53 protein-coding genes, 8 tRNA genes, 1 pseudogene and 1 riboswitch (2 of these 63 only partly in view) are annotated in these 56,221 nt (G+C 59.1%); of the genes and pseudogenes, 36 read left to right on the top strand and 26 right to left on the bottom strand.

The features are described from left to right. Positions 1-386 carry the 5' end (the start) of a class II 3-deoxy-7-phosphoheptulonate synthase gene (locus H8S56_RS09690; RefSeq protein WP_024689022.1) on the bottom strand. Its footprint begins 961 nt before the window's first position, so only the first 386 of its 1,347 coding nucleotides appear in the window; its start codon is at positions 384-386; its stop codon lies beyond the left edge, outside the window. A 161-nt stretch (positions 387-547) separates the two neighbouring features. On the opposite strand from H8S56_RS09690, the gene H8S56_RS09685 reads away from it, so the two are divergent. Both H8S56_RS09685 and H8S56_RS09680 read left to right on the top strand, forming a co-directional pair. Beyond that, entirely contained in the window at positions 548-1,309 is a 762-nt protein-coding gene (locus tag H8S56_RS09685) for a spermidine synthase (protein ID WP_024689023.1), read from the top strand. A 438-nt stretch (positions 1,310-1,747) separates the two neighbouring features. Then, positions 1,748-3,445 carry a DEAD/DEAH box helicase gene (locus H8S56_RS09680; protein WP_187518505.1) on the top strand — a complete coding sequence of 566 codons (1,698 nt, stop codon included), beginning with the start codon at positions 1,748-1,750 and terminating at the stop codon, positions 3,443-3,445. Positions 3,446-3,522: 77 nt separating this feature from the next. Here the strand turns inward: H8S56_RS09680 and H8S56_RS09675 are convergent, their stop codons facing one another. Next, complete coding sequence (locus H8S56_RS09675; RefSeq protein WP_187518504.1) at positions 3,523-4,290, bottom strand: DODA-type extradiol aromatic ring-opening family dioxygenase; 768 nt, start codon at positions 4,288-4,290, stop codon at positions 3,523-3,525. Between the two features lie 107 nt (positions 4,291-4,397). Between H8S56_RS09675 and H8S56_RS09670 the strand changes: the two genes are divergently transcribed. After that, complete coding sequence (locus tag H8S56_RS09670; RefSeq protein WP_187518503.1) at positions 4,398-5,066, top strand: thiopurine S-methyltransferase; 669 nt, start codon at positions 4,398-4,400, stop codon at positions 5,064-5,066. A 161-nt stretch (positions 5,067-5,227) separates the two neighbouring features. On the opposite strand, the gene htpX is transcribed toward H8S56_RS09670, so the two are convergent. Both htpX and H8S56_RS09660 read right to left on the bottom strand, forming a co-directional pair. After that, positions 5,228-6,115 carry a protease HtpX gene (gene htpX / locus H8S56_RS09665; protein WP_024689028.1) on the bottom strand — a complete coding sequence of 296 codons (888 nt, stop codon included), beginning with the start codon at positions 6,113-6,115 and terminating at the stop codon, positions 5,228-5,230. A gap of 265 nt (positions 6,116-6,380) precedes the next feature. Continuing rightward, complete coding sequence (locus tag H8S56_RS09660; protein WP_024689029.1) at positions 6,381-7,592, bottom strand: pyridoxal phosphate-dependent aminotransferase; 1,212 nt, start codon at positions 7,590-7,592, stop codon at positions 6,381-6,383. Between the two features lie 191 nt (positions 7,593-7,783). Here H8S56_RS09660 and msrB point away from each other — a divergent pair, with 191 nt between their 5' ends. Beyond that, complete coding sequence (msrB, locus tag H8S56_RS09655; protein ID WP_024689030.1) at positions 7,784-8,179, top strand: peptide-methionine (R)-S-oxide reductase MsrB; 396 nt, start codon at positions 7,784-7,786, stop codon at positions 8,177-8,179. A gap of 132 nt (positions 8,180-8,311) precedes the next feature. Then, positions 8,312-8,797 carry a glutathione peroxidase gene (locus H8S56_RS09650; protein WP_024689031.1) on the top strand — a complete coding sequence of 162 codons (486 nt, stop codon included), beginning with the start codon at positions 8,312-8,314 and terminating at the stop codon, positions 8,795-8,797. Here the strand turns inward: H8S56_RS09650 and H8S56_RS09645 are convergent. Continuing rightward, complete coding sequence (locus H8S56_RS09645) at positions 8,794-11,157, bottom strand: hybrid sensor histidine kinase/response regulator (RefSeq protein ID WP_187518502.1); 2,364 nt, start codon at positions 11,155-11,157, stop codon at positions 8,794-8,796. The genes H8S56_RS09650 and H8S56_RS09645 overlap by 4 nt on opposite strands. Positions 11,158-11,246: 89 nt before the next feature. Between H8S56_RS09645 and H8S56_RS09640 the strand changes: the two genes are divergently transcribed. Continuing rightward, on the top strand, positions 11,247-12,137 hold the full coding sequence (locus H8S56_RS09640) for an ATP-binding protein (RefSeq protein ID WP_024689033.1): 891 nt from the start codon (positions 11,247-11,249) through the stop codon (positions 12,135-12,137). After that, on the top strand, positions 12,134-12,616 hold the full coding sequence (locus H8S56_RS09635) for a GAF domain-containing protein (RefSeq protein ID WP_024689034.1): 483 nt from the start codon (positions 12,134-12,136) through the stop codon (positions 12,614-12,616). The genes H8S56_RS09640 and H8S56_RS09635 overlap by 4 nt, the downstream gene beginning before the upstream one ends. A 170-nt stretch (positions 12,617-12,786) precedes the next feature. Here the strand turns inward: H8S56_RS09635 and H8S56_RS09630 are convergent, their stop codons facing one another. Next, positions 12,787-13,545, bottom strand: coding sequence for a hypothetical protein (locus tag H8S56_RS09630; protein ID WP_080266153.1), 759 nt, complete (start codon positions 13,543-13,545; stop codon positions 12,787-12,789). A gap of 285 nt (positions 13,546-13,830) precedes the next feature. On the opposite strand from H8S56_RS09630, the gene H8S56_RS09625 reads away from it, so the two are divergent. The 4 genes from H8S56_RS09625 (at position 13,831) to H8S56_RS09610 (ending at position 14,239) form a co-directional block, all read left to right on the top strand. Beyond that, positions 13,831-13,906: transfer RNA gene (locus tag H8S56_RS09625), tRNA-Glu, on the top strand. A 2-nt stretch (positions 13,907-13,908) separates the two neighbouring features. Then, positions 13,909-13,984: transfer RNA gene (locus H8S56_RS09620), tRNA-Gly, on the top strand. A 100-nt stretch (positions 13,985-14,084) separates the two neighbouring features. After that, positions 14,085-14,160, top strand: a tRNA-Glu gene (locus H8S56_RS09615). A 3-nt stretch (positions 14,161-14,163) separates the two neighbouring features. Next, a tRNA-Gly gene (locus tag H8S56_RS09610) sits at positions 14,164-14,239 on the top strand. A 143-nt stretch (positions 14,240-14,382) separates the two neighbouring features. Here H8S56_RS09610 and H8S56_RS09605 read toward each other — a convergent pair. Beyond that, complete coding sequence (locus tag H8S56_RS09605) at positions 14,383-15,105, bottom strand: pirin family protein (protein ID WP_024689036.1); 723 nt, start codon at positions 15,103-15,105, stop codon at positions 14,383-14,385. 374 nt (positions 15,106-15,479) lie between these two features. Between H8S56_RS09605 and H8S56_RS09600 the strand changes: the two genes are divergently transcribed. Then, positions 15,480-16,430, top strand: coding sequence for a GlxA family transcriptional regulator (locus H8S56_RS09600; protein WP_024689037.1), 951 nt, complete (start codon positions 15,480-15,482; stop codon positions 16,428-16,430). Positions 16,431-16,554: 124 nt separating this feature from the next. Then, positions 16,555-18,078: an ATP-binding protein gene (locus H8S56_RS09595; protein WP_187518501.1), complete on the top strand. Its 1,524-nt coding sequence runs from the start codon at positions 16,555-16,557 to the stop codon at positions 18,076-18,078. On the opposite strand, the gene H8S56_RS09590 is transcribed toward H8S56_RS09595, so the two are convergent. The 3 genes from H8S56_RS09590 to H8S56_RS09580 form a co-directional block, all read right to left on the bottom strand. Then, positions 18,058-20,817, bottom strand: coding sequence for an ATP-binding protein (locus H8S56_RS09590; protein WP_187518500.1), 2,760 nt, complete (start codon positions 20,815-20,817; stop codon positions 18,058-18,060). The two genes, H8S56_RS09595 and H8S56_RS09590, sit on opposite strands and share 21 nt — an antisense overlap. 71 nt (positions 20,818-20,888) lie before the next feature. Beyond that, positions 20,889-21,326 (bottom strand): helix-turn-helix domain-containing protein, encoded by a 438-nt coding sequence (locus tag H8S56_RS09585; protein ID WP_024689040.1) that lies wholly within the window; start codon positions 21,324-21,326, stop codon positions 20,889-20,891. Positions 21,327-21,486: 160 nt separating this feature from the next. After that, complete coding sequence (locus H8S56_RS09580) at positions 21,487-22,914, bottom strand: mechanosensitive ion channel family protein (RefSeq protein ID WP_187518499.1); 1,428 nt, start codon at positions 22,912-22,914, stop codon at positions 21,487-21,489. 117 nt (positions 22,915-23,031) lie between these two features. Here H8S56_RS09580 and H8S56_RS09575 point away from each other — a divergent pair, with 117 nt between their 5' ends. Then, a complete protein-coding gene (locus H8S56_RS09575) occupies positions 23,032-23,940 on the top strand; it encodes a LysR family transcriptional regulator (RefSeq protein WP_024689042.1) in 909 nt (302 codons plus the stop codon). A gap of 84 nt (positions 23,941-24,024) precedes the next feature. Here H8S56_RS09575 and H8S56_RS09570 read toward each other — a convergent pair whose 3' ends face one another. Further along, positions 24,025-25,200, bottom strand: a complete 1,176-nt coding sequence (locus tag H8S56_RS09570; RefSeq protein ID WP_187518559.1) for an acyl-CoA dehydrogenase family protein — start codon at positions 25,198-25,200, stop codon at positions 24,025-24,027. 424 nt (positions 25,201-25,624) lie between these two features. Here H8S56_RS09570 and H8S56_RS09565 point away from each other — a divergent pair, with 424 nt between their 5' ends. After that, positions 25,625-26,530 (top strand): LysR family transcriptional regulator, encoded by a 906-nt coding sequence (locus H8S56_RS09565; protein WP_187518498.1) that lies wholly within the window; start codon positions 25,625-25,627, stop codon positions 26,528-26,530. Positions 26,531-26,593: 63 nt separating this feature from the next. Here H8S56_RS09565 and H8S56_RS09560 read toward each other — a convergent pair. After that, a pseudogene (locus H8S56_RS09560) lies at positions 26,594-27,379 on the bottom strand (LLM class flavin-dependent oxidoreductase); the annotation flags it as partial. A 162-nt stretch (positions 27,380-27,541) separates the two neighbouring features. Between H8S56_RS09560 and H8S56_RS09555 the strand changes: the two are divergent. Further along, positions 27,542-27,844, top strand: a complete 303-nt coding sequence (locus H8S56_RS09555) for a SelT/SelW/SelH family protein (protein WP_024685605.1) — start codon at positions 27,542-27,544, stop codon at positions 27,842-27,844. Here the strand turns inward: H8S56_RS09555 and H8S56_RS09550 are convergent. Next, entirely contained in the window at positions 27,838-28,713 is an 876-nt protein-coding gene (locus H8S56_RS09550) for a DMT family transporter (RefSeq protein WP_187518497.1), read from the bottom strand. The genes H8S56_RS09555 and H8S56_RS09550 overlap by 7 nt on opposite strands. Positions 28,714-28,845: 132 nt before the next feature. Between H8S56_RS09550 and H8S56_RS09545 the strand changes: the two genes are divergently transcribed. Further along, positions 28,846-29,673: a UDP-2,3-diacylglucosamine diphosphatase gene (locus H8S56_RS09545; RefSeq protein WP_024685607.1), complete on the top strand. Its 828-nt coding sequence runs from the start codon at positions 28,846-28,848 to the stop codon at positions 29,671-29,673. Between the two features lie 66 nt (positions 29,674-29,739). Here H8S56_RS09545 and H8S56_RS09540 read toward each other — a convergent pair whose 3' ends face one another. After that, a complete protein-coding gene (locus H8S56_RS09540; protein WP_187518496.1) occupies positions 29,740-30,051 on the bottom strand; it encodes a DUF962 domain-containing protein in 312 nt (103 codons plus the stop codon). Positions 30,052-30,393: 342 nt separating this feature from the next. Further along, positions 30,394-31,848 (bottom strand): TrkH family potassium uptake protein, encoded by a 1,455-nt coding sequence (locus H8S56_RS09535; protein ID WP_024689169.1) that lies wholly within the window; start codon positions 31,846-31,848, stop codon positions 30,394-30,396. A 175-nt stretch (positions 31,849-32,023) separates the two neighbouring features. On the opposite strand from H8S56_RS09535, the gene H8S56_RS09530 reads away from it, so the two are divergent. Further along, positions 32,024-32,584 (top strand): nitroreductase family protein, encoded by a 561-nt coding sequence (locus tag H8S56_RS09530; protein ID WP_024689170.1) that lies wholly within the window; start codon positions 32,024-32,026, stop codon positions 32,582-32,584. Positions 32,585-32,591: 7 nt separating this feature from the next. On the opposite strand, the gene H8S56_RS09525 is transcribed toward H8S56_RS09530, so the two are convergent. The 6 genes from H8S56_RS09525 to H8S56_RS09500 form a co-directional block, all read right to left on the bottom strand. Then, entirely contained in the window at positions 32,592-33,947 is a 1,356-nt protein-coding gene (locus H8S56_RS09525) for a sensor histidine kinase (RefSeq protein ID WP_187518495.1), read from the bottom strand. Between the two features lie 90 nt (positions 33,948-34,037). Further along, complete coding sequence (locus H8S56_RS09520) at positions 34,038-34,502, bottom strand: Spy/CpxP family protein refolding chaperone (protein WP_024689172.1); 465 nt, start codon at positions 34,500-34,502, stop codon at positions 34,038-34,040. A gap of 99 nt (positions 34,503-34,601) precedes the next feature. Further along, on the bottom strand, positions 34,602-35,279 hold the full coding sequence (locus tag H8S56_RS09515) for a response regulator transcription factor (protein ID WP_024689173.1): 678 nt from the start codon (positions 35,277-35,279) through the stop codon (positions 34,602-34,604). Positions 35,280-35,286: 7 nt separating this feature from the next. Continuing rightward, positions 35,287-35,694 (bottom strand): translation initiation factor 2, encoded by a 408-nt coding sequence (locus tag H8S56_RS09510; RefSeq protein WP_024689174.1) that lies wholly within the window; start codon positions 35,692-35,694, stop codon positions 35,287-35,289. A gap of 152 nt (positions 35,695-35,846) precedes the next feature. Next, positions 35,847-36,146, bottom strand: a complete 300-nt coding sequence (locus H8S56_RS09505; protein WP_187518494.1) for a YciI family protein — start codon at positions 36,144-36,146, stop codon at positions 35,847-35,849. A gap of 1 nt (position 36,147) precedes the next feature. Next, the gene (locus H8S56_RS09500; RefSeq protein WP_024689176.1) at positions 36,148-36,744 is read right to left on the bottom strand and encodes a septation protein A; all 597 of its coding nucleotides are present in this window, start codon (positions 36,742-36,744) and stop codon (positions 36,148-36,150) included. Between the two features lie 65 nt (positions 36,745-36,809). Here H8S56_RS09500 and H8S56_RS09495 point away from each other — a divergent pair, with 65 nt between their 5' ends. From H8S56_RS09495 to arfB, 8 genes are all read left to right on the top strand, one after another. Then, positions 36,810-37,673 carry a PHP domain-containing protein gene (locus H8S56_RS09495; protein ID WP_024689177.1) on the top strand — a complete coding sequence of 288 codons (864 nt, stop codon included), beginning with the start codon at positions 36,810-36,812 and terminating at the stop codon, positions 37,671-37,673. Positions 37,674-37,686: 13 nt separating this feature from the next. Then, positions 37,687-38,316, top strand: a complete 630-nt coding sequence (locus tag H8S56_RS09490; protein ID WP_187518493.1) for an L-threonylcarbamoyladenylate synthase — start codon at positions 37,687-37,689, stop codon at positions 38,314-38,316. A gap of 119 nt (positions 38,317-38,435) precedes the next feature. Then, positions 38,436-39,134, top strand: a complete 699-nt coding sequence (locus H8S56_RS09485; RefSeq protein WP_175561716.1) for a segregation and condensation protein A — start codon at positions 38,436-38,438, stop codon at positions 39,132-39,134. A gap of 15 nt (positions 39,135-39,149) precedes the next feature. Continuing rightward, positions 39,150-39,944, top strand: a complete 795-nt coding sequence (gene scpB, locus H8S56_RS09480; RefSeq protein ID WP_187518492.1) for an SMC-Scp complex subunit ScpB — start codon at positions 39,150-39,152, stop codon at positions 39,942-39,944. 205 nt (positions 39,945-40,149) lie between these two features. Continuing rightward, positions 40,150-40,341 (top strand): DUF1289 domain-containing protein, encoded by a 192-nt coding sequence (locus H8S56_RS09475; RefSeq protein ID WP_024689181.1) that lies wholly within the window; start codon positions 40,150-40,152, stop codon positions 40,339-40,341. A gap of 184 nt (positions 40,342-40,525) precedes the next feature. Continuing rightward, complete coding sequence (rluB, locus tag H8S56_RS09470) at positions 40,526-41,755, top strand: 23S rRNA pseudouridine(2605) synthase RluB (protein WP_187518491.1); 1,230 nt, start codon at positions 40,526-40,528, stop codon at positions 41,753-41,755. A gap of 294 nt (positions 41,756-42,049) precedes the next feature. After that, positions 42,050-43,459 (top strand): amino acid permease, encoded by a 1,410-nt coding sequence (locus H8S56_RS09465; protein ID WP_024689183.1) that lies wholly within the window; start codon positions 42,050-42,052, stop codon positions 43,457-43,459. A gap of 114 nt (positions 43,460-43,573) precedes the next feature. Beyond that, complete coding sequence (arfB, locus tag H8S56_RS09460) at positions 43,574-43,987, top strand: alternative ribosome rescue aminoacyl-tRNA hydrolase ArfB (RefSeq protein WP_004884324.1); 414 nt, start codon at positions 43,574-43,576, stop codon at positions 43,985-43,987. A 57-nt stretch (positions 43,988-44,044) separates the two neighbouring features. On the opposite strand, the gene H8S56_RS09455 is transcribed toward arfB, so the two are convergent. Further along, positions 44,045-44,557, bottom strand: coding sequence for a 6,7-dimethyl-8-ribityllumazine synthase (locus H8S56_RS09455; protein ID WP_024689185.1), 513 nt, complete (start codon positions 44,555-44,557; stop codon positions 44,045-44,047). Positions 44,558-44,683: 126 nt separating this feature from the next. Beyond that, positions 44,684-44,851, bottom strand: a riboswitch (FMN riboswitch). Between the two features lie 207 nt (positions 44,852-45,058). Between H8S56_RS09455 and ltaE the strand changes: the two genes are divergently transcribed. From ltaE to H8S56_RS09420, 7 genes are all read left to right on the top strand, one after another. Then, positions 45,059-46,063 carry a low-specificity L-threonine aldolase gene (gene ltaE / locus H8S56_RS09450; protein ID WP_024689186.1) on the top strand — a complete coding sequence of 335 codons (1,005 nt, stop codon included), beginning with the start codon at positions 45,059-45,061 and terminating at the stop codon, positions 46,061-46,063. A gap of 144 nt (positions 46,064-46,207) precedes the next feature. Continuing rightward, the gene (gene alaS, locus H8S56_RS09445; protein WP_187518490.1) at positions 46,208-48,832 is read left to right on the top strand and encodes an alanine--tRNA ligase; all 2,625 of its coding nucleotides are present in this window, start codon (positions 46,208-46,210) and stop codon (positions 48,830-48,832) included. A gap of 93 nt (positions 48,833-48,925) precedes the next feature. Beyond that, entirely contained in the window at positions 48,926-50,158 is a 1,233-nt protein-coding gene (locus tag H8S56_RS09440; RefSeq protein WP_024689188.1) for an aspartate kinase, read from the top strand. 171 nt (positions 50,159-50,329) lie between these two features. Further along, positions 50,330-50,518: a carbon storage regulator CsrA gene (gene csrA / locus H8S56_RS09435; protein ID WP_002554426.1), complete on the top strand. Its 189-nt coding sequence runs from the start codon at positions 50,330-50,332 to the stop codon at positions 50,516-50,518. Between the two features lie 62 nt (positions 50,519-50,580). Beyond that, positions 50,581-50,671, top strand: a tRNA-Ser gene (locus tag H8S56_RS09430). 108 nt (positions 50,672-50,779) lie between these two features. Continuing rightward, positions 50,780-50,856: transfer RNA gene (locus H8S56_RS09425), tRNA-Arg, on the top strand. Between the two features lie 87 nt (positions 50,857-50,943). Continuing rightward, positions 50,944-51,020 (top strand) — tRNA-Arg (locus tag H8S56_RS09420). A 43-nt stretch (positions 51,021-51,063) separates the two neighbouring features. Here H8S56_RS09420 and bamE read toward each other — a convergent pair. Continuing rightward, positions 51,064-51,558 (bottom strand): outer membrane protein assembly factor BamE domain-containing protein, encoded by a 495-nt coding sequence (gene bamE / locus H8S56_RS09415; protein WP_187518558.1) that lies wholly within the window; start codon positions 51,556-51,558, stop codon positions 51,064-51,066. Between the two features lie 323 nt (positions 51,559-51,881). Here bamE and mgtE point away from each other — a divergent pair, with 323 nt between their 5' ends. After that, positions 51,882-53,324 carry a magnesium transporter gene (mgtE, locus tag H8S56_RS09410; protein ID WP_024688425.1) on the top strand — a complete coding sequence of 481 codons (1,443 nt, stop codon included), beginning with the start codon at positions 51,882-51,884 and terminating at the stop codon, positions 53,322-53,324. Between the two features lie 157 nt (positions 53,325-53,481). Here the strand turns inward: mgtE and H8S56_RS09405 are convergent, their stop codons facing one another. From H8S56_RS09405 to H8S56_RS09395, 3 genes are all read right to left on the bottom strand, one after another. Continuing rightward, positions 53,482-53,808, bottom strand: a complete 327-nt coding sequence (locus H8S56_RS09405; protein ID WP_024688426.1) for an Arc family DNA-binding protein — start codon at positions 53,806-53,808, stop codon at positions 53,482-53,484. A gap of 494 nt (positions 53,809-54,302) precedes the next feature. Continuing rightward, positions 54,303-54,488: a PA3371 family protein gene (locus H8S56_RS09400; RefSeq protein WP_187518489.1), complete on the bottom strand. Its 186-nt coding sequence runs from the start codon at positions 54,486-54,488 to the stop codon at positions 54,303-54,305. 38 nt (positions 54,489-54,526) lie between these two features. Continuing rightward, a complete protein-coding gene (locus H8S56_RS09395) occupies positions 54,527-54,766 on the bottom strand; it encodes a hypothetical protein (protein WP_187518488.1) in 240 nt (79 codons plus the stop codon). Between the two features lie 316 nt (positions 54,767-55,082). Here H8S56_RS09395 and H8S56_RS09390 point away from each other — a divergent pair. Both H8S56_RS09390 and H8S56_RS09385 read left to right on the top strand, forming a co-directional pair. Then, positions 55,083-55,159, top strand: a tRNA-Arg gene (locus H8S56_RS09390). Positions 55,160-55,705: 546 nt separating this feature from the next. Next, positions 55,706-56,221 carry the 5' portion of a hypothetical protein gene (locus H8S56_RS09385; RefSeq protein ID WP_187518487.1) on the top strand. The gene runs 12 nt beyond the window's last position, so the window shows 516 of its 528 coding nt (coding positions 1-516); it begins with the start codon at positions 55,706-55,708; its stop codon lies beyond the right edge, outside the window.

Raw genomic sequence — 56,221 nt, 5'->3', positions numbered from 1 at the left:
AAGGTCACGCCCTCGATGGTTTCATCGTTGGCTGAGCGCGGTTTGGCGAACTGGCCGGCCATGCGTCCCACCTTGACCACCGGGCAGCCGGCCGCAAAGGTCATCACCACGGCCATCTGCAGCAGCACTTTAAAGGTGTCGCGAATCTTGGCGGCGGAAAACTCCATGAAGCTTTCGGCGCAGTCGCCGCCCTGCAGCAGGAACGCGCGACCCTGGGTCACTTCGGCAAACTGACGACGCAACTCTCGTGCCTCGCCGGCGAACACCAGCGGCGGGTAGCTGGCCAGGCTCTGTTCGACTTTGAGAAGATGCGCGGCGTCAGGGTACTGAGGTTGCTGCTGAATCGGCAGTGCCCGCCAGCTGTCGGGGCTCCAGGGTTGGCTCATGGTTGGCTCTAGGGTTGTGCAATCGGATCGGCATGTTAGCAGCTCATCAGCCTGCTGCCAGCGTGGCGCTGATAACCGGGGCGCGTTGTGGTCCGGGAAAATGTGACAAAGCGCGTGGCTTGGCCGACAATCCGCGTTTTGCGGGCCAATCGGGAACGGTAATGACGGAAGAGCGTGAGCGCGTAGAACGGATTCTGGCCGAAGTCCACGATGATTTCGGCATGATCCGCGTGCTGGAAGTCGACGACTATCGCTTCCTCGAATTTGGCGATGCCATTGAGCAGAGTTGCACCTTCACGGCCGATCCCAGCTGGCTGGAGTACGACTACACCCGCGCGATGTTGATCGGTGCGCTGTGCCATGAGGCGCCCGAGAGCGCGCTGTTTCTGGGGCTGGGTGCCGGAACGCTGACCCAGGCGTGCATGAAGTTTCTGCCGCTTGAAGACGTCGAGGTGATCGAGCTGCGCCCGGACGTCCCGCGCCTGGCGATGGAGTACATGGGGCTGGACGACGATCCGCGTCTATATATACGTATCGGCGACGCGCTGGATCTGCTCGATACCACGGAGCCTGCGGACCTGATTTTCGTCGACCTCTATACGGATGTCGGCCCCGGGGTCGGGCACCTGGCCTGGAATTTCCTGCACGGCTGTCAGCAACGCCTGAACCCCGGCGGCTGGCTGATCATCAATCAGTGGGCCGCCGACGACGGTAAACCGTTGGGCGCGGCCCTGTTGCGCGGTCTTTATCATCGCCATTACTGGGAGCTGCCGGTCAAAGAGGGCAATGTCATTCTCATTGTGCCGTCGGACCTGGATCAGGTGCTGGACCTCGAAGCCCTCGACGTGCGGGCCGAAGCACTGGCCTCTCGCCTGGGTTACTCGCTGGCGTCATTGATCAAGGCGGTCAGGCCGGCGACGTGAGCAGGACGGTTGTGCGTACGAGAAGTGGCTGCGCATCGGTAAAGCCTAAACGTGCGTGGGACAATTCGCCGCACGTCGAAAGTCTTGGCCCTGATCATCTGTACGATCCGGTGAAACGTTTAAGCCGGCATGCCTGAAAACGTGGGCCCATGCCGCGCGGGAAAACGGTTCATGACCCACAGCGCCTGTTTTTTCTCGCTCTGCCGGCAACGTTTCGCAAAAAAAAGACTCACTTTGATGCGCAATTCCGGTATAGTGCGCGCCGGCCTTAACGAGGCCCTCGTCGTGATATAGCAGTTCTCCGAAGCCAGCTTCGGTCGCGCGTTCGCACTGCGAACTATCATTGACGATCCATTCATCAAACGTTTTCGCAAATCCCCGCCGACAAAGCAGCCAGGGTGACCTCAGGGTCGTACACGGCACGCGCAGCTTTGAAGCATGGGTCTTTGCGGATGCACTAGAGGCAGACCCATGACCCAGGAAATCGGCGGCTTCGCCGCTCTCGAACTTCATCCCAATATCGTTGCAGCTGTCGTCGCCACTGGCTACGAAGAGCCTTCGGCCATTCAGCAGCAATCGATCCCGATCATTCTCGCCGGTCACGACATGATTGGTCAGGCACAAACCGGTACGGGTAAAACCGCCGCGTTCGCACTGCCTATCCTGCATCGCATCGACCCGAGCAAGCGCGAGCCGCAAGCACTGATCCTGGCCCCGACCCGCGAGTTGGCACTTCAAGTTGCCACCGCGTTCGAGACCTACGCAAAACAAATGCCGGGCGTGACCGTTGTAGCGGTCTACGGCGGCGCGCCTATGGGCCCTCAGCTCAAGGCCATCCGCAACGGCGCACAAATCGTCGTCGCCACCCCGGGCCGTCTGTGCGATCACCTTCGCCGTGACGAAAAAGTCCTGGCGACCGTGAACCACCTGGTTCTCGACGAAGCGGACGAAATGCTGAAGCTGGGCTTCATGGACGACCTGGAAGTGATCTTCAAGGCTATGCCTGAGACCCGCCAGACCGTTCTGTTCTCGGCCACACTGCCACAGTCGATCCGTGCCATCGCCGAACGCCACCTGCGCGATCCGAAGCACGTCAAGATCCAGACCAAGACCCAGACCGTTACCGCGATCGAGCAGGCTCACCTGCTTGTTCACGCTGACCAGAAGACCTCGGCTGTTCTGAGCCTGCTGGAAGTCGAAGACTTCGACGCCCTGATCATGTTCGTCCGCACCAAGCAGGCGACCCTTGACCTGGCAAGTGCACTGGAAGCCAAAGGCTACAAGGCTGCTGCACTGAACGGCGACATCGCCCAGAACCAGCGTGAGCGCGTCATCGAATCCCTCAAGGATGGCCGTCTGGACATCGTGGTAGCGACCGACGTTGCTGCTCGTGGTCTTGACGTTCCGCGTATCACTCACGTGTTCAACGTGGACATGCCTTACGATCCAGAGTCCTACGTTCACCGTATCGGCCGTACCGGCCGTGCAGGTCGCGAAGGCCGTGCGCTGTTGCTGGTTACGCCGCGTGAGCGTCGCATGCTGCAGGTTATCGAGCGTGTGACTGGTCAGAAGGTTGCGGAAGTCCGCCTGCCGGATGCCCAGGCTGTGCTGGATGCCCGTATCAAGAAACTGACCAACAGCCTGTCGCCACTGGTTGCCGACGCTGAGTCGACCCATGGTGATCTGCTGGATCGTCTGACCGCCGACATCGGTTGCACGCCGCGTGCACTGGCTGCCGCTCTGCTGCGCAAGGCGACCAATGGTCAGGCCCTGACTCTGGCTGCCATCGAGCGTGAGCGCCCACTGGTTCCGAACAATGCCCCGCGTGGCGATCGTCCGGAGCGCAGCGGTGACCGTCCAGAGCGTGAGCGTCGTGCGCCGGTTCCATTGGCTGAAGGCCGTGCTCGTTGCCGTACCGCGCTGGGTGCTCGTGATGGTATCGCTGCCAAGAACCTGCTGGGTGCCATCCTCAACGAAGGTGGCCTGGCCCGCGAAGCCATCGGCCGTATTCAGGTCCGTGACAGCTTCAGCCTGGTCGAACTGCCGGAAGATGGTCTTGAGCGTCTGCTGACCAAGCTCAAGGACACCCGCGTTGCCGGTAAGCAGCTGAAGCTGCGTCGCTATCGCGAGGATTGATCCGCGCCTGAGCTGATCGTCCAATAAAAAATCCCCGACTGGTTCGGGGATTTTTTTTGCTTCGGATTTCTCAGGCGTCAGCCGAATCGGTAGATGTCCATGCCCAGCGCGCCCATGGTGAAGCCCTGGTGCGCAATGCTGAACTTCCCGCCTGCACCTCTGGCGAAGTACAGCGGCAACAGGTGCTCGTCGCTCGGATGGGCACGCACTGCGTGAGGGGCAAGGCTGCGATAGCGGTGCAGGGCTTCCTCGTCATCGCTGGCGAGCCTCTCGATCATCCAGTCGCGAAAGGCCTTGGCCCAGGGTTCGATGCTTTCAGGGCCTGCGTGCCAGTTCAGTTCGCCCAGGTTGTGCGTGATGCTGCCGGAACCGATGATCAGCACGCCTTGATCGCGCAGGCTGGCAAGCGCCTTGCCGACGCGCGTCTGCAATTCGGGGCCTTGCCTGCTGGGCAGGGAAACCTGTACCACGGGAATATCGGCTTGTGGGTACATCAACGACAGCGGCACCCAGACGCCATGGTCGAACGGTCGCCTGCTGTCGATGCGTGCGGGCAGGTCATGGACGGCCAGCAGGTCGACCACTTCCCGCGTCAGTTCAGGCAGACCGTGTGCGGGATACTGTATGGCGAACAGCTCTGCAGGAAAACCACCGAAGTCATGCCAGGTTTCCGGTTGGGGATTGCCGTTCACGAGCAGTTCGTGGCTTTCCCAATGAGCCGATACCATTACGATAGCGCGCGGTCGGGGTATTGAGGTGGCGAGACGCTCCAGCGCAGGACCGCTCTCGCCGGGCTCCAGGGCCAGCATCGGTGAGCCGTGGGAGATAAACAGGCTGGGGAACATTTGAGCTCCATGTGCAAAAAATAATAATGGCCTCATCTTCAGTCATTGCAATGATCTAAATCTAATATAAGTTTTGATGCAGTTTGATCGGATTTTCAGGAGGGTTCATGGACGCGGAGTTTTGGCAGCAGCGCTGGTCGACGGGGCAGATCGGGTTTCATCAGGCTGAGGTGAATGAGGACCTGCGCACATTCTGGCCCGAACTGGCGCTGGAGCAGGGCGCACGCGTGCTGGTGCCGCTCTGTGGCAAGAGTCAGGACATGAGCTGGCTGATTGAGCAGGGTTTTTACGTGGTCGGCGTTGAGCTGTCGCAGACGGCAGTCGAAGGCTATTTTGTCGGACGCCAGCCGCCGCAGGTGAGGCAGTGTGGTGGTTTCAGCGTCTACTGCGCTCCGGGTATCGAGATATGGTGTGGTGATTTCTTTGCGCTGACATCGGAGGCGATTGGCCGGTGTGCGGCTTTTTATGATCGGGCTGCGATGATCGCGCTGCCTTCTGACATGCGTGAGCGTTATGTCCGACAGCTTGAGCAACTGATGCCTTCAGTGTGCCGCGGATTATTGATCACGCTGGACTATGATCAGTCTGAACTCGAAGGCCCACCATTCTCCGTTCCTGAGACGTGGCTGCAAGCGATTGTGTCTGCTGGCTGGAAGATGAGGAAGGTCGCTGTGCACGATGCGCTGCACAGCAGTCCCAGGGCGCTCAAGGCCGGGGTGAGGCGACTGGATGAGTGTGTTTACTGGCTGGAGCGAAAAGCTTTGGCTGACAGATGATCATGCGAGCATTTGCGTGAACCCACCTGTGTTTCTGATACGACACAATCTCGCAGCAGACACCTTGCTGTGGAAGGCGCTCACTGTGAGCAGCGTTGTGTCGGTTGCCGGAATAGAAAAAGGGCGACTCACGTCGCCCTTTTTTGTCGCTGCCAGATCAATCAACCGCGGCGGCGCAGGGCCTCGATGCGGGTTTCCAGCGGCGGGTGGCTCATGAACAGGCCGGCGATGCCGTGCTTGAGGCTGGCGTTGATACCGAACGCCGTCAGGCTGTCAGGCATTTTCACCGGCACGCCCTGCTCGGAGCGCAGGCGCTGCAAGGCACTGATCATGGCCTGCGTGCCCGCCAGACGAGCACCGGCATCGTCGGCGCGGAACTCACGTTTGCGCGAGAACCACATCACGATGGCGCTGGCCAGGAAGCCCAGTACCAGCTCGGCGAAGATCGTCGTGATGTAGTAGGCGATACCCTGACCGTTTTCGGTCTTGAAGATCACCTTGTCGACGAAGTTACCGATGATACGGGCGAAGAACATCACGAAGGTGTTCACCACGCCTTGTACCAGCGCCAGCGTCACCATGTCGCCGTTGGACACGTGACCGATCTCGTGGGCCAGGACCGCCTTGACCTCATCGGGCGAGAAGCGCTCCAGCAAGCCCTGGCTGACGGCAACGAGCGCGTCGTTCTTGTTCCAGCCCGTGGCGAACGCGTTGGCTTCATAGGCCGGGAAGATACCGACTTCCGGCATCTTGATGCCTGCGTCGCGTGACAGTTGTTCCACGGTCTGCAGCAACCATTGCTCATGGCGGGTGCGCGGCTGGGTGATGATCTGAGTGCCGGTGCTCATTTTCGCCATCCATTTGGAGATGAACAGCGAAAACAGCGAGCCGGCGAAACCGAACACGGCGCAGAAGACCAGCAGCTGATTGAGGTTCAGATCAACCCCGTTGGCCGCCATGAACCCATTGAAGCCAAAAAGGCTCAGGGTGATGCTGGCAATCAGCACGACCGCAAGGTTAGTGGCCAAAAACAGCAAAATGCGCATCATGGTCGAAACGTTCTCCTCAGGACAAAATGTAACTTGATGCCGGGTATATAAGGTGATGCCCGTCGCTATTCAACCGAGGGACTATTTCAAACTGTGTCCTCTTGTCAGATTCGATGGTAATCCCGAGAACCTGAACGGCGGCTGAGCCATGGCGCTGGACCTCATACGTCGCAATATCCGGATTGAAGGCCGCTGAGTGAAGGGCAGAAATAAAATGCCCCGAACGGGTCGGGGCAGGGGGCAGCGCATCACATTGACTGATGGCTCATTGGCGATAACTCTTCATGAAGTTGCCGATGCGGCCAATGGCCTGCTCCAGTTCATCGACGCGCGGCAGGGTGACCACGCGGAAGTGGTCAGGCCAGGGCCAGTTGAACGCCGTGCCTTGTACCACCAGCAGTTTTTCCGACAGCAGCAGGTCCAGCACGAACTTTTCGTCGTTGTGGATCGGGCAGATTTTCGGATCAATACGCGGGAAGGCGTACAGCGCCCCCATGGGTTTGACGCAGCTCACGCCTGGAATGTCGTTGAGCAGCTCCCAAGTACGGTTGCGCTGCTCCAGCAGGCGGCCTGGCGGCAGGATCAGGTCATTGATGCTCTGGTAGCCGCCCAGCGCGGTCTGGATGGCGTGCTGGCTAGGTACGTTGGCGCACAGGCGCATGTTCGCCAGAATGTCGATACCTTCGATATAGCTCTGCGCATTGTGTTTTGGCCCCGAGATGGCGATCCAGCCGGAGCGGAAGCCTGCGACACGGTACGATTTGGACAGACCGTTGAAGGTCAGGCACAGCAGGTCCGGCGCCAGTGAGGCGGTACAGATGTGCACGGCATCGTCGTAGAGAATCTTGTCGTAGATCTCGTCGGAGAACACCACCAGGTTGTGCTGTCGAGCGAGTTCCAGCATGCCCAGCAGCACTTCCTTCGAGTACACCGCGCCCGTCGGGTTGTTCGGATTGATGATCACCATGGCCTTGGTGTTCGGGGTGATCTTGGCCTTGATGTCGGCCAGGTCCGGCCACCAGTTGGCCTGTTCGTCGCACAGGTAATGCACCGGATTACCGCCGGACAACGCCACTGCGGCGGTCCAGAGGGGGTAGTCCGGCGCAGGCACCAGCACTTCGTCGCCATTGTTGAGCAGCGCCTGCATCGACATCACGATCAGCTCGGACACGCCGTTGCCCAGGTAGATGTCTTCGATGCCGACACCTTCGACCTGCTTCTGCTGGTAGTACTGCATCACGGCCTTGCGGGCGCTGAACAGGCCTTTGGAGTCGCTGTAGCCCTGGGCGGTCGGCAGGTTGCGGATGACGTCCTGCAGAATTTCATCCGGCGCCTCGAAACCAAACGGTGCCGGGTTGCCGATATTCAGCTTGAGGATACGATGACCTTCCTCTTCCAGGCGTTTGGCGTGCTTGAGCACTGGCCCGCGAATGTCATAGCAGACGTTAGCGAGCTTGTTCGATTTGCTGAACTGCATGGTGATGATCCCGAAAATGGACGAGCTTTTGCTGACTTGCAATTGAAGGTCGCTGCACGAGGCACGATGAAATGAATTTGTGCGCGACAAACGCGGGTGCCAGACTGACGTCTGACCTGGCGCAATCATACGTGCCACCTGATCTGCGGAAAAGACACAGATCAGGCTTTTTCCGAATGGGAGGTGTACCTGTGGACAAGTTGGAGAAAACGCTCGAAGAGTGGCGCGAGATGCTTGACCCTGAGCAGTACAACGTCTGTCGCCTGAAAGCCACCGAACGTCCTTTCAGTGGCAAGTACAACGATACCAAGACCGCTGGCGTCTATCATTGCGTGTGCTGTGGCGAAGCACTGTTTGATTCCGAGACCAAATTCGACTCCGGCTGCGGCTGGCCCAGCTTCTACGCACCTCTCGAAGGTAGCGCGGTGGTGGAAGTGCGCGATATCAGCCATGGCATGATCCGCACCGAAGTGGTTTGCGCCAAATGCGACGCGCATCTGGGTCATGTATTCCCGGACGGTCCACCGCCGACCGGTCTGCGTTATTGCATCAACTCGGTGTGTCTGGACCTGGTGCCGCGCCAATAGCGACCGTTTGCTGAGCGGCCACTGCGCTTATCACGCTTTATCAGCGCGGGTAATTGAAGTGCATGCCGCTCGATTGCGCGCTAACGTCACGGGTCATTGCGCGACCCCTATTAGCCTGAGGCACTGACTGTCATGAGCGAAAACCTGCTGAGCATCCCGTGCACCACCCTTAAAGGTGAGCAGAAAACCCTCGCTGACTACGCTGGCAAGGCTGTTCTGGTGGTCAATACCGCCAGCAAATGCGGTTTCACGCCGCAGTACAAGGGGCTGGAAAAGCTCTGGCAGGACTACAAGGACCGCGGGCTGGTGGTGCTCGGCTTTCCCTGCAACCAGTTCGGCAAGCAGGAGCCTGGGGATGAGGGTGCGATTTCCGGGTTCTGCGAACTCAATTACGGCGTCAGTTTTCCGCTGTTCAAGAAGATCGACGTCAATGGCGATCAGGCTCACCCGTTGTTCGTGCAGCTCAAGAAACAGGCGCCGGGCTTATTGGGGTCGGAGCGGATCAAGTGGAATTTCACCAAATTCCTGATCGGCAGGGACGGCAAGCTGGTCAAGCGCTTCGCGCCGCTCACCAAGCCTGAAGAGCTGACCGGTGAGATCGAAGCATTGCTGCGCTAAACCTTCTGATCGGCTTGTTCGCCGATCGGAATCCACTGGTCCAGAATGCTGATCAACTCGGCCCGTCTGAAGGGCTTGGCCAGATAATCGCTCATTCCCGCTGCCTTGCAGCGCTCGCGCTCGTCTGGCATGGCGTTGGCGGTCAGCGCCACGATGGGCAGGTTGGGCCAGCGACCGCTGCTGCGAATTTGTCGGCTGGCCTCGTAGCCATTCATGACGGGCATGTTGCAATCCATCAGCACCAGATCAAAGTTGCTGTGCTCCAATTGTTCAAGCGCCTCTGCGCCATGGCTGCTGACCACTACGTCGCAGCCCAGTCTGGCAAGAATACCCTTGGCGACCAGTTGGTTGACCGGGTTGTCTTCCACCAGCAGGATGCGTGCCGGGCGTTGGGTGGTCAGCTCCTGCGTCGGCGTATCGCTGTTGCTGATTTGTTCCGGGTTCAGGACCCGGCTCAGCGTGTGATAGAGCGCGTTGCGAGCCAGCGGCCTTGCCTGTTGCTGCAAGGGTGCCAAGGCAACGACTTGCTCGCCTGGCATGAAGTTTCCGTAGGCGGTGACGAGCAGAATGGGCGCCGTGGTGACCGGGCGAATCGCAAACAGGCATTCGGGGCAGTCGGTGATCACCAGATCCGGGCGTGTATCGAGCTTGAGCGCGCGTGTGCGCTCGTCAACACTGCGACGCTCAAGGTCTACACCCCAGGCCGGTAACAGGTTTTCAAGCAATTCCACCAGGCCGCTGTCTGCGGAACTGAAAACCGTCACCCGCCCCCCGATGGGCTCAGGGGTTATTGCATCCAGGTGCACCGGCAGCGGCAGCTCGGCACAAAACAGGCTGCCGACGCCGGATTGCGATTCGATGCTCAGCGTGCCGCTCATGGCTTCACACAGGCTGTGGGTCAGCGCCAGCCCCAGCCCTGTGCCCCCGAACTGTCGGGTGATGGCGGCTTCTGCCTGAGCGAACGGCTGCAGGATTTTTGCCTGGGCCTCCCGGGCGATGCCGATGCCGGTGTCGCGTACCTGTATGCTGACCCGGCTTTGCTGCGTCTTGGCGTCCAGCCAGTGGTTCAGGCGCACATCCACACGTCCGACTCGCGTGAACTTGAGTGCATTGGAGAGCAGGTTGCTGACAATCTGCCTCACGCGGGTAGGATCGCCAATGACCATTGCCGGAAAGTCCTTGGCAATCAGGCAGGTCAGTTCAACGTTGGGGGCCGCGTTCTGTGACAGCAGGTTCGCCGTGTCTTCCACCAGCAGTCCGAGGTCGAACGGAATGAGTTCGATCTCCAGGTGCCCCGCGTTGAATTTAGACATGTCGAGAATATCGTTGAGCAGCTCGACCAGCACCTTGCCCGAGTCGTGAGCAATCATCAGTTGCTGGCGTTGCTCTGCGTTCAGCGGACTGTCCAGTGAAAGCGCCAGCATGCCTAGCAGGCCGTTGAGCGGCGTGCGTATTTCATGGCTCATGTTGGCTAGAAAGGCCGAGCGCGCGTGAGCCATTTCAAGCGCCGTGCTGCGCGCTACCTGCAACTCCTCGTTGGACTGGCGCAGCCGGATATTGCTGGTGCGCAGCTCGTTGGTGCGCGCCGCAACGATGTCTTCCAGTTCGTTGAGGTGATCAGTCAGGCGATTTTCCGCCTCGCGGCGTCTGGCGAGTTCGTTGCTCGTGGTTTCGATCTGGCGGTTGAATGTCTCGACCAGCACCCCGATTTCATCGTGTTCATGGTCGGGCGGGCAAACGATGCGCGAACGCACCGGGCTGCGCGGGTCGTGAACGCTCAGGCTGCGGATCACGCCCACCAGGGGTTTGGTCAGCGTTGCGTAAAACAGAATGGTCAAAATGGCGGCCAGCGCCAGACTGCGAACAAAACCGTTGAGCAGCGTGATCTCGGCACGTTGCAGAAAATGGCTGCCGAAGGTGAAGGTGTCGACGGTCAGATACAGCGTGCCGATGGTCTCGTCGGGCAGGTGATCCAGGCGCAGGGCTTCCTGAAACTGGCGGCTTTCTCCAAACAGCCAGTCACTCAGCACCCGATAGCGTCCACGGGCCAAAGGTCGCTCGACACTGGACAGCACCATGTTGTTGTTATCGGTCAGCCGCGCGCTGACCACGGCAGGCGAACGCAGCAAACCCAGCGTAAGTTCCTGAGCCAGCTCGGAGTCGATGTTATAGGCGATGCGCGAGGAGGGATTCTGGATGATTTCCAGCAGCGAGTTGATTTCCCGATCGATAGAGGCGTCTTCGCTGGCATAATCGATCGCAATCTGAAACAGGCTGAGCAGGGTTCCCAATGCAAAGCCTATCAATACGGCCAGGCGTGCCTGCTTGAATGAAAGCCTGTTGGGGAGCGATATATCCATGATTACTTACTGCCACTTCTGGTGCCCGGTGCCGGGCAAGCATAGCTGATCGGGCCTGCTGGATAATCAGTTAAATATGAGGAGAAACCGTGGATTCTCGGTTGAATGCTTTTCTTGAGCGTGCTGACGCCGTGCTGGCGCGGCTTGAGCCACTGTTGCCTGCGCTTCGCGAGCCTGTGGACTGGACGCAGGCGCTGGCCGCCCGCTGGGTGCGCGAAGGGCGCAGTGGTTATCTCATGCCGCTGGAGGTCAGCCTGGACATGCGCCTGTCCGACCTGATTGGCGTGGATCTGCAGCGTGAACAGCTAGGCCGTAATACCCGTCAGTTCATCGACGGGCTGCCCGCCAACCATGCTTTGCTCTGGGGGTCGCGTGGCACCGGCAAGTCTTCTCTGATTCGTGCGCTGCTGGCCGAATATGCGCAGGCGGGTCTGCGCCTGATTGAAATTGAACGTGACCACCTCGGCGACCTGCCGCGTCTTGTGGAGCAATTACAGAAATCGCCGCAGCGCTTCGTGCTGTTCTGCGATGACCTGTCGTTCGAGTCGGGCGAAGGTGATTACCGGGTGCTCAAGAGCGTGCTCGATGGCTCGCTTGAACAGGCACCGGACAACGTATTGCTGTATGCCACGTCCAATCGCCGCCACCTGGTGCCCGAAAAGGAGAGCGACAATGCCAACTGGCAGCAGGTCGACGGCGAGCTGCACCCGAGCGAGGCGGTGGAAGACAAGATTGCCTTGTCCGACCGTTTCGGCCTGTGGTTGTCGTTCTATCCCTTCACGCAGGACCATTACCTGAACGTGGTCGAGCACTGGATCACTCAACTGGCGCTGAAATCCGGCCTGAGCTGGCAGCGCGATGAGCAACTGGACAAGGCCGCGATCCGCTGGGCGACGGGACGCGGTAATCGAAATGGTCGCTGTGCCTATCAGTTCGCACGTTATTGGGTAGGCCTTCAATTGCTGGAGCAACACACATGATCAATCTGCAAGACACAGGCGCTGGCCTGGACGGTTACAACCTGCTGGCCGCGCAACTGCAAGCGCTGCTGGCCGATGAGCGTGACTTCATCGCCAATGCCGCACAGTTTTCGGCGTTTCTGTACACCCAGATCGATGACCTGAACTGGGCCGGTTTTTACCTTAATCGAAACGAGGAGCTGGTCCTGGGGCCGTTCCAGGGACAGGTCGCCTGTGTGCGAATCCCGTTCGGGCGAGGCGTGTGCGGAGCGGCTGCGCAGAGCAGGCAGACCCAGCGCGTCGAGGATGTACACAGTTTTGCCGGGCACATCGCGTGCGACAGTGCGTCGAACAGCGAACTGGTCGTTCCATTGGTCAAGGAGGGGAAACTGATTGGCGTGCTGGACCTGGACAGCCCGAGTATCGGGCGTTTCAGCGAGGTGGATCAGGCGGGTATCGAGCGTCTTGCCGCTATCTTTCTGGCTGAAACCGACTGCTGAGTCGGTCGCAGACAACCTGTCACGGCCGGCCGGACGCCAATTCGTCGTCCGGTGTGGGCTGCGTGGCAGCGTTGTATCAAGGGGAGGGGGTATCGTTTCACTGTGGGATACGGAATTATCCGTGAACGCTTCAATCCCACAGTGGAGCTATCAATGAGTGAACACACTCATCAATCGTAGATGACTTTCTTCTTCCATTCCGATTCGGTTTCGTCAGCCTTCAGGCCTTCAGTCAGTGCGTTGTCGTCATCGGCGGTCGGGGCGGTATTGGTCAGCACCATCGAGTTGGCGCGGGCCAGTTGTTTTTCCATGGCCAGCAATTGCTGCTGGTAGGTCACTGGATCCGGCTGGTTGCGCAGGTACTGAACGCCGCGTTCGAACGCCAGACGCGCCTGGCCGGGCTGATCCTGGGAAAGCGCCATTTGCCCCAGGTTGTTGAAGAACTCGATATGCAGGCTGACCAGGATGGTGCGGATTTCACGGATCCAGTGTTTGGCTTCGCTGGTCTGCAGGAAACCGTCGTGTGCGGCGCGAGTGACCTGACCATGCAGGGCTTCAAGCAGGAACCGCACATCCTTGGCCTTGGCTTCGGTCTGAATCGGTGCGACCGGGTTGGTCACCTCGATACGGTCACCTTTGGCGACCTGCGTTTCCAGTTCGGCCACGCGGCTCTTGAGCTGGGCGTTTCCTTTTTCCAGGTTAAGCATGCGCTGTACAACGTTCAGCTCCAGGCGCGTCAACAGCAGCTTGAGTGCAGGCGACATTAACTGGCCTGGAAACACCTCGGTGATCTCGCTGCATCGACGCAGACGGTCGCTGAGTTCGACTTTGGCACGTGCCTTGTCCAGTTTGCTGTTTTCAGCGACATGGTTCAGGTAGCCGATCGCGATGAGCACCGCAATGCCGGCTAAAACCATCAACGTGATCATGAGTGGGGTCACTGCGCAAACCTCATTTCTTCAAGTAGTTTTGTTGCGAGTGTAGTGGCTAAGCACTACTGCGCATAGATGTGCCTGTCGGAGTTTGCAACATTGCCTCTATTATAGGCAGCTAATCGCAAACCGCCGGTCGGCACCTTGAACGGGGTCGAAGTCGTTGATTTAAATAAATTTTCAGATGGGGGTTGACGACCTGTCAAACCATCCATAGAATGCGCGCCACTTACAGCGTAAAGCACACAGCGAAGCGCAATAAGTAGTGAATGTTGTACGTGTGTCCCCTTCGTCTAGTGGCCTAGGACACCGCCCTTTCACGGCGGTAACAGGGGTTCGAGTCCCCTAGGGGACGCCATTGCGGGAATAGCTCAGTTGGTAGAGCACGACCTTGCCAAGGTCGGGGTCGCGAGTTCGAGTCTCGTTTCCCGCTCCATTTTTAAGCAGCCTTGCTTCACGGCAGGGCTGAGTGAAACCAGTACCCATCTTCGGATGAGGTCTGGAACTGGAACATACACCATGATGTTTCAGGCAGTGTCCCCTTCGTCTAGTGGCCTAGGACACCGCCCTTTCACGGCGGTAACAGGGGTTCGAGTCCCCTAGGGGACGCCATTTGCGGGAATAGCTCAGTTGGTAGAGCACGACCTTGCCAAGGTCGGGGTCGCGAGTTCGAGTCTCGTTTCCCGCTCCAAATTCACAAAAACGCCGCTCAACAGAGCGGCGTTTTTGTATGCGCGTTTTTTACAGACAAGTCTGCGGCATCGCATGATCGCCTAACGGTGTGCCAACAAAAACGCCGCCCCAGCGGGCGGCGTTCCTGATAGTGCATACCCATCAAGGCATTTGTGGAAGATCATTGGGCCGCAGGTCGAATACCAGCACCTCGGCGTCCACACCCTCGCTCAATGTAATCAACTGCTCATTGCGCAAGCGTACGCCGTCCCCTTCACCCAGTGGCTGGCCATTGAGTACGACACTGCCACGTGCAACATGCACGTAAGCGTAGCGATCGGCGGCTAGTTCAAGTGTCGCAGTCTCGCTGCCATCGAACAGACCGGCATACACGCGAGCGTCCTGGCGAACCTTGAGTGCACCGTTCGCGCCTTCGGGCGAAATGATCAATTGCAGACGGCCACGTTTCTGCTCGGCGCTGAAGTGCTCCTGCTGATAATTCGGGGTCGCACCGCTCACATTCGGCACGATCCAGATCTGCAGGAAATGCACGCCTTCCGTTTGCGAGTGGTTGAACTCGCTGTGCGCCACGCCGCTGCCAGCGCTCATTAATTGCACGTCGCCAGGGCGAATCACAGAACCGGTGCCCAGGGTGTCTTTGTGCTCCAGCGCGCCGTCGAGCACGTAGGAGAAAATCTCCATGTCGCGGTGCGGGTGTTGCCCGAAGCCTTTGCCTGCAATTACGCGGTCGTCGTTGATCACCAGCAGGTCGGAGAAGCCCTGTTCGTTCGGGTTGCGATAACTGGCGAACGAGAACGTATGAAAGGACTTGAGCCAGCCATGATCGGCTGCACCGCGGTCGGAAGCATTGCGAAGAGTCAGCATGAGAGTTTCTCCATCCAGATGTCGACGCTGCAGATTCAGGTATCGACTGAGTGAGATGAAGGTTACTGGTTATCCAATGGCGCAATAAGTAGCTGAAGTATGAATGACTGTCTCGCTGTGGTTGACAGTACTGTCTCGCTGCAGGCAGGGAGTCCTTGAGAAGGCCATATACCTGAATTGAACCGGCGCTTTCGTGAGCACGCCCACGCCCACGAGAGGCTGCATTTTATCGGGTGCACAGGGGCTGTTTCATGAAAGGGCCTGCCTGTAACGGCACACAATCACGTCTCATCCCTGCGCAAAATCCCCATCGCCCACGATCTCCGCCATAATGCGTGCTCGACCTTTCCCCCTCTTCAAGTGACGCCTCATTCATGAAAACCGTGGCAATGGTCCTGTTTCCCGATTTTCTTCTGCTCGACATGGCGGGGCCTATGGAGGTCTTTTCCATTGCCAATCGTTACCTGGCACCTGACGAGCATTACCAGCTAAGCACTGTCGGTACGCAGAGCCATGCCATCCGCGCATCCAATGGGGTGCATGTGACCGCCGACGTTCACATGGAGCAGGCTGCTGGCAATCCTGACCTGTTGCTGGTGCCCGGCGGACCGGGTGCCTACGATGAAAAGCATCAACCTCTGGTGCGCTGGTTGCTGGAGGTCAAGGAACAGGCGGGGTGTATCGGGTCGATCTGTACCGGCGCGTTCATTCTGGGCGAGGCGGGACTGCTGGACGGCTATCGCGTCACGACCCACTGGCACTACACCGAGCGGCTTATCCAACGCTTCCCGAAAGCCATCGTCGAAACCGATCACATCTACATTCAGGATCGTAACCTGCTGACATCCGGCGGTGTGACGGCAGGTATCGACCTGGCGCTGGCGATTGTCGCTCAGGATCACGGCAAGAAAGTCGCACAGGATGTTGCCAAGGTGCTGCTGGTGTTGATGAAACGTCAGGGTGGTCAGGCGCAGTTCAGTCCGTTGATGAATGCCGTTGCGACTCAGCAAACCCCTGTCACGCGAGTGCAGAACTATGTACTGGAGCACCTGGATGAATCGTTCAGCGTCGAGCGCATGGCCAGCATGGCCAACATGAGCGCCCGGCACTTTGCCCGGCTGTTTCTGCGCGAAGTGCAGATGACGCCCATGGAGTTTCTGCAGAATGCGCGTATCGACCGGGCCAGAAGTCTGCTGGAGATCAGCGATCTGCCGCTCAAGACCGTGGCTTACCGAAGTGGCTTCGGCAGCGTGCGGCACATGCGTTTTCTGTTTGGTGAAAAACTCGGTCTGACGCCCTCCCAATACCGCGAACAATTCAGTTAGTTTCGACTGAAAAGCCCCGGTGTCCGTATTCGGCACCGCGTTGACCGTATGACGCCCCCTGAACAACTTGTTCCAGTGCGGTTGCCTGCCAAGATGAATAAGCATTATTCATCAGGGTGACGCAATGGACTGCCAGACAGTGTGCCTCGGCCAGCCTGCACCGTTGAACCGCTTCGATACCACGCACAGCGAGGCGGTGCTGTCGTTCGGTGCCTACACGTTCAACGTGCGTCAGCGGCTGATCACGCGTGGCGGTACGGCATTGCGTCTGGGCAGTCGGGCGCTGGACATTCTGCAGATACTGATTGAAAGCGCTGGCGAAGTCGTCAGCAAGCAGACCTTGCTGGATCAGGTCTGGCCCAGCTCATGCGTTGAGGAAATCAATCTGCGCGTGCACGTTGCCGCGCTGCGACGAGCCTTGAATGACGGACAACGCTACATCGAGACAATCCCGCAGCACGGTTACCGTTTCATCGCCAGGGTTGATCGCACCCAGGCTGGACCTGCGGCTCTGCCGATGCGTGCGACACATAACCTGCCGGTGCGCTTGAACCCGGTGATCGGACGCGATGAAGTGATCGGAAAACTGGTGCGCCAGCTGCCCGCCAAGCGCTTCATGAGTCTGGTGGGGGCGGGCGGTGTCGGCAAATCGTCGGTTGCCTGTCGTGTGGCCGACGCATTGTCCGGGCGCTATGAGGACGGCGTATGGCTGATCGATTTCTCTGTGGTAAGCGATGAACAATCGTTGGCTGACTGCCTGGCGGGCTTGCTTGAAAGCAAGGCAACGTCTTCCCTGCATAGCCTGTTCATCGAAACCGCCAAGGGGCGGCGTCTGCTGATTTTCGACAATTGCGAGGCGTTGCACGAACGTTGCGCTCATTGGGCAGACGCCTTGCTCGCTCTGGGGGGCGATCTGGTGATTTTGGCCACCAGCCGTAGCCCCTTGGGCATCCCGAGCGAATCGGTGTACCGCCTGGAGCCGCTGGCGTTCCCACCTGCGGGCACGCCGTGCAGCGTGGAGCAGGGGCTCGCTTATCCGGCCGTGCAATTGTTCGTCAATCGAGCTCAGGCGCGTCAGCAAGGATGGGCGGTGCGTGAGCGAGACATGGCTGTCATCGGCGAGATCTGCCGAAAACTCGACGGTCTGCCCTTGGCCATGGAACTGGCGGCGGCGCATATCGAAGTGTTTGCGCTGATGGGGTTGCAGGCCCAACTGGCTCATTGTGTGCACTGGCTGACCCAGGGGCGACGCAGTGCTGTCGTGCGCCATCAGTCTCTCAGGGCATCACTGGACTGGAGTTGTCTGAACCTTGGCGAGCAGGCGCAACAGGTATTATGCCGCCTGGCAGTCTTCGATGCCGCGTTCACGCGTGAGTCGGCCGTTGATGTCATCGGTTGCGACGGACTCGGCGCGCAGTCGGTGCGTGAGGGAATCGTGCAACTGGAGCACCACTCGTTGCTGTCGAGTGTGCGCGGTTCACGGGATGGGGGTGTGCGCTATGGCCTTTCTTACACCACACGACTGTATGCGCTGGAAAAGCTTGAACACAGTGGCGAGTTGCAGACATTCGCCACGCGCCACGCTCGCCATCTCAGCCTTCAGCGCTGGCTGGCGGTGAAAGCTCAATCAGTGGAGTTGGTCGAGTAAGGCCCGAGCGGCCTTGAGGTCGGGGGTTTCGAACCCTTCGCTGAAGCGCGCATGAACCGGTGCCAGCAGGACCCTGGCCTGTTGCCCCAAACCCCGGCGATGCCACAGACGTGCCAGCGAGGTTGCGCTGCGCAGTTCCCATGCCAACGCATGTTGGCTTCGTGCAATGTCGAGGGATTCAAGCAGCAGCGCTTCGCTCTGCTGATCGTCGTGCGCTGGCAACACTTCGGCCTTGGCGCGCAACAGTTCGGCGGTGCACCAGCCAGCCGCGCCCGTTTTCGCTCGCGCAAACTGTGCGTCATCCACTGCGACGGGGCGCAGGGTGGTCATGATGTCCTTGATCAGGCCCGTACAGTGGGCCTGATCTACCCGGTCATCCGTGTCGGTCAGCACCTGTTGATAGTGCTGCGCCCATCGGTAGAAGAGCAGGACCGAATGTTTCTGGGACTGTTCGCGCAGCAACTGCACCCGGTCGCTGGCGATTCGGGTATCGCCGTTGTAAAGCGCAAGCGGGCAGCCCGCCACGGCCAGGCTGTAGCAGATGGACGCGCCATGGTTGATCTGCAAAGCGATGTCCAGCGCTTGAGAGGCGGTTCGCCAGGCCTGTTCGGGCAAGCCCTGCAGCCAGAGAATGCGCGCCAGTAAGGTCAGTGATGCCACGCTGAGGTCATACTGGATTCCAAAACCTTGAGTGAAACGGTTGGAGTGATCGCTTTGCGCCATGCGCTGAATAACCTGTTCGGCTTCGCGTCGGGCCCGGCGTTGGTCACCGCTGTAGTGCAGCGCCAGGGCGCGCAGACGCTGGGCGCTCAGGCGCAGGGTTTCATTGACGTCGAGCCCCAGGCGATTGAACTGGTGGCTCTGTTCGAGCGTGGGCAGGTAATGACCGCTGCACAGATTGACCGCCACCTGTCCGGAGATGGCCTGCAGCCGACCGTTCAGGTCACCTGACTGTTCTGCCAGCAGGTGCGCGGTGGCAAACGCTTCCACGGTTTCTGGTGTGCCACCGACGGTGTGATACGAAAAGTTGGCCTGAGCCAGTTTCAAGACCATTTTCAGGTCCAGGCAGGGCAGGGGGTTGGCGTCCAGCAGCGCCAAGGCTCTGCGCACGTAGCCGCCATGCTCCTTGAGCAGCGACAGTTCCTGCCACAAGGGTGCCGACTGAGCCACGAGCCGAATGGCGATGGGCTGAGGCCGCTTGGTATTCAGGCCCCAGGCGAGTACCGAGCGGATATCCTCCAGGCTTCGGCTGTAGCGCTCGATCCACTGCTCGGTCGGCAGGCATTCCCAGTCCTGTCGTGCCTGCTCCATGATGGTCAGGCAGCGTCGGGCGTGACGATCCCGAATGCCTGGCAGCCCGGGGTGTTGCTGCAGTTTTTCCAGGGCGTAACGGCGCGTGGTGTCGAGCAGGTGATAGAACACCTCGTTATCACCGACCTCGACGTTCAGCAGGGATTTGCTCACCAGTTGCGTAATGGCGGCGAACACTTCAGGTGTCGCGATTGGTTGATCGGCTATCACAGCCGCAGCCGACTCCAGTGTGAAGCGAGCGCTGAAGATGCCCAGTCGCAGCAGACAATCCTGCTCCCATACGCTCAGCATCTGGAAGCTCCAGTCCAGCAGCGTGCTCAGCGTCTGATGTCGCGCCAGTACGCCGGATGAACCTTCAGCTTGCTGGAGATGCTCAAGCACTCCGCTAAGGTGCAAATGGCCGACCTGCGCAGCAGCCAGTTCGATCGCCAGTGGAAGTCCATCCAGTCGCTGACACAGCTCTATGGCCAGTGGCAGGTTTTCGTCGGTCAGTTCAAAGGGCTCATGACTGGCCATGGCGCGCTCGACGAACAGTTGCAGAGCCGGGTAGCCCATGGCGGATGAACGGTCGACGCTTTCCCGAGGCGGGCAGTCAAGTGCCTCCACCCGCTGCACGCACTCACCCTCGGCCCTCAGGCTTTCGCGGCTGGTGGTCAAAATATGCACGTGTGGCGCACTGCGCAGAATGCTTTCGCTGAGCTGCGCAATGGCGTCGATCAGGTGCTCGCAGTTATCAATCACCAGCAGCACCTGCCGTTCGCGTAGAAACGTGGCCAGATGGGTCATGGGCGCATCGTCGTGCAGCGACAATTCCAGTAGCGACGCCAGGTGCGGGACGATCAGTGCCGGGTCTGTCAGCGGCGTCAGGTCGAGCAGGCGAATGCCGTCGCGATAGCGGCCGATCAACTGCTCTGCAATGCGCAATGCCAATGTGGTCTTGCCGACGCCGCCGGGGCCGACCAGGGAAATGAAGCGGTGTTGCTGCAACTGCACGACCACGCGGTCGACCAAGGCCTCACGGCCCAGCAGGCGTGCGCGCCGCATCGGCAGGTTGTGGCGCGTCGGGTTTTTCATGCGGGCATCCGGTGCTTCTTCGCTGTATTCCACAAGAAGCGGGGCGACGAAGCTATAGCCGCGTTGCGCCACTGTCACGATATAGCGCTGTCCCGCCTGGCCATCGCCGAGCGCCTTGCGCAAGGCGGCCATGTGCACGCGCAGGTTGCCGTCTTCAACCACGCTTCTGGGCCAGACCCGCATCATCAACTGCTGCTTGCTGACCACGTTACCGGCGTGTTCGAGCAGTACCAGCAGAATGTCCACGGCGCGACGGCCCAGTCGCAGCGGGGTGTCGGTCTCAAGCACCAGCCGCTGGTGTGGATAGATGCGATAGGGGCCGAAGCGAATGGCTTGTTCGCCGAGAGCGGTCAACGGAGGGCTCCTGTCAGGTTGTCTGGCACTGGATGGCGCGCCCGAGTGCACAGAGTAGCCCAGAGCCTGCGTCACGACGCGGCCAACTCCGCGCGCTGGCCGTTTGTGCGTACATGCCCGCGCCAGGTGAAGGGATTGACGCCTTCTGCGCGGGAGAAGATATGCGAAAAGTGTGATTGATCACAGAATCCGCACTCTTGACTGATCTGGGTCAGGCTCATGGCGGTGTGCTGGATCAGGCATTTGGCACGGGCCAGGCGCTGCTCGCGGATCCATTCCTGAGGTGATAACCCGGTGCTGCACTTGAAGGCGCGGGAGAAGTAGCTGCGCGACAGGGCGCAGGCGCGTGCCAGTTCGGCCACTTCGATGTTTTCGCTCAGGTTGTCGCTGATCAACTGCTTGGCCAGTCGCTCGCGCCACGGTGACAACCCACCGCTGTGCCGGCCGGGTTTGTCGGTGCTCTGTGCCTGAGGGCAAAGTGTGCAGGCGTAACGTGAAAAGTGAGTCATGGCAAATGTCCGTGGTGATTGGGAGCTTTCCATGGGCAAGGATTTGCGCAGAGGCCTCTATTCTTGAATTCGCGGGCCGTACTGACGAGTTAATCGTTGTTAATTTCGAGGTGAACGGATGATGGCTAACTGATTGCCCGGCGGCTCTGCGTCGGCCTTTTCAGCGGCTCTGCAGCCAGCCCAGAAAGCCGCCTTTTCTCACCTGCGGCGGGGGTGCCAGCAGCATCGAATGGCTGTTCTTCTGGCGTACGGCCTGCAGCTTGTGCAGCGCCGTATTGACCTGGCTGGACTGCGCCATGCAGGCGCGGGCCATGGTCTTATCAATGCGATAAACGATGCTTGAGGTCAGGGCCGTGAAGCAGGCTTGGGAAGGCGTGTCGTCCAGCAGACCCTGTTCGCCCAGCACTTCGCTCGGCCCCATGCGCCCGGCTTCGACGCGTTGTTCGCCGTTGACCACTGCGGCACTGATGACGCCGGTGGCGATCACGAACAGTCCGTCAGGCACCTCGTTCAGGTCCAGCACCACCTGGCCTGCCGAGTACTGCTGAGCGGTCATGTGCTGCGCCAGATGATCGCGCTCCTCTTCGCTGAGCGAGCGGAACACTTTCACCTCTTCCAGCAATGCGCGGGCCCGGGAAGCCGGCTCAACGGCTGCATCGGGCTGGCGAACGATGCCTGCGGCTTCAAGGTGACGGTGCGCGAGGTCGAACAGTTGATTACGCACTTCGCCTTTTTTGCTCAGGTCGGCGATGAAACCGCTGGCCACGTATTCCGACATGCTCTCGCCGGACGCGTGCAGTACGGCCTTTGGCGCAGGGCTCAGCAACAGGCTGCTACTGCCTTGCAGGGTGCGCTCAAGAGCGTCGAGCACCCGACGTGGGCGAATGTGCGTCGGCACCTGAATGCTGATCGAAACGCCGTGCATATGGGTCGGACGGCTGAGGTTGACGATCTTGGCTTTGGCCGCCACCGAGTTGGGCACCACGGCGGTGCTGCCAGCATTGGTCAGCAAGTGCGTGGCGCGCCAGTCGATGTCGAGGACCTTGCCTTCGACACCATCGATCGACACCCAGTCGTCCACCTGATAAGGCTTGGTGGTGTTGAGCACGATCCCGGAAAACACATCGCTCAATGTGCTCTGCAACGCCAGACCGACGATGATCGCCATCGCACCTGACGTGGCCAGCAGACCTTTGACCGGCAGCTCCAGCACATAGCCTGCGGCCGCCACCACGGCGATCAGAAACACCAGCGCGCCGATCACGTCCTGCAACAATCGCCCGCTGTGCCCGATGCGGTGCATCAGCGCCAGGCCGATCAATACCGTGAGTACCCGCGCGGCGTAGACCCACCAGAGAATCGCCAGCGCCGTTGCGCCCAACTGAATCACGGTGTCGTCCGGCCAGGACGGTGCCTGCAACGGGCTGATGCCCGCGTTGATGATGAGTGTGCTGAACACCAGAAACAGTGCCAACCGAATGCTGACCCGCGCCACCCGCTGCTGCACTGGCGCTATGTGCCAGATCAGCACATCGGCCAACAGCAGCAGGGTGCTCCAGAGCAGCGGATGGCTCAATGACTGATACATGGGATGGCTCCACAGAACGTTGGGAAGGGGCTGTTTGCCCTGTGGACACAGACTAATGGGGTGCTGAAAAGTGAAAAAGCAGCTATAAAGCGTTTAACTGTCAACCAGGTCGTGACAATGAACCCTTTTGAAGACATGCGTATCTTTTGCCAGGTGATGGAGTCGGGCAGCTTCACCGCCGCTTCCGACAAGCTTGGGCTGTCCAAACAGTTCGTTAGCAGGCGCTTGATGCAGCTCGAAGAGCGGCTGGGTGTGCGGCTGTTGAACCGCTCCACGCGGCGGCTGGACGTCACGCCGCTGGGCCAGAGCTATTACGAATCGGCCTTGCGCCTGCTGGCCGAAGTCGAGCAGGTGGAGCAGGGCATCACCGGCCAGAACAGCGAGCCACGCGGCACCTTGCGCCTGAGCGCGCCGCTGTCGTTTGCCGTGGCGCACCTGGGCTGCCTGTTGCCGTTGTTTCTGCAGCGCTACCGAGACGTGTCGGTGGAAGTGGACCTGAGTGACCGCCCGGTGGATTTGCTCAGCGAGGGCTACGACCTGGTGCTGCGCATCGGTGTGCTGGAAGACTCCAGCCTGATCGCCCGGCGTATTGCGTCAATCGACCGGGTCTACTGCGCCAGCCCTGCGTACCTGGCCGAGCGCGGTACACCGGAAAAACCCGAGGACCTGCACGCCCATGACTGCCTCCCGTACGGTCATGGGCGTCAGGTGCAGTGGCGTTTCCAGGGCGCAGGCAAGCCGCTGAGCCTGAGTGTCAGCGGGCGGATGCGGGTCAACAATGGCGAGCTGCTTCGGGATGCCGCCGTGTCGGGGCTGGGCATCACTTACCTGCCGACGTTCATTGTCGGCGCGGCCTTGCGAGACGGCAGTCTGGTGCGCGTGCTGGACGACCTTCGGCCGGAGCCTTTGACCTTGTCGGCGGTGTACCCACAGCATCGCCAGGCATCCAGGCCGGTGCAGGCCTTCATCGAGTTCTTGCGTGAGCGGCTGGATGCGAGCATCGAACTGGATGATCGCCGCGGGTAAGGTTTTTCAGCGGAGTATTGTGCTGATGGGGCTCGCCGATGCAGTGTGTCGCGGCTGGATTGCTCGTTGCTCAGGCGTCCCGCTTCAAACGGCAGCATTGCGCCCGGCAAACACGGCCTTGCCGACGCCGATCAGCACGGCGTCGTTCTGCGGCGTATGAACCCGGCCACACAGCACGTTGCGGTAGTGACGCTGCAGCGGGTTGCTGCGCGACAGCCCCGGATTGCCGGACGCTTCGATGGCCAGTTCCACAGCGCGTATCGCATTACCGGTCACCAGGTATTTGAGCTGCCCGGCATGCTGCGCAGGCGTCAGGCCCTGAACCGCTGCATCCAGCAGGCTGCGGTTGGCGAACAGCAGCGTGTCGATGTGCCCGACGATTTCCTGAAAGCGCGGCAGGGTCGAGAGCGCTACGCCGAGGTTCGACGGCTTGCGCTGTTCCAGCCAGTCCACGAGCCAGTCGCGGGCGGACCGGGCAATCCCGTCGTACACCGATGACAGCAACACCGACATCCACAACGGACCCGCAGGGTCCAGATCCGGCTTCGGCGCGCTCCATGGGCTGACGCTCACTGCGTGCTCCAACGGCACCCACACATCGTCGAAACGAATCTCGTGGCTGTTGGTGGCGCGCATGCCCAGGTGGTCCCAGTCCTCGATGATCTGGATGCCGGGCGTGTCCTTGTGCACCAGCCAGGTGCCGACCAAAGGGTCTTCGTCATCGCTGCGGCCCCACACGGCAAACCAGGTCAGGCCATGGCTGCCTGTGGAGTAGATCTTGGTGCCGCTGATGCGCCAGCCATCTGCGGTACGACGCGCGACAGTGCCCGGCAAACCGCCACGCGCTGGCGTGCCCAGGTCGGGTTCGACGCGCAGGGCGTTGATCAGTGCGCCGTCGCGGACCGCCTCTTCGCCGACCCGCACGCGCAGGTCGCGGGGCCAATTGACGTTCTCTTGCAAGCGGGCGTGCTGCAGGTATTGCATTACCAGAATCAATGCCGTGGAAGGCTCGCCTCGGGCGACTGCGCTGATGACCTGCTGCGCCCGCGACAGATCTGCGCCACCACCGCCCAAGTCGGTCGGTACGACAAGGCCCAGCAAACCATGCTGGTGCAGCAGGCTGAAGTTGGCGTGCGGAAAGGCAGCGCTGGTGTCGTAGTGCTCGGCGGTTTCGGCCAGCGTCGCCGTCAGGCTGTTCAGCCGGGCGCTAAAGGCGGCGTCCGACTCAGGCAACGGTTGACGAAGGGTAGAAGGGTTCATGCGGGGTCCTTTCGCAGTGGGGCAATAAGCGAGTATGCGTTGAACAGGCTGATCATTGGCGGGCGGCCTGGGCAACCAGTCGTCATGGCTGACCAGTTGCGAAAGCAGCCTGCTACCGCGCCGCAGCACATCGCTCTCATGGGTATCGCTGTTGATGAGTTCGGTCAGCGCGTCGATGAAGGCCCCGAGTCGTTCGGGGTGGCGGTTCCGGGTCATGTCCATTCCACAGCAGTGTCGAGGAGATAGACGGATATAAGCATAATTATTGTATTTAATATGCTTTTTTTTAATGATTGGGTTGGAGCGAAAACGTCTTTCGCAGCTGACGTTTCCGGCTTATGTTGCAGGCGTGGGCTATCCACGAACGGCCGTTGGTACTATGCTTTTTGCCTATGTTCCTCTTATATTTTTATGTGCGGTCCGAATGAAAATTGATGATATCGATGCGTTCGTTGCAGTGATTCGCTGCCAGTCGATCAGCCACGCGGCTGAATCGCTGGACCTGACGCAGCCCGCCATTACGCGCCGGGTGCAGAATTTCGAGCACGCGCTGGGTGTCGAGCTGTTCGATCGCAACACCAAGCCGCTCAAGCCCACGCCCATGGGTATTCAGGTTTATCAGAAGTGCCTTGCGATCCTGCGCGAGATGGACGCGCTACGTGAATTGGTGGCCAGTGACACACCGCCCAGCGGACTGTTGCGTCTGGGTGTGCCACAGACCATTGGTGATGTGGTGCTGCTTGATGCTCTCAGGCAACTGAGGGGCGAATATCCCGACCTGCGCGCGCAAGTGAGTACTGGTTGGGGGAGTTACCTGATCGGCAAGATCGAGAACGGCGAGCTGGACGCCGCCGCCGCGCTGTTCCCGGCAGGCAAGATCTTCCCGGAAAACATCGTTGCTCACTCCATCGGCAAGATGGAGCTGGTGGTGGTCGGCGCGAAAAATACCGTGCCCAAAAAGCCTGTCAGGCTCGCCGACTGCTACGAGCAGGGCTGGGTGCTCAATCCCGACGGTTGCGGTTTCCGGTCCGGGCTGCAGCGCACATTGTCCAATCAGGGCCTGAGCATGAAGGTCAATCTGGAAACCTTCGGCACCGATCTGCAACTGGGGCTGGTAGCCGATGGTATGGGGTTGGGCCTGGTGCCGCGCCCATTGCTGGAACGCAGCATGCATCGCGACCAACTGGCGGTCGTGCCTTTGAAAGACTTCAAACCGGTACTGGACCTGTGGCTGTTCTACCCGCGTTTTCTGGGCAACCTGCAAGGGCCGGTGGAGGCTTTCGGCGCGTTGGTCGCGCGGTCGCTGGATCAGGTTTCAGCTGCCGCATGACGCGCGCTCCAGGCAGGCGATGGCACCTGCCTGTCTTCCCTGTCTATGTCGTCTGCTGGTGGCTCAGGCAACCTGCTCGCGAGCCTCGCGCTCGCGCCGGGCAACCCGTTCTCGGGTCGGCGGGATCAGCTTTTTGCCGTAATCGATGGCGTCATCCAGTGAGTCGAAGCCGCGAATCAGGAAGGTGGTAATCCCCAGGTCGTAGTAGTCCAGCAGGCGACGCGAGCCCTCGTTCGGCGGCTCGCGGCGCACGAAGCCGTTGCTCTCGGCCAATGCCCTGGCTTTCTCCAGAATACTGTCGGCACGTGCCCACGCCTGCGCCTCGGTGTCGGCCAGAATCGGTCGCAGTGACAGGCTGAAACGAATGGTGCGGCCATGCTTGGCTGCTTCGGCGCGTACCTGTTTGACCACGTCTCGCACTTGTTCGTACGTCTCGTCCCACAGTGCGTAAACGTCGGCGTGTTTACCTGCCACGGCAATCGCAGCGGCTGACGATCCTCCGAAGTACAGCGGTATGTGTGGCAGTTGTGGCGACTTCACCAGCGAGTGCGCACCTTCGAACTGGTAGTACGTGCCCTTGTGGTCGAACGGTTGATCGCTTGTCCACTTCTGGCGCACCACGCTCAGGTATTCATCGCTGCGTGCGTAGCGCTCGTGCTTGCCGATATGGCTGCCGTCGGCACGCAGTTCCTTGTCGTCGCCGCCGGTGATGATATGCACCGCTGTGCGCCCGCCGTTGAACACATCCAGCGTCGCAAACTGGCGTGCTGCGACGGTCGGCGAAATGAAACCGGAACAATGGGCGATCAGGAATTTCAGTGTGCGGGTCACACTCGCGGCGTGTGCAGCCGCTTGTTGAGCCTGTTGGGCGTCAAAGGGCATCAGCAGGACGCTGATCTGGACGATGTTGCGCACAACCCGACGCTTAACGACATTCGACGCGTCGCCAGCGCTCGTTGAGTGAGCTAACGGTGCGTATCATGTGCGCTCGTCTATGCGGAGCAAGCGTTCATGTCTGCTGAAAAACCTGAAGTGATCATCACGTATTGCACCCAGTGCCAATGGTTGCTGCGTGCTGCCTGGCTGGCACAGGAGCTGTTGAGCACCTTCTGCGATGATCTGGGCAAAGTCTCGCTGGAGCCCGCCACGGGCGGCGCGTTCCGGATTACCTGCGACGGCGTGCAGATCTGGGAGCGCAAGGCCGACGGTGGATTCCCGGAGGCCAAGGTGCTCAAGCAACGTGTGCGTGACCAGATCGATCCGGCACGTGATCTGGGTCATAACGACCGGTCCTGCGCAGCCGATCCTCAATGAGCGGCGGTTTTTGTGTCGCGACTGCTCATCAAGCCTGATATCAGAATGGCAACGATGATCAGCGTCCCGCCCAGCAGCATGCGCAGCGTGGGCGTTTCGGCGAAGATCAGCCAGGCGAACCCAATGCCGTAAAGCGGCTCCATGGCAAACACCACGGCCGCCGTCCGCGCCTTGAACACCGCCAGGCTCGCAACGAACAGGCCGTGCGCCAAGCCGGTGCAGAACACGCCGAGCAGAGCAATCCATAGCCAATCAACGGCAGAAACGGCAGGCAGCGCCGACGCTGCCCACGGCAACAGGCAGAGGGCGACGATCAGGTTCTGACACAGCGCGGCCTGCACCGCCGGCACATGGCTGGCGCTGGCGCGGTTGACCAGAGACAGCAGGGCGAAGGTCAGCCCCGAGAAGATCGCCCACAGCAGACCGCTCGTTGCCTGGCTGGCCAGATCGAACCCGGGTGTCACCAGAACAAGCCCCACGCTCACCAGCACGACCAGCAGCATTTCGATACGACGAATCCGCTCGCGAAACACCAGACCTTCCAACACCACGGTGAACGCCGGAAAGCTCGCGAACCCCAGCGTTGCCACTGCCACCCCTGCGATCTTCACCGCAAGAAAGAACGACACCCAGTGCAGGCTTAGCAACACACCACTGAGCACCAGGCGCGCGGCGCTGGCCCGGCTCAACGGTATCCAGTGCATGTTGCCGACTGACCTTGCGAACACCGCAAGTGCCGCAACTGCAAAGGCTGCACGACCGAAGACGATCACAGAGGGCGATGCGTGGGCCAGTTTGCCCAGCACACCCGACAGGCCAAACAGCAGGGCGCCCATATGCAGGGCGAGCAGGGCGGAGCGCGGGGTCATGACAGTCCTTGTGGGCGCGGCGACAGCCAAGTCTACCTCGCAAAAGCCATTGTCATGACATCGCCATGCACATGTCACATTCGGTTAACCGGCATACCGCACTCTCTTGGAAAACCTGCCGGAGGTCGTCCCATGAGCAGTGCTCAGCTCGCCAAACCCAGCCGCAAACAACGTGTACGGACCTTGTGGATTTCCGATGTGCACCTGGGCACGCGTGATTGCCAGGCTGAACACTTGTCGGCATTCCTCAAGCGCTATCAGGCTGACCGTATCTATCTGGTGGGCGACATCATCGACGGCTGGAAGCTGCGCGGCGGTATGTATTGGCCCCAGGCGCATACCAACGTCATCCGGCGTTTGCTGACCATGAGCAAGCGTGGCACTGAAGTGATCTACGTCACCGGCAACCACGACGAATTTCTGCGTCGTTACTCGAAGCTGATTCTGGGCAACATTCAACTGGTGGACGAGGCCGAACACGTGACAGCCGACGGTCGTCGTCTGTTGGTGATTCATGGCGATCAGTTCGATGTGATCACCCGTTATCACCGCTGGCTGGCGTTTCTGGGTGATTCGGCCTATGAGTTCACCCTGACCCTCAATCGCTGGCTTAACCACTGGCGTGCCAAATATGGCTATGGCTACTGGTCGCTGTCGGCGTACCTGAAGCACAAGGTCAAAAGCGCGGTGAATTTTATCAGTGATTTCGAAGAAGCCATCGCTCATGAATGTGTGAAGCGCGGGCTGGACGGCGTGGTGTGCGGGCACATTCACCACGCCGAAATTCGCCAGGTGGGCGGCGTGGAATACATGAACTGCGGAGACTGGGTGGAGTCCTGCACGGCGCTGATCGAGCACCTGGACGGCCAGATCGAACTGTTTCGGCTGGCAAATGCCCATTTGCAGGCCAGCCCGCAGGTCGAAGAGCAGGAAATGCCGGTCAGCGAGCCGGTTGCCTGAGTTCTCCAGACCGCGCCGGTTTGAAGCGGCACACGCTCAGAACGGCACACTCAGAGAAGGGCAGACTTAGAAGGGCACCTTGCCCAACAACATGTCGCGGTACATGACGAAATCGCCGAGCAGGCTGTAGAACGGGTGCTTGAAGGTGGCGGGGCGATTTTTCTCGAAGAAGAAATGCCCGACCCAGGCAAAGCCGTAACCGGCAATCGGTAACAGCGCCAATAGCCACCACCGCCCGCTGCCAATGCCAAAGGCCAGCAGAAAGATCACCAGCGACGTGCCCACGAAATGCAAGCGTCGACTGGTGCTGCTGCGGTGTTCCTCAAGGTAGTACGGATAGAAATCGGCAAAGCGGTTGAACGGCTTGACGGTGTCCATGTGCTGACCCTCGTGTTGGCTTCGGATCAGTCTAGCCTGACAGGGTGCTGTTTGGCAGCATCCATTCGGCGCAGTTCACCCTACTGTTAGAGGCGGCTTGCTGGTGATGAGCCTGAAGCGATGTTCCTGATACACCGCGTCAACTTCATCACGGGCAAGCCCCCTCCCACAGAAAAAAATAGCGTTCCTTCAGTGGGCTATTGCTTGTTTGATAAGGGATGTCCCTGTTTCTTGGCGCCGTCTCAAAGCAAACAACCGATTGTGGGAGGCAGCTTGCTGGCGACCTGCCGGGAACCGGCAGCAGAACTGACGCATCAGGCGTCAGCTTCTTTCATCCGCGTATCAATGCCGCCAGAACGCCGGTACGCACAGTACAAGCACGGTGATGATCTCCAGACGGCCCAACAGCATGCCGCCGGACAGAATCCACTTGGCAGCATCCGGTAGGGTGGAGAAGTTACCCGCAGGCCCAATGACTTCACCCAGCCCCGGGCCGACGCCTGACACCGTGCTGGCTGCGCCGGTCAGCGCGGTCATCCAGTCCAGGCCCAGCAGCGACAGCATCAGCGCAATCAGGCAGATGGTGATGGTGAAGAAGAACGAGAACGTCAGAATCGAGCGCACGATTTCGTCGTCCAGCCGGTGGCCGTTGTATTTCTGTTTCATCACGGCGCGCGGGTGGATCAACTGGTTGAGGTTGGTCTTGAGCAGGATGTAGGCGACCTGAAACCGGAAGATTTTCACGCCGCCTGCCGTCGAGCCGGAGCAGCCGCCGATAAAGCCCAGGTAAAAGAACAGCATCAGCGAGAAATTGCCCCACAGGCTGTAGTCCCCCAGCGCAAAGCCTGTGGTGGTGACCACCGACGTGACGTTCAGCGCCACGTGGCGCAACGCCTCGGTCCACGGCAGGTCAGTGGTGTTCGCATACCAGACAGTCATCACCAGCCAGGTGATCAACAGCAGGGCAATCAGCCCTTGCACCTGTTCGTCCCGGAACAATGCGCCCCGATTGCCGCGCAGCGTGGCGACGTAGAGGGTAAAGGGCAGGCTGCCCAGGATCATGACCACAATGGCGACCCAGTGAACCGCAGGCTGTGGCCATTTGGCCAGGGACAGGTCGGACGTCGAGAAACCGCCGGTGGAAATCGCTGACATGGCGTGGTTGATCGCATCGAACAGGCTCATGCCCGCCATCCAGAACGCCAGACTGCCCAGCGCAGTGAAGCTGACATAAGCCAGCACGATGAACTTGGCCACCATGTGCGAGCGGGGCATGACCTTTTCGGAGCGGTCGGAGGATTCGGTCTGGAACAGGCGCATGCCGCCGATTCGCAAGAGCGGAAGAATCGCGACGGCCATGCCGATGAAGCCGATGCCGCCCAGCCAGTGCAGCATGGAACGCCAGATCAGAATCCCCGGCGACATGCTGTCCAGGTTGCTGAGCACGGTCGAGCCGGTGGCCGTGATGCCGGACATGCTTTCAAAGAAGGAGTCGGTGTAGCTGATGTGCTGGGTCAGCAAAAACGGCAACGCCGCGAAAATACACACTACGATCCAGCTGGACACCGTAAGCATGTACATATCGCGCGGCCGCAACTGAACGTGCTCGGGTCGGCCTGGCAGCACCATCGCGAGCCCGGCGATGAAGGTGATGGCGCTGGCCCACAAAAAGGCGCGCAGGTCTTCGAAACGGTCGTAGATGACCAGCGTGGCCATGGGCACGATCATGGCGACAGCCAGAGTGATCAGAAAGATGCCGATGATGAAACCGATGATGCGAAGGGTCAGCAACGACATGAAAGGCTCTGGTTGCAGTGAAGAAAGGCGCCATTCTACCCGCGCGCGTAGGCATGTAAACCAGCATGGCCGGGCGCTGCGTTCGACATTGCCTGTAAGTAATTGCCCCGCGTGCTCGTTATTGAAGCCATACACGCTCTAGAATGCCCGATCATCTTTGATAAGGAGACAGCCCATGCAGGCGCTCGACGCTTTGCTCAACCGCGTATCGGTTCCACGTCTGGTCGATCCGGCCCCGGATGCCGCACAGCGGGAAATCATGTTCGGTGCAGCCTTGCGCTCACCTGATCACGGCCAGCTGCGACCGTATCGTTTCCTGACCGTCGAAGGCTCGGCACGCGAGCGCATGGGCACCTTGCTGGCCGAGGCGTTGGAGCAGGGCGGTGGCGAGGTTACTGCGCAGGCACTGGACAAGGCCCGTCAGGGTCCGTTACGTGCGCCGCTGGTCGTGGTGGTGATCGCGCGGTTGCAGGATCACTTCAAGGTGCCACGCAAGGAGCAGTTGATCACTGCCGGGTGTGCGGCGCATGGGGTGTTGCTGGCGGCTTACGCGCTGGGTGTCGGCGCTGTCTGGCGTACGGGCGAGTTGTCATATACGCCGCATGTGGCCAAAGGGCTCGGGCTTGAAGCCAATGAAGAAGTGATCGGCTTTCTTTACCTGGGCACCCCGTTGAACCCGCCCCGCGAAGCACCGAAGGTCGACGTGGGCGCGTTTGTCAGCCAATGGCAGGGCTGATCAGGCCCTAGACCGGTGAGGGATTGATGGGCTCCGGCGGCAGATCCAGCGTGGCGATAAAACCGCCTTGCGGATGATTGCCCAGAGTCATGCTGCCGCCGTGACGTTCTGCGGCGCGCCGGGCGATTGCCAGTCCCAGCCCGTGGCCCGGCGCAGTCTGGCCGGGTGCGCGGTAGAACGGCTCACCCAGTTGCGCCAGATGCTCTTCAGCGACCCCCGGGCCGTGATCGCGCACGCTCAGGCGTATGTGGTTGTCCACGCGCGTGGCCTGCAAATCGATGCTCTGGCCCGGCGGGTTGAAGCGCAGGGCATTGCGCAGCAGGTTGTCCAGCGCTCGTTCGATCATGTCCGGCCAGCCTTGCAAGTGCAGATCGCTTTGTACGTGCACCTGAATGTTCTGCTCGACACCGTCGAGTTGCGTGTCGTGCTTCAGGCGATGCAGCAGCCCTTCCAGATCGACTGGCTCGGCGCTGCCAAAGTCCGCATCCAGACGTGCCAGGGCCAGAATCTCGCTGATCAGCGCTTCCAGCCGATCGCATTCGCGACCCAGGCGCGGCCACAACTTTTCCCGTTCGACAGGTTCGGCACGTTCTGCCAGGGCCAGCGCGATGCGCAGGCGCGCCAGCGGTGAGCGCAGTTCATGGGACACGTCGCGCAGCAACTGACGCTGGCTGCCGATCAGACTTTGCAGACGCGCGCCCATGCGGTTGAAATCAGTGGCCAGCACGCCGAATTCGTCACGACGGTTGGCCAGTTGCGCCAGGCTGTGCTGTTGGTAACTGGTCTGCCCCAGGTCATGCACCGCGCCGCGCAAGCGACTCAGCGGCCGGGTGATCGACAGGGTCACAAACAGGCTGAACAGGGTCAGCACAACCAGCGCGATGCCCAGCGCACTCAGCGGCCACATCAGGCTCTGGCGATGCCATTGATCGAGTTCCGGGTGGGGGATCCGGTAGATAAACAGATAGGTTTCGCCAGTTTTGGGGCTGGTGTATTCGGTTGCCAGACGCCGCCACGGCAGTTTTCTGCCGTCATCGTCGTCATCGCCCTGCTGCTGGCGCGCTTCAAGGGCTGCTGCACGAGGCGGGAAGGTGCCGCGCACCACAGGCTCGCCACTGTCATTGAGCACCTGCACGTCAATGCGGTTGCGGCGTTTTAGGTTCTGCAGGTAATCCTGAGACGCCTCGGCGCCCTGTTCTTCGAAACGCTGGGTCCAGTTTTCCGGCAGATTGTTGAGCACCGGATGACGGCTGAGGATCCAGGCGTCCTGATTAAGCATGTGCCCGAGCAGAATCGACAGGCCTGCAACCAGAGCAATGGCCAGCCAGAAACTGGCCAGGATTCGCCAGAACAATGAACGCACAGGTTTTCCTCGGTCAAGAAATGAGCAAGCCCGGCATGCTCGAGCATGCCGGGTTGGTTGCAGTCAGTCTGCCCTGGGGCGTGACCGGTATTATTGCGCTTTTGCAGCCTTCGCGGCTTTCCAGGCCTTGAATTCAGCCCATTCGGCGCGACGTTCGTCCTGCTTTTTCTTGATTTCATCGAACTGCTTCTGCTGATCAGGCTTGAGCAGGGCGCGAATCTGGGTATCGGTTTCGGTACGCTTGGCGTTGATCTCGTCCTGCATGGCCTTCTGCTCAGGAGCAGGCATCTTGTCCAGGTAGCGCTGAGTGATGTCACGACGTTCGTGCATCTGTTCGCGCATCAGACGGTCGATCTGCTGGCGCTGTTCACGCGACAGGTCCAGATCACGGAACGGGCCTGGGCCGCGATGCATGCCAGGGCCTGGGCCACGGTCGTCGCGTTCCATATGCATGGCCGGTGCGCCAGGTTCAGCACCTGCAGGTGGCGGTGGAACAGCCATGGCAACGGTAGGCAGGGCAGCGGCGAACATCAAAGCGATCAGGGTCTTGCGCATGGTGTATCTCCTTGTCTCTAGTGCGGCTCTATGCCGTTGAGCCCAGTTTAGGGAGATCAAGGTCAAGCGCGGTCAGGGCTTGGTAAAGCTTGTGTAAGCCTAAAGGCTGTAATAGTAGCCACGGCTGCGCAGCGCCATGATCCGCGGGCGGCCGTCCGGGTGAGGGCCGATCTTCTTGCGCAGATTGCTGACGTGCATGTCCAGACTGCGATCGTAGAGGGTCAGCTTGCGGCCCAGCGCCAGTTGCGCCAGTTCCTGCTTGTCCAGCGGTTCGCCCGGCTGGCGCAGCAAGGCTTCCAGCAGGCGGCTTTCCGACACGGTCAGGGTCAGTTCTTTCTCGTCGATGCTGACCACGCCGCGCATCGGGCTGAAGGTCAGGTCGCCCAGCTCAAGCTGAGTCGACGACGCCACCGGATGGCTGCGGCGCAGCACGGCGCGCAGGCGGGCAGTTAGCTCGCGGGGATCGCAGGGTTTGGCCAGATAATCGTCAGCGCCCAGTTCCAGGCCCAGAATGCGGTCCAGCGGTTCGCCGCGTGCCGACAGCATCACCACTGGCAGATCAGGGTGTTCGGAGCGCAACTGCTTGAGCAGTTCCAGACCGCTGCCGTCGGGTAGCATCACGTCCAGTACCACCGCTGACGGGGCTTGCTCGGCCAGCGCCTGACGAGCACTTTGCCCATCGTGACAGGCACGCACCTGAAAACCTTCCTGGCTCAGCCAACTGCTCAGCAGCTCACACAGCTCCTGATCATCATCAATTAGTAACAGCTCGCTCATGTCTCACTCAATTTAGCCACTGCCGGCGTTGCCTACGCCAACCGCTGACAAATATACCGCACAGAAGGGCAATCATCGCAACGCCACCTCCTGCGATGAACCATTGTTGTTGCTCGGTCAGCAGGCGCGGTGGCGTGGCTGACAGCGCTTCTTTGAGCTGCAACTTGAGCTTTTGGTTCTCTTGGCGCGAGCGGCTCAACAGGGCGCTGTCGCGTTCGACGCTTTGTGCCTGCCTGACCAGCTCTTCGCGCTGACGTTCGCTCTCGCCCAGTCGCGCCTGAAGGTCGGCTATCTGGCTCGCCGCGTTTGCATAATGCGCCGCAGGTGTCGCCCCGGTGACATCCGCTCCTTCTGCCTGGACCTGCAGGCTTGTTCCCGACATCGCTATCAGCAGACACAACGTACCTGAACGCATCTGAACTCCCGTTGACCAGAACCGTTTTTAGTGGAACCTCGGCAGGTTGTCGGCAGCGCGTGGGGAATGATGAGGGCGGCGGGGTAGCAGGGCGTGAAGCGGGCGGGTCCTGCGGTGTTACGTGCAGGACCGCACAGGGGACTCAGCGTCGGTCAGGGCAGAACCAGCTTGAACGGCTTGACCACTACGTTGGCGTAGACGCCTGCCTCGACGAACGGATCGGCCTTGGCCCAGCTTTCTGCTGCACTCAAGGAGTCGAACTCGGCAACGATCAGGCTGCCGCTGAAACCGGCTGCGCCTGGATCGTTGCTGTCGACCGCAGGATGCGGGCCTGCCAGGATCAGGCGGCCTGCATCCTTGAGCGCATTGAGTCGATCAAGATGCGCAGGGCGCACGCTCAAGCGTTTTTCCAGCGAGTTTTCGACGTCAGTGGCGGTGATTGCGTAGAGCATGTCAGTCCTCGGATTTGGTCGTGGTGGAAGCTGCGTCATTCAGGTGGCGGGACAGGTAGATGCCTTGTGCCACCAGGAAAATCAGGGTCATGCCCAGACTGCCGAAGACCTTGAAGTCGACCCAGAATTCTTGATAAGTGAACGCCACATAGAGGTTGGCCGCACCGCAAAACAGGAAGAAGAAGATCCAGGCGATGTTCAGTTTGGTCCAGATGGCAGCCGGCAAGGTCAACGCGTGACCCATGATGCGCTGGATCAGTGGACGATCACCAATGAAATGGCTACCGGCAAATGCCAGGGCAAACAGCCAGTTGACCACTGGCGCTTTCCACTTGAGGAAGGTTTCGCTGTGAAAGGCCAGTGTCAGGCTGCCGAACACCAGGCACGCGATGAGGGTCAGCCATTGGCTCTTCTCCAGCTTGCGCTGCTTTATATAGAGAATGCCGTAAACCACCACAGAACTGATGATCAGCATGGCTGTGGCGCTGAAAATGCCGCCTACCATATAGCTGTTGCCCAGGATATCCACTGCGCGGGGTTCGGTTTTGTAGACAATGAAAAACAGGAGCAGCGGGATGAAGTCGATGAATTGTTTCACAATGGCAGCCAGAAGCAGGATGTAGCGGCATAATAACAAACATCAATGACTGCGAAAGCACCACTATGAATGTTGATCTGCATTGCCACAGCACCGCTTCGGATGGAGCCTTGTCGCCCACCGCACTGGTAACGCGTGCTTACGAAAATGGCGTGCGTGTCCTTTCGCTCACCGACCACGACACCCTCGAAGGTCTCGAAGAGGCCCGTGCGACGGCGCATTCACTGGGTATGCAACTGGTCAACGGTGTAGAGTTGTCCTGCACCTGGGGCGGGGCGACCATCCATATTTTGGGGTACGCATTCGACACTCAGGCACCTGCCCTGACCGAAGCCATCGCCCGTTTGCATGACGGACGCTGGCTACGCGCTGAAGAAATCAGTCGCAAATTGGCGATCAAAGGTATGCCTGGTGCGCTGGAAGGTGCCCGGGCGATCCAGAAAGAGCTGGGCGATAGCGGTAATGCGCCAGCGCGTCCGCATTTCGCTGACTTTCTGGTGCGCGAAGGTTACGTCAAGGATCGCGCCGAGGCATTCCGCAAATGGTTGGGCGCGGGCAAACTGGGTGACGTCAAGCAGCACTGGCCTACGCTGGAGGACACGGTGGCGACCTTGCGGGCCTCCGGCGCCTGGGTCAGCCTCGCGCATCCTTCGCATTATGACTTTACCCGCAGTAAACGGCGTAAACTGGTGGGCGATTTCATCCAGGCTGGCGGTCACGCCATCGAAGTGGTCAACGGTATGCAACCCGCCGATCAAGTCGGAACCCTGGCAATCCTGGCCCGAGAGTTTGGTCTGCTGGTGTCCGCCGGCAGCGACTTCCATGGCCCCGGCGCCTGGGGCGAAATTGGCGTTTATCGCCCGGTCCCGGAGGATTTGCCACCTTTATGGTGCAGATTCAAACATGAACAGCCTACTGCCGCCGTCTGAACAGGAAGTTACCGTGAGTCAATTTTTCCAGGTCCACCCGGAGAACCCGCAACCGCGCCTGATCAAACAGGCTGCGGAAATCATCAAGGCCGGCGGGCTGGTGGTGTACCCGACAGATTCGTCCTACGCGCTGGGTTGCCAGATCGGCGACAAGAGCGCCATCGAGCGTATCCGTCGTCTGCGGCAACTGGACGACAAGCACAACTTCACGCTGATGTGCTGCGATCTGTCGCAACTGGGCCTGTTTGCCAAAGTCGACACTGGCGCTTTCCGTGCATTGAAAGCCCACACGCCTGGCCCTTACACCTTCATTCTCAACGCCACACGAGAAGTGCCGCGCCTGATCCTGCACCCCAAGCGTCGCACCATTGGCCTGCGTGTGCCGAGCCACCCGATTACCCAGGCGTTGCTGGAACAATTGGGTGAGCCGCTGATGAGTGTCAGCCTGATCATGCCGGGTGACAGCGTGCCGCTGAGCGATCCCTATGAAATGCGCGAAATCCTCGAACATCAGGTAGACCTGATCATCGACGGCGGCATGGGCGGTATCTCCGCGTCCACGGTCATCAATCTGTCCGAAGGCGAACCGCAGGTGATTCGAGTCGGCTGTGGCGATCCGACGCCATTTGGTGACGGTTCTTAATGACAGTGGTCGAGACGGTCGACAGTCAGGCCGATGCCCAGCAGGAGCTGCCGTTTGCCCTGGTCTACGGCCAGGCGCTCACGCAGATGCCGCTGGACCTTTATATTCCGCCGGATGCGCTGGAAGTCTTTCTCGAAGCCTTCGAAGGCCCGCTCGACCTGCTGCTTTACCTGATCCGCAAACAGAACATCGACATCCTCGACATCCCGGTGGCGGAAATCACCAAGCAGTACATGGGCTATGTCGAGCTGATGAAAACCGTGCGCCTGGAGCTTGCGGCCGAGTACCTGGTGATGGCGGCCATGCTCGCCGAGATCAAATCGCGCATGTTGCTGCCGCGTTCGGCGGAAATCGAAGAAGAGGAAGGTGATCCGCGTGCCGAGCTGATTCGTCGTCTGCAGGAGTACGAACGCTTCAAGGCCGCTGCCGAGGGCCTTGATGGCCTGAAACGTGTCGGGCGTGACGTCATCGTGCCGAAACTGGATGCCCCTGAGGCCCGGGCGCGAAAGCTGTTGCCGGATGTCAGCCTTGAAGAGGTGCTGATGTCGATGGCTGAAGTGCTGCATCGCGGCGACATGTTCGAAAGCCATCAGGTGAGCCGCGAAGCCCTGTCTACCCGCGAGCGCATGAGCGACGTGCTGGAACGCCTAAAGGGCGGCGGTTTCGTGCCGTTTGCCGAGTTGTTCACTGCCGAGGAGGGGCGACTTGGTGTGGTGGTCACGTTCATGGCTGTGCTTGAGCTGGTCAAGGAATCGCTGGTCGAGCTGGTCCAAAACGAGCCCTTTGCGGCGATCCATGTCAGGGCGCGAGCCGAGTAGAGCCAGAGCACACCCATGAACCTCAACGAACCCCGCGAACTTGCGCCACTGCTTGAAGCTTTTCTGCTGGCCTCCGGAAAGCCGCAAACGCTTGATCGGCTGTATGAGCTGTTTGAGGAAGGCGAGCGCCCGGAGCCGCCGATCTTCAAGAAAGCGCTGGAGCTGTTGCGCAAGTCCTGCGACGGCCGGGCCTTCGAGCTCAAGGAAGTCGCGTCCGGTTATCGTCTGCAGATTCGTGACAAGTTTTCGCCTTGGGTCGGACGCCTGTGGGAAGAGCGGCCTCAGCGCTATTCCCGTGCCATGCTCGAAACCCTGGCGCTGATCGCTTATCGTCAGCCGATTACCCGGGGCGAGATCGAGGATGTGCGTGGCGTCGCGGTAAACAGCCATATCGTCAAGACGCTCATGGAGCGCGAGTGGATTCGCGTGGTGGGCTATCGCGATGTACCGGGCAAGCCAGCGATGTTCGCCACCACCAAGGGCTTCCTCGACCATTTCAACCTCAAGAGCCTGGACGAACTGCCGCCGCTGGCAGACCTGCGCGAAATGGAAACCGAGCCGGAGCTGGACTTCGAGGACGCTCCGGTCCCTGCGCATATCCAGGCGCTAGCCGACGCCAGCCTGGATGTTGACGAAGCGCCCGAACCAGCGCGCGATGAAACCAGCTTTCGCAGCCTGCTGGTTGAACTGGACTCCATGGAGCAGGGGCTCAAGACGGATTTTGATGACCTTTTACGGGCTGAACCTGAATCGGTTGATGAAGAATCGGTTGATGAACAAGATCCGGATCAAGCCCCCAAGCCTGATTGACTGTCTTGCGTACGAAGTTCGTCTATCGGTGGGAGGCGGCTTGCCGGCGATGTCGTCAGGTCAGGCACTGAACGGTTGCCTGTCAGATCGCAGCGCCGGTAAGCCGTCTCCCACATAGCGCATTCCTGTATCAGCCATCACGTCGAATTCATCCCTCCACCTGCGGTCACACCTTCTGTCACCTTTCCCTCGAGAGTCGCTGTCCATGAGTTCAACCAAGAACCCCTGCATCAGCCTGTGCAAATTCGACGACGATATTTGTCTGGGATGCGGTCGCAGCAAGCGGGAAATCAAGGCGTGGAAGAAGCTGGAAAAGGACGAAAAGCGCGAAGTGCTGAGTGAATCAGCCAAGCGGCTGGCGAAGCTCAAGACCGGTGGTCGCAAAAAGAAGAAGTGATACCGGTAATTACGCCGCGCCCTGGATGCGCAAAAGGCCGCAGGGGCGTATGATGGCCGACCCTCGGCGATAACCTTTTCGCCAGGGCTTCAAGTATTTCGCCTTGCGGCTATCCACAGCGCGCAGGGCACAGGTCTCGCCGGTTCTCGGCCAGCCCTGATTCGACACACCGGGAGGTGCCCAGATGAGTGAAAAAGACAAGCAGGACAGCCAGGAAATCGGACCCGCAGGCGAAAAGCTGCAGAAGGTTCTGGCGCGCATTGGCGTGGGCTCACGCCGTGACGTAGAAGCCTGGATTACCCAAGGCCGTATCAAGGTCAACGGTAAGGACGCGACCCTTGGTCAGCGTGTTGACCTGCACGACGCCATCAGCGTCGACGGTCGCGTGATCAAGCGCGAAGAAGCGGCCGAAACGGTTCGCCGCGTCATCATGTACAACAAGCCGGACGGTGAGATCTGCACCCGTGACGACCCCGAAGGCCGTCCGACCGTATTCGATCGCCTGCCGCGCCCGAAAGAAGGCCGCTGGATCAATATCGGTCGTCTGGACATCAACACCACCGGTCTGCTGATGTTCACCACCGACGGTGAGCTGGCCAACCGTTTGATGCACCCGTCGTTCGAAATGGACCGCGAATACGCAGTACGTGTGCGTGGCGAAGTTGACGACGACATGCTGCTGCGTTTGAAAAACGGCGTGATCCTCGAAGACGGTCCTGCGCGTTTCACCGACATTCAGCAGGCACCGGGCGGCGAAGGCTTCAACCACTGGTATCACTGCGTGGTGATGGAAGGCCGTAACCGCGAAGTGCGTCGCCTCTGGGAATCCCAGGGTCTGGTGGTCAGCCGCCTGAAGCGCGTGCGTTACGGGCCGGTGTTCCTGAACTCCGACCTGCCGATGGGCCGCTGGCGTGAAATGAGCCAGTACGAAGTCGACATTCTGGCTGCTGAAGTCGGCCTGACACCTGTGGCCCAGCCGCAGATGAACGCCAAGACCAAGGAAAAACTGGAGCGTCTGCAGCGTCAATCGTCCCGCCCGCTGGGCAAAGGCGAGCGCGTGCGTACCTTGCGTCCTGCCGCTGGCGCTGGCGCATCAACGTCCAGCGAACGTTCGCAGCGTCAACCGCAGATCACCGGCAGCGACCGTGATCGTCCGCGTGGCGATTCGACCCAGCGTCCTTCACCGCGCAAGGATTCCGGCAAGCCAGGTTCGCGTTCGCCGCGTCCGGCTGATAACAGCCGTGGTACTCCGGTAGCCGAGCGTCCGAGCGACATGAACAAGCGCCCGGCCAAGCCAGCGCCCAAGCGTGCCGGCATCAAGCTGGTTGACGATGACGCGCCGTCAGGTAAGCGTCGTGGTCCGCCAGCAGGCTCGGGCCAACGCCCAGGCTTCGGTCGTCGCAAGCCACAGTAAGCGTGGCGTGTGAGCAGCGTGTGTGAATAAACGGAAACGCCAGCCCCTTGCGGCTGGCGTTTCTGTTTACGGATGTTTTTCATCCTGCGTCAGGGTTGAGTAAACAGCCCGTCACGTCTGCTCGTCTCTTTTAAACCCCGATGTGGAGGCCGGTGTACAATGCCGCGCTTTTTTCTGTGAATCACTGTTGTTTGAAAACGCTCGGGGCTACCCGTTCTGAGCGCTGCATTCCGTTGCGTCACGAGCGCAACGGGTCCTATCCGTCACAGAACAAGAACAATCAGGTGGCTTTTGATGAGTGAACAAAACTCAGCGTCTGGCGAGTTGAAGCGTGGTCTGAAGAATCGGCACATCCAGCTGATCGCCCTTGGCGGCGCTATTGGAACGGGCCTGTTCCTGGGCTCGGCTGGTGTGTTGAAATCGGCCGGGCCGTCGATGATTCTCGGTTACGCAATCTGCGGCTTCATCGCCTTCATGATCATGCGCCAGTTGGGCGAAATGATCGTCGAAGAGCCGGTGGCCGGGTCGTTCAGCCATTTCGCGCACAACTACTGGGGCGGCTTTGCCGGTTTCCTGTCCGGTTGGAACTGCTGGTTGCTGTACATTCTGGTCGGCATGTCGGAACTGACGGCCGTCGGCAAATACATCCATTACTGGTTGCCCGATATTCCGAGCTGGGTCTCGGCTGCAGCCTTCTTCGTGCTCATCAACGTCATCAACCTGGCCAACGTCAAAGTGTTCGGCGAGACCGAGTTCTGGTTTGCGATCATCAAGGTGGTTGCGATCATCGGCATGATTGCGCTGGGCAGCTACATGCTGGTCAGTGGCAGCGGCGGACCGCAGGCGTCGGTCAGCAACCTCTGGGAGCACGGCGGATTCTTCCCCAATGGGGTCAGCGGTCTGGTGATGGCGCTGGCGATCATCATGTTTTCATTTGGTGGTCTGGAAATGCTTGGCTTTACCGCGGCTGAGGCAGAACAGCCGAAGACGGTTATTCCGAAAGCCATCAATCAGGTCATCTACCGCATTCTGATTTTCTACATCGGCGCATTGGTGGTGCTGCTCTCGCTCACCCCTTGGGATAGTCTGCTGACCAGTCTTAATGCCTCGGGCGATTCCTACAGCGGCAGCCCGTTCGTACAGGTGTTCTCGATGCTGGGCAGTGACACCGCTGCGCACATTCTCAATTTCGTTGTTTTGACTGCGGCGTTATCGGTCTACAACAGCGGCACCTACTGCAACAGCCGCATGCTGGTCGGCATGGCCGAGCAGGGCGACGCGCCCAAAGGGCTTGCACAGGTGGACAAACGCGGTGTGCCGGTCAAGGCGATCTTCGCCTCGGCGGCGGTGACGCTGGTGGCGGTGTTGCTCAACTACTTCGTTCCGCAGCATGCGCTGGAGTTGCTGATGTCGCTGGTGGTGGCCACGCTGGTCATCAACTGGGCAATGATCAGTTACTCGCACCTGAAATTCCGTCAACACCTGAACCGCACGCAACAGGTCCCGCTGTTCAAGGCCCTGTGGTATCCGTATGGCAATTACGTGTGCCTGGCGTTCGTGGTGTTCATTCTGGGCATCATGCTGATGATTCCCGGCATTCAGGTATCGGTCTATGCGATACCGGTCTGGCTGGCTGCCATGTGGCTCTGCTACCGGATCAAGAATCGACGCGATCTTATGGTGGCGTCCGCCTCGGTCAAGTAATGCCAAACCCTTGAAGAACCCGGCTCATGAGGCCGGGTTCTTCATACGAGCCATGCACGGCGGCTACGAGCGGCGTATCCTTGGCGTTCATTCGGATTGTGTGTAGATGTCTTCATGCTGGTGATTTCCAACAACGTTCATTTGCCGGACACCGAAATCGAGTTGACTGCCATTCGTGCCCAGGGCGCGGGTGGGCAGAACGTCAACAAGGTCTCCAGTGCCATGCATTTGCGTTTCGACATTCACGCATCGTCGTTGCCGCCTTTCTATAAAGAGCGGTTGCTGGCGCTGAGCGACAGTCGGATTACCAGTGATGGGGTGATCGTGATCAAGGCGCAACAGTACCGTACGCAGGAGCAGAACCGGGCCGATGCGTTATTGAGGCTGAGCGAGTTGATCGTCAATGCCGCGAAGGTCGAGAAAAAGCGCAGGCCGACGCGGCCAACCCTGGGTTCAAAGACTCGCAGACTGGAGTCCAAGAGCAAGCGGGGTTCGATAAAGGCAGGGCGGGGGAAAGTGGACTTCTGATCGAACGAGGCCGCATCTGATGCGCAGGGCAGTCAGTGCAGCCTCATCCTCACCGGGTCAGCGAGCAGCTTTCTGCTGAAGCTCGTGACGACGCAGAGCGCGCACCTTGTTAAGGGTGTCGGCACACGTCTTGGCCGCTTCTTCGCCTTTGTGCACGAAGTGATCGAAGAAGAACTTCTGATGCTCTTCACCAGCATGGAAGTGATGCGGCGTCAGCACCACGGAGAATACCGGCACTTCGGTTTCCAGCTGGACCTGCATCAATGCGCTGACCACCGACTGCGCAACGAACTCGTGGCGATAGATGCCACCGTCCACCACCAGTGCAGCGCCGACGATACCGGCGTAACGGCCTGAATTGGCCAGCAGTTTGGCGTGCAGCGGGATTTCGAATGCGCCACCTACTTCAAAGAAGTCGATGTCGCTCTCGGCGTAGCCGTGGTGGGCCATTTCGGCGACAAAACCTTTACGGCTCTGATCGACGATCTCTTTGTGCCAGCAGGCCTGGATAAACGCAACGCGCTCGTTTGGATGACTTTTGCTTTTGCTGTCGATTGCAGTGGGTTGCACGTGTTCTGACTCCTGTTTATAGAAAAAACAGGGCATTTGGATCGAAAGGGATTCTAGTCGCGTAGGAAAACCTCTTGAACCGAGTCGTTCAAGATGGGGTTTTGCAGACGTTCTTGTAGACGCCACTCCCGCTCTCTCTTCATCCGGACTATGACCGTCGGCCCCGGAATCACACCGGGTCTGCTGACCTTGCGGGTCGTCAGCCAAGGCTGCCAGCCCTCAAGCGCTCGCGGGCTAGACGCATTGCGCATCATTACCGCCGGTGGGGAATTACGCCCCGCCCTGAGAACGTTGCCGACACATCTCGTGGCCGGCGCGGGATTTTTATCACAGTTCTTTGGGTCATGCATGGACACTTTCGTACGGTGAACCTACCTTTTTCGTATAAAGCAGTGGAGTATCGAGGGCGACAGGGCTTGATTATCATGTGCCACGGCCTTAGTAATGCCTTGTTGCAGCCACAGGGTTGCTTAATCGTTCCTCGAATTCAGGGAGTTTTTCGTGACGGTCATCGATCTGCGCAGCGACACAGTGACACTGCCAACGGCTGGCATGCTCGATGCCATGGCGCGAGCACCCGTCGGCGATGACGTGTATGGAGAAGACCCGACCGTCAACCTGCTCGAAGCTACTCTGGCCGAGCGCCTGGGCTTCGCCGCTGCGCTGTTCGTGCCGTCCGGCACTATGAGCAACCTGCTCGCGTTGATGGCTCACTGTGAGCGGGGCGATGAATACATCGTTGGCCAGCAGGCGCACACCTATAAATACGAGGGCGGAGGTGCGGCGGTGCTCGGCTCGATTCAGCCGCAACCGCTGGACGTTCAGCCCGACGGCTCGCTGGACTTGCAACAGGTGAGCGACGCAATCAAGGCCGATGACTTTCACTTCGCCCGCACTCGTCTGCTGGCGCTGGAAAACACGATGCAGGGTAAGGTGCTGCCGCTGTCCTACCTGGCCGCCGCGCGAGCCCTGACGCTGGAAAAAGGCCTGGCCCTGCACCTGGACGGCGCGCGGTTGTACAACGCGGCGGTAAAGCTCGGCGTCGATGCGCGGGAGATCGCGGGTTATTTCGATTCCGTTTCCATCTGCCTGTCCAAAGGGCTGGGCGCGCCGGTGGGTTCGGTACTCTGCGGCTCCCATGAACTGATCGCCAAGGCGCGTCGTTTGCGCAAGATGGTCGGCGGCGGTATGCGTCAGGCCGGTAGTCTGGCAGCCGCCGGGCTGTATGCGCTGGATCATCAGGTCGAGCGACTGACTCAGGATCACGCCAATGCAGCGTTTCTGGCTGAAGGGCTGGCAGCGCTGGGCTATGGTGTAGAGCCGGTGCAGACCAATATGGTGTACGTGGCTGTTGGTGAGCGCGCCGGATCGCTTAAGGCATTCTGTGCCGCGCGCGGCATTCAACTCGTGGCAGCCCCGCGTTTGCGGATGGTGTTGCACCTGAACGTTTCCCGAGCACAGGTCGAGGAAGTGATCAGTGCATTTGCCGAGTTCACACGTCAATGACGTGCCAATAGTCCAGTTACTTGTTTCTATCGTACAAACACACTGTACCGAGGGCGCAACGCCTATATAATGCGGCCCTTTGCCGTCGCTACGTCATCTGACGTTTTGCACTTGCCTCTGGCCGCAGTCTCCGTGGAAGAACCTATGAAAAGCGCAGAAATCCGTGAAGCCTTCCTTGGCTTCTTCGAAGAGCAGGGCCACACACGTGTTGCCTCCAGCTCCTTGATTCCGGGCAATGACCCAACCCTGCTGTTCACTAACGCAGGTATGAACCAGTTCAAGGATTGTTTCCTGGGTCAGGAAAAACGTGCCTACACCCGAGCGGTCACCAGCCAGAAATGCGTGCGTGCCGGTGGTAAGCACAACGACCTGGAAAACGTCGGCTACACCGCCCGTCATCACACCTTCTTCGAAATGCTGGGCAACTTCAGCTTCGGTGACTATTTCAAGCGTGACGCCATCACCTACGCCTGGACGTTTCTGACCTCCGATAAATGGCTGAACCTGCCCAAGGAAAAACTCTGGGTCACGGTCTACGCCACTGACGATGAGGCCTACGACATCTGGACCAAGGAAATCGGCGTGCCTGCCGAGCGCATGGTTCGCATTGGCGACAACAAAGGCGCGCCCTATGCGTCCGACAACTTCTGGACCATGGGCGACACCGGTCCTTGCGGCCCCTGCAGCGAGATCTTCTTTGATCACGGTCCGGAAATCTGGGGCGGTCCTCCAGGCTCGCCGGAAGAAGACGGCGATCGTTACATCGAGATCTGGAACAACGTGTTCATGCAGTTCAACCGTACGGCCGACGGCGTGCTGCACCCGCTGCCAGCGCCATCGGTCGACACCGGTATGGGCCTTGAGCGCGTGAGTGCGGTGCTGCAACACGTTCACTCCAACTATGAAATCGATCTGTTCCAGAGCCTGCTGACCGCTTCGGCGAAGGCCATCGGTTGCACCAATGACGCCCAGGCGTCGCTGAAGGTCGTGGCTGACCATATTCGTTCGTGCGGTTTCCTGATTGCCGATGGCGTACTGCCTTCCAATGAAGGTCGTGGCTACGTGCTGCGCCGCATCATTCGTCGCGCCTGCCGTCACGGTAACAAGCTGGGCGCCAAGGGCAGCTTTTTCTATCAGATCGTGGCTGCGCTGGTTGCCGAGATGGGCGATGCGTTTCCTGAACTGGTTCAGCAGCAGGCGCATATCGAGCGCGTACTGAAAGCTGAAGAAGAGCAGTTCGCCAAGACGCTTGAGCAAGGTCTGAAAATCCTCGAGCAGGACCTGGCTGAGCTTCAGGGTTCTGTCGTGCCGGGTGAAGTGGTGTTCAAGCTTTACGACACCTACGGTTTCCCGATGGACCTGACCGGCGATATCGCCCGCGAGCGCAACCTGACGCTGGACGAAGCAGGCTTCGAGCGTGAGATGGATGCCCAGCGTGTGCGCGCCCGTTCGGCCAGTTCGTTCGGCATGGACTACAACAGCCTGGTCAAGGTCGACGCGGCAACCCTGTTCACCGGTTACTCGGAGACAACTGGCAGCGCCAGCGTTGTCGCGCTGTACAAGGACGGTCAGTCCGTTCAGCAGTTGAACGAAGGCGAAGAGGGCGTCGTGATCCTCGACACCACGCCGTTCTACGCAGAGTCCGGCGGCCAGATTGGTGACAGCGGTTTCCTGGAAGCGGGCGGCGTGCGTTTCGATGTGCGCGACACGACCAAGACCGGTGGCGCTTTCCTGCACCATGGTGTCGTGGCCGGTGGCAGTCTGACCGTCGGCGCGCAGGTTGAAACCCAGGTGTCGGCCGACGTTCGTCAGGCAACTGCGCTGAACCACTCTGCCACGCACTTGCTGCACGCAGCCTTGCGCCAGGTGCTGGGCGATCATGTTCAGCAGAAAGGCTCGCTGGTCGACAGTCAGCGTCTGCGCTTTGACTTCAGCCACTTTGAAGCGATCAAGCCCGAGCAGTTGCGCGCGCTGGAAGACATCGTCAACGCTGAAATCCGCAAGAACACGCCGGTCGTGACCGAAGAGACCGACGTCGACACTGCCAAGAAGCGCGGCGCGATGGCGCTGTTCGGCGAGAAGTATGGTGATAGTGTGCGCGTGCTGAGCATGGGCGGTGATTTCTCCGTCGAGCTGTGCGGCGGTATCCACGCCAATCGCACCGGCGACATCTCGCTGCTGAAGATTGTCAGCGAGGGCGGTGTTGCTGCAGGCGTTCGTCGTATTGAAGCGGTCACGGGTGCTGCGGCGCTGGAATGGCTGAATTCGGCTGAAGATCAGCTCAAGGAAGCTGCGACACTGGTCAAAGGCAATCGCGACAACCTGCTGGATAAACTGACGGCTGTTCTTGAGCGCAATCGTCTGCTGGAAAAACAACTGGAACAGCTTCAGGCCAAGGCTGCCAGTGCTGCGGGCGACGACCTGTCGTCTGCCGCGCTGGATGTCAAGGGTGTCAAGGTTCTGGCCACACGCCTGGATGGTCAGGACGGCAAGGCGCTGTTGGCGCTTGTCGATCAGTTGAAGAACAAGCTCGGCCGCGCAGTGATCCTGCTCGGCAGTGTTCATGAAGACAAGGTTGTCTTGGTTGCAGGCGTGACCAAGGACCTGACTGGCCAACTCAAAGCCGGTGATTTGATGAAGCAAGCGGCCGCAGCGGTAGGTGGCAAAGGCGGCGGCCGTCCTGATATGGCTCAAGGTGGGGGTGTCGATGCAGGTGCGCTGGATGCTGCGCTGGCACTGACTGTTCCTTTTGTAGAGCAGGGTATCTGAATCGGGTTCGCAGGCCTGTCTGCGTAAGGCAGGCCTGATATGCGGACTCGTCTGTTTATGGGTGCTCTTAACGGGTTCTGAGGCGGCTTTGAGATGGCTTTAATCGTACAGAAATTTGGCGGCACCTCTGTGGGCTCAATTGAGCGCATCGAGCAGGTGGCCGACAAGGTCAAGAAATTCCGCGAGGCGGGCGATGACCTGGTGGTCGTGCTGTCGGCCATGAGCGGCGAAACCAATCGTCTTATCGACCTGGCCCGGCAGATCAGCGATCAACCGGTTCCACGTGAGCTGGACGTGATCGTGTCCACTGGCGAGCAGGTCACCATTGCCTTGCTGGCCATGGCGCTGATGAAGCGTGGTGTGCCTGCGGTGTCCTACACCGGCAATCAGGTGCGCATTCTCACTGACAGCGCGCACAACAAGGCGCGCATTCTGCAGATCGACGACCAGAAAATCCGCAACGACCTGAAAGAAGGTCGTGTGGTGGTGGTGGCCGGTTTCCAGGGCGTCGACGAGAACGGCAACATCACGACACTGGGCCGTGGCGGTTCCGACACGACCGGCGTCGCGCTGGCGGCGGCCTTGAAAGCCGATGAGTGCCAGATCTACACCGATGTCGATGGTGTTTACACCACCGATCCGCGTGTGGTCTCGCAAGCACAGCGTCTGGACAAGATCACCTTTGAAGAAATGCTGGAAATGGCCAGCCTTGGTTCCAAGGTGCTGCAGATCCGGGCGGTTGAGTTCGCCGGCAAATACAATGTCCCGCTGCGCGTTTTGCACAGCTTCAAAGAGGGTCCGGGCACCCTCATTACCATCGATGAAGAGGAATCCATGGAACAGCCGATCATTTCCGGCATCGCTTTCAACCGCGATGAAGCCAAGCTGACGATCCGTGGCGTGCCAGACACTCCGGGTGTGGCGTTCAAGATTCTCGGCCCGATCAGCGCGGCAAACATTGAAGTCGACATGATCGTGCAGAATGTGGCGCACGATAACACCACCGATTTCACCTTCACTATTCACCGCAATGACTATCAGGCAGCACTTCAGGTGCTTGAGACGACAGCGCGTGAAATCGGCGCACGTGAAGTGTCCGGCGATACCAAGATTGCCAAGGTCTCCATCGTTGGCGTGGGCATGCGTTCCCATGCAGGCGTTGCTAGCCGCATGTTCGAAGCGCTGGCCAAGGAGAGCATCAATATCCAGATGATCTCCACCTCGGAAATCAAGGTGTCCGTGGTGATCGAAGAGAAGTACCTGGAGTTGGCGGTGCGCGCACTGCACACGGCGTTTGAACTGGATGCTGCTCGACAGGGCGAGTGATCTGTCTTCGGTGCGTGCGGCCTTGCTGCACGTACTGAGAGCTGCGCAGAAAGGCTGTTCTTTTCTTTGCGTTAGTCGATACTCGGCCATGTTCGCAGGCTTTGATGCTGCGGGCTTTGCCTACTGGTTGTGCAGACTGTTGTCCCTGAATGAATGCGTAAGGAGAAAAGTATGCTGATTCTGACTCGTCGGTGCGCAGAAAGCCTGATCATAGGTGATGGTGAAATCACTGTGACCGTGCTGGGCGTAAAGGGTAATCAGGTGCGTATTGGTGTCAATGCGCCCAAGGAAGTCGCGGTTCATCGTGAAGAGATTTACCTGCGGATCAAGAAAGAGAAGGACGAAGAACCAAGCCATTAATTTTTATTGAATTTTTGGTTTGCAAACGGGGAAAAGGGTGGTTATTATACGCCCCGTGTTGCGGAGAGCTGGCCGAGTGGCCGAAGGCGCTCCCCTGCTAAGGGAGTACACCTCAAAAGGGTGTCGGGGGTTCGAATCCCCCGTTCTCCGCCATTATTTGTGTAGTGCGTTAGATTTGGCTTGATCTGTAAGTTGTTGAATTTACTAGAAAAAGTGCTTGACAAAAGAATCTAACGACCTATAATGCGCGGCTTCAACACTGCACTCGTAGCTCAGCTGGATAGAGTACTCGGCTACGAACCGAGCGGTCACAGGTTCGAATCCTGTCGAGTGCACCATTTAAGGTTGGTTTCAAGGTTGTAAGTAATTACAGCGTTGAAGTTGACTGGCTTCAACCAGAGGTGATCTGGTCTAAAAACACCAATGCACTCGTAGCTCAGCTGGATAGAGTACTCGGCTACGAACCGAGCGGTCACAGGTTCGAATCCTGTCGAGTGCACCAAACACCAAAAAGCCCACATCGAAAGATGTGGGCTTTTTGCTTTCTAGCGTTTTCCTTTCACGCATCCGTCCTGATCAAACGTCACTGTATGGCTACGGCCTTTCTTCTGTTGATACACGTAACGCAGTTCGCCGTTAGTGTTAGTGACTCGATCGGGTCGGCCCAGAAGGCTTTCGACATCGCGACGGGTCATTCCGGGTGGCGTGCGTTGATTGATGATGGCTTGCCGACGCTGGTCGGCGCTCAACCGATTGCCGCAACCGTCTTCACGCTGACCGACGATGACGACTTCCTTGTTTGGCGCTCGAGCTCTTCGGGATTCATTGATCTCTTTAGATGGCGGCATCAAGCCTTGCGTGCTCCCTGGCGGCGCATTAAAGGCGCGTTGCAGTTGGCGGCTGTGTCCGTCGGGGCAGCTCAATGTGGTGAACGTGACATTGCCAGCGGTATCTTCACAGCGCTGCACGGTGTTGGCCTCGGTAATCAGGGGCAGGAGGAGCAGGGCGCTCCATAACGAAACATGAGTGGTGATGCGCATGGTCAGGTCCTTCAGACGGCGATCGTGACAGCCTAATGGTGGTCCTTCATCAGGGCTAACGTGTTTTCTTGGCTGAATGTGACGTCGAACTCCTGTTGGCTCGCAGAACGTTTGAAGTTTGCGTTGCAAGCGCCTGTTCCAGGCTGAATTTCTCGCGTGCGATCCGCTCAAAGCGGTGTATCATTGCGCCCGTCAGCCCCGCCGGGGCTTGTGGAATACCTCCATGGACTTACCCAGTAGTTACTCAATAGTTTGTATCAACAATCATGAATTAACTGATTGATCTCCCCGGCGTGCTCCGCTGCTGGGAGTGGAGTTCGCCTATGACCGAAAGAGAAGTCAAAAAAACGCAGGAAAGCTTGCAGGATCGTCTTGCTCAAGTTATCGAGCTGCTGCAGCGCCAGCGTATCGTTGAAGACCTGACTCATCGCCAGGAAGGTCAGCATCAGGATCGCGTAGAAAATCTGGTTCACCGGCAGAACCTTGTCGAGCTGCAGCGCAAGCTCGATGACCTTCACTCCGCCGACGTCGCCTACATTCTTGAAGCACTTCCTCTTGAAGACCGTCTCTCTGTCTGGCAGCTGGTCAAGGCCGAGCGCGACGGCGACATTCTTCTGGAAGTGTCGGATTCCGTTCGTGAAACCCTGATCGCCGACATGGACGATCACGAGCTGCTCGCAGCCGCCCGGGATATGGACGCCGACGAGCTCGCCGACCTGGCCCCTGAACTGCCGCGTGATGTGGTTCATGAGCTGATGGAAGCTCTGGATTCGCAGCAGCGTGAACGCGTCCGCTCTGCGCTGTCCTACGACGAGGACCAGGTCGGCGCACTGATGGACTTCGAGATGGTGACCATCCGTGAGGATGTCAGCCTGGAAGTCGTCCTGCGCTACCTGCGCCGGCTCAAGGAGCTGCCCGGTCACACCGACAAACTGTTCGTCGTCGACATCGACGGTGTGCTCAAGGGTGTCTTGCCGATCAAGCGACTGCTGGTCAACGACCCGGAAAAAAAGGTTGGCGAAGTCATGGCCAACGACCCGGTCAGCTTTCATCCGGAAGATGACGCCTATGATGCGGCCCAAGCCTTCGAGCGTTACGACCTTATCTCCACGCCTGTCGTGGATAAGAACGGCAAGCTGATCGGCCGTCTGACCATCGACGAAATGGTCGACCTGATTCGTGAGGAGAGCGAAAGCGAAGTCCTCAACATGGCGGGTTTGCGTGAAGAAGAAGATATCTTCGCTTCGGTCTGGCGCTCGCTGCGTAACCGTTGGGCGTGGCTGGCGGTCAATCTGATCACCGCTTTCCTGGCCTCACGTGTGATCGGCCTGTTTGAAGGCTCGATAGAAAAGCTCGTCGCCCTGGCGGCGTTGATGCCTATCGTGGCAGGTATTGGCGGTAACTCTGGCAACCAGACGATCACCATGATCGTTCGCGCCATGGCGCTTGATCAGGTCAATGTGGGCAATACCTCGCGGCTGCTGCGCAAGGAGCTGGCAGTCGGCCTTATCAACGGGTTGATATGGGGTGGGGTGATCGGAGTGGTGGCCTACCTGCTGTATGGCAGTTGGTCGCTTGGCGTGGTGATGACCGCAGCCATGACTCTTAACCTTTTACTGGCTGCGCTGATGGGGGTTTCCATCCCGATGGCATTGGTCAAGTTGGGTCGAGATCCGGCAATGGGCGCAAGCGTCATGATTACGGCGATGACCGACAGCGGTGGGTTCTTTATCTTTTTGGGGCTTGCGACCATCTTTCTTCTTTAGGGGACTGCAACAAAAAAACCGCCTGATGGGCGGTTTTTTTTTGTCCTCCAGGACCAGGTTTAGATGGTGTGACGATGTTTCCTACAACAACTAAGGCAGGATCCTGGAACAAAAAAAGGCCAGCTTGCGCTGGCCTTGTAAGACTCTCTGCTAACTGTCACGACGCTTCTGAAGCGAGTTCCGTGTCGTGGGCAATCAGCGACACCAGGGCATTTTGCTGCCTGTGTGAAAGCTGACGAAAGCGTTGCAGCAGCTCACGTTCGTGCAAGGACAGCTCAGGACTGTCAAGACGCAGGCTTGGCTCATCGCCAAGGGCACCTTCCTGAATCAGGCTTTGTTCGAGGCGAGCGATGATCTCAGAGTTCATGCTGCGGTGATGATTCTTGGCTACCTCTTGCACACGATTACGCATGCCGTCTGGTAGGCGAACAACGAACTTATCAGCCGTGCGGCTGGAATAAATAGCCTGTTTCATAGGGCTCATATATTTAACCGGTTAGTTCAGGGGGAAGCGGTTTCAACAAGTGGCCGCAAGATTGTGATCATGAGACCGTCATTTTGGACAAATGTTCCACCGCGTGTCGAAGGGGTAGCATCATCCCCTATTGCGTCGATTCCTTGGCGTCAAATCTGTGACAAATATTGACTCAGATAAAGGCGTTTAGCCAGCACCAATTATCAGAATTGCGGACGGAAGTGTAAAAATAATCAAAACCGTTCAACTGATAGCAGGGCTTCCCGCCTGACTGCTTTTTGCCATCATGGCTATCTGTGTGCAGCGTAGATGCTAAGCGGGTGGAATACGAATGTGCGCCGACGGGCGTGCTACCAGGCGGACGATTTGACTGATAGGGACGAGAGGGTGAAGCGGGGGAGGTGCAGGGCGGTTAATGCGAGGGCCGATGACCCAGTCAGAAGGCGTTGAAAGCCTCGCCGACCAGTACAACCATCAGCAGGATGCAGTTTTCAAAGCAGGGCTCAGCGCAGGACCGGATCGAACTTGAAGCGACGTCCTACTATCAAGGCGACAACGAACAAGCTGCCGAAGAGACCAGCGGCGAGTTTTGACGCAATACTCAACATTTGTGCCTGAGTGGGAAGAAGCAGATCAACGGCAACTGCCATAAATGCCAGGATCAGGAATGACAAAGCGGATTTCGACATGGCTACTCTCTCGTGAAGGTGGGCTATGTGTGACGTCTTCAGAAAACCCAGCGCTGGTCTTCGCGTGGCGTCTGAAGAAACTCCTGCGCGTCGTTGGTCAGCATAGCCGCGCTGGCGCTTCTGTCAGTCATGACTGCGAGCTGAGGTGCATGGCTCAGAGACTGATGAACTTCAGTCTGCACGCTCATCTGATCGTTCTTGACGCCCGTGTCCTGAAAATGAAACGCAATGAGGGCTACCAGAGCGGCTGCATTCAACACTGAGAGGGTCATGTTCATTTGTCAGTACCTGTGCCCGGACATCCGAAGGGAGGAGTGGTTCGCTTGATACTGATAATGCAGTCTGCATGCCAACTAAAACTTGTATAAATACTCTTTAAAAACAATGGCTTAGGCATGTTTAAAAAAGCTCGTCTCTTGCGTTTTGCAATGATGGCTTTTTGGGGTAGTGCAATTTGCATGATCAGTCTGCAGAGGCCTTATCCTTCGGACCGGGACTACGCGGCTGGCGGACAATGACGACATGACAAAACCGCCTCAGATCGTTAAGATGCTCGCCGTCCTCGCTGGCACCAATCGGTGTGCTGGCACGTGTGTCTCAGTAGCTCAATTGGATAGAGCATCCCCCTCCTAAGGGGAAGGTTGCAGGTTCGAACCCCGCCTGGGACACCATATTAATCAAAGATTCAGCGCATTCTTTTGCCTGATTCTCGTTGGTTTACTCCCTGGTCCCCACTTCTCAATACTTTGAGAATTGAGCTATCCGCTTTCCAATCACTCTATCGTTCCCAAAGCCCAGCCAATGCATTGCTGAAAGTAGGTATGCCGCTCTTCGCTTATGCTGATGCTGCAGAATCCGTGAAAATTACAACGTGCTTCGCTTGCTTTAATCACCTCGCGATATCACTGATCGACATAGATTTATTCCTGCACATCTGACCCCATCGAGAATATCCTAGGAGGCCAAAAGCTCCCTCGCTCAAGTGTCTGGCCTGTCGTAAACGCTCATTCAGGTGCTATAAGCAGCTGCTCACTGGCGCCGAAAGGCGTGACTGCGAGTCGACAATGCCTTAAGTTTCGTCCCGCAAAAATTGCCACGGCATTCCAGTGGTGGTGGCACGGTAGGGAGAGCGACCAATGGTTACCTTCAGATTACTATTCCGATATCTAGCTGCGGCCATAGGTCTCATCGCTGCGGCGACCCTTGGTGGATGCGTGATGATCCCCTACGACACGCCGGAAGCAAAAGCCCAGATCCAGCGGGATCTGAAGCTTGAACCCTCTGACATCCAGGCCGTATCTGAAACCAATTGGTGTTTGTTCCCATATGGGAGCGAAGGGAATTGCGTCGTCACGCAGGGCCTGGGCGTTTTGACCAGCAAAGGCCTGATCCTCAGCCTTTATAGCAACCACACCTACACTGAAACGGCTCGCATTCTTCCCGAGCAGGTGCAGTGCGTGAAAACAATTACCGGTCGCACGGGCGTCGAACCATTCTATGTATTCACCAATGACCGAGCCGTCATGCTTACAGTCATCACTTCAGGCGGACAAACGAATTTGCCTGTGCAAATCAGTTTCTTTGATTATCTGACGAGGCGAGGGCAGCTCGTCTTCACGGGAATGGATGGTGGGTATGTGCGCAAAACCGGTCGGCAGCGAATCGTAGGCGGGACAGTGCGAGGGACTGCGATCCCTTGGCATACATCACTTGATATAACCGAAGTTTTTAAT

The sequence above is a fragment of the Pseudomonas triticifolii genome, from assembly GCF_014358015.1.
GTDB lineage: Bacteria > Pseudomonadota > Gammaproteobacteria > Pseudomonadales > Pseudomonadaceae > Aquipseudomonas > Aquipseudomonas triticifolii.
This window is presented reverse-complemented; position numbering and strand designations above follow the sequence as displayed.

Coding starts and splice junctions, on each gene's coding strand:
- H8S56_RS09685 (WP_024689023.1), top strand. CDS start 548: ATGACGGAAGAGCGTGAGCGCGTAGAACGGATTCTGGCCGAAGTCCAC.
- H8S56_RS09680 (WP_187518505.1), top strand. CDS start 1,748: ATGGGTCTTTGCGGATGCACTAGAGGCAGACCCATGACCCAGGAAATC.
- H8S56_RS09675 (WP_187518504.1), bottom strand. CDS start 4,290: ATGTTCCCCAGCCTGTTTATCTCCCACGGCTCACCGATGCTGGCCCTG.
- H8S56_RS09670 (WP_187518503.1), top strand. CDS start 4,398: ATGGACGCGGAGTTTTGGCAGCAGCGCTGGTCGACGGGGCAGATCGGG.
- htpX (WP_024689028.1), bottom strand. CDS start 6,115: ATGATGCGCATTTTGCTGTTTTTGGCCACTAACCTTGCGGTCGTGCTG.
- H8S56_RS09660 (WP_024689029.1), bottom strand. CDS start 7,592: ATGCAGTTCAGCAAATCGAACAAGCTCGCTAACGTCTGCTATGACATT.
- H8S56_RS09650 (WP_024689031.1), top strand. CDS start 8,312: ATGAGCGAAAACCTGCTGAGCATCCCGTGCACCACCCTTAAAGGTGAG.
- H8S56_RS09645 (WP_187518502.1), bottom strand. CDS start 11,157: ATGGATATATCGCTCCCCAACAGGCTTTCATTCAAGCAGGCACGCCTG.
- H8S56_RS09635 (WP_024689034.1), top strand. CDS start 12,134: ATGATCAATCTGCAAGACACAGGCGCTGGCCTGGACGGTTACAACCTG.
- H8S56_RS09630 (WP_080266153.1), bottom strand. CDS start 13,545: ATGATCACGTTGATGGTTTTAGCCGGCATTGCGGTGCTCATCGCGATC.
- H8S56_RS09605 (WP_024689036.1), bottom strand. CDS start 15,105: ATGCTGACTCTTCGCAATGCTTCCGACCGCGGTGCAGCCGATCATGGC.
- H8S56_RS09600 (WP_024689037.1), top strand. CDS start 15,480: ATGAAAACCGTGGCAATGGTCCTGTTTCCCGATTTTCTTCTGCTCGAC.
- H8S56_RS09595 (WP_187518501.1), top strand. CDS start 16,555: ATGGACTGCCAGACAGTGTGCCTCGGCCAGCCTGCACCGTTGAACCGC.
- H8S56_RS09585 (WP_024689040.1), bottom strand. CDS start 21,326: ATGACTCACTTTTCACGTTACGCCTGCACACTTTGCCCTCAGGCACAG.
- H8S56_RS09580 (WP_187518499.1), bottom strand. CDS start 22,914: ATGTATCAGTCATTGAGCCATCCGCTGCTCTGGAGCACCCTGCTGCTG.
- H8S56_RS09575 (WP_024689042.1), top strand. CDS start 23,032: ATGAACCCTTTTGAAGACATGCGTATCTTTTGCCAGGTGATGGAGTCG.
- H8S56_RS09570 (WP_187518559.1), bottom strand. CDS start 25,200: ATGAACCCTTCTACCCTTCGTCAACCGTTGCCTGAGTCGGACGCCGCC.
- H8S56_RS09565 (WP_187518498.1), top strand. CDS start 25,625: ATGAAAATTGATGATATCGATGCGTTCGTTGCAGTGATTCGCTGCCAG.
- H8S56_RS09555 (WP_024685605.1), top strand. CDS start 27,542: ATGTCTGCTGAAAAACCTGAAGTGATCATCACGTATTGCACCCAGTGC.
- H8S56_RS09550 (WP_187518497.1), bottom strand. CDS start 28,713: ATGACCCCGCGCTCCGCCCTGCTCGCCCTGCATATGGGCGCCCTGCTG.
- H8S56_RS09545 (WP_024685607.1), top strand. CDS start 28,846: ATGAGCAGTGCTCAGCTCGCCAAACCCAGCCGCAAACAACGTGTACGG.
- H8S56_RS09540 (WP_187518496.1), bottom strand. CDS start 30,051: ATGGACACCGTCAAGCCGTTCAACCGCTTTGCCGATTTCTATCCGTAC.
- H8S56_RS09535 (WP_024689169.1), bottom strand. CDS start 31,848: ATGTCGTTGCTGACCCTTCGCATCATCGGTTTCATCATCGGCATCTTT.
- H8S56_RS09530 (WP_024689170.1), top strand. CDS start 32,024: ATGCAGGCGCTCGACGCTTTGCTCAACCGCGTATCGGTTCCACGTCTG.
- H8S56_RS09520 (WP_024689172.1), bottom strand. CDS start 34,502: ATGCGCAAGACCCTGATCGCTTTGATGTTCGCCGCTGCCCTGCCTACC.
- H8S56_RS09515 (WP_024689173.1), bottom strand. CDS start 35,279: ATGAGCGAGCTGTTACTAATTGATGATGATCAGGAGCTGTGTGAGCTG.
- H8S56_RS09510 (WP_024689174.1), bottom strand. CDS start 35,694: ATGCGTTCAGGTACGTTGTGTCTGCTGATAGCGATGTCGGGAACAAGC.
- H8S56_RS09505 (WP_187518494.1), bottom strand. CDS start 36,146: ATGCTCTACGCAATCACCGCCACTGACGTCGAAAACTCGCTGGAAAAA.
- H8S56_RS09495 (WP_024689177.1), top strand. CDS start 36,810: ATGAATGTTGATCTGCATTGCCACAGCACCGCTTCGGATGGAGCCTTG.
- scpB (WP_187518492.1), top strand. CDS start 39,150: ATGAACCTCAACGAACCCCGCGAACTTGCGCCACTGCTTGAAGCTTTT.
- H8S56_RS09475 (WP_024689181.1), top strand. CDS start 40,150: ATGAGTTCAACCAAGAACCCCTGCATCAGCCTGTGCAAATTCGACGAC.
- rluB (WP_187518491.1), top strand. CDS start 40,526: ATGAGTGAAAAAGACAAGCAGGACAGCCAGGAAATCGGACCCGCAGGC.
- H8S56_RS09465 (WP_024689183.1), top strand. CDS start 42,050: ATGAGTGAACAAAACTCAGCGTCTGGCGAGTTGAAGCGTGGTCTGAAG.
- arfB (WP_004884324.1), top strand. CDS start 43,574: ATGCTGGTGATTTCCAACAACGTTCATTTGCCGGACACCGAAATCGAG.
- alaS (WP_187518490.1), top strand. CDS start 46,208: ATGAAAAGCGCAGAAATCCGTGAAGCCTTCCTTGGCTTCTTCGAAGAG.
- H8S56_RS09440 (WP_024689188.1), top strand. CDS start 48,926: ATGGCTTTAATCGTACAGAAATTTGGCGGCACCTCTGTGGGCTCAATT.
- csrA (WP_002554426.1), top strand. CDS start 50,330: ATGCTGATTCTGACTCGTCGGTGCGCAGAAAGCCTGATCATAGGTGAT.
- bamE (WP_187518558.1), bottom strand. CDS start 51,558: ATGCGCATCACCACTCATGTTTCGTTATGGAGCGCCCTGCTCCTCCTG.
- mgtE (WP_024688425.1), top strand. CDS start 51,882: ATGACCGAAAGAGAAGTCAAAAAAACGCAGGAAAGCTTGCAGGATCGT.
- H8S56_RS09405 (WP_024688426.1), bottom strand. CDS start 53,808: ATGAGCCCTATGAAACAGGCTATTTATTCCAGCCGCACGGCTGATAAG.
- H8S56_RS09400 (WP_187518489.1), bottom strand. CDS start 54,488: ATGTCGAAATCCGCTTTGTCATTCCTGATCCTGGCATTTATGGCAGTT.
- H8S56_RS09395 (WP_187518488.1), bottom strand. CDS start 54,766: ATGAACATGACCCTCTCAGTGTTGAATGCAGCCGCTCTGGTAGCCCTC.